54 protein-coding genes and 2 pseudogenes (1 of these 56 only partly in view) are annotated in these 55,899 nt (G+C 65.9%); 32 read left to right on the top strand and 24 right to left on the bottom strand.

Annotated elements, in window-relative coordinates; genetic code table 11:
* Nucleotides 1-186: the final stretch of an acyl-CoA dehydrogenase family protein gene (locus tag AWC17_RS09665; protein ID WP_011724906.1), read on the top strand. The gene continues 822 nt to the left of window position 1, outside the view; the window shows 186 of its 1,008 coding nt (coding positions 823-1,008); its start codon lies off the left edge, out of view; it ends in the stop codon at nt 184-186.
* 3 nt (nt 187-189) lie between these two features.
* On the opposite strand, the gene AWC17_RS09660 is transcribed toward AWC17_RS09665, so the two are convergent.
* The 3 genes from AWC17_RS09660 to AWC17_RS09650 form a co-directional block, all read right to left on the bottom strand.
* Nucleotides 190-1,380 (bottom strand): acyl-CoA dehydrogenase family protein, encoded by a 1,191-nt coding sequence (locus tag AWC17_RS09660; RefSeq protein WP_009953797.1) that lies wholly within the window; start codon nt 1,378-1,380, stop codon nt 190-192.
* A 44-nt stretch (nt 1,381-1,424) separates the two neighbouring features.
* On the bottom strand, nt 1,425-3,719 hold the full coding sequence (locus AWC17_RS09655; protein ID WP_011724905.1) for an acyl-CoA dehydrogenase family protein: 2,295 nt from the start codon (nt 3,717-3,719) through the stop codon (nt 1,425-1,427).
* Between the two features lie 76 nt (nt 3,720-3,795).
* Nucleotides 3,796-3,990, bottom strand: coding sequence for a ferredoxin (locus tag AWC17_RS09650; RefSeq protein ID WP_009953795.1), 195 nt, complete (start codon nt 3,988-3,990; stop codon nt 3,796-3,798).
* A 220-nt stretch (nt 3,991-4,210) separates the two neighbouring features.
* On the opposite strand from AWC17_RS09650, the gene AWC17_RS09645 reads away from it, so the two are divergent.
* On the top strand, nt 4,211-5,365 hold the full coding sequence (locus tag AWC17_RS09645) for an acyl-CoA dehydrogenase family protein (protein ID WP_009953794.1): 1,155 nt from the start codon (nt 4,211-4,213) through the stop codon (nt 5,363-5,365).
* On the opposite strand, the gene AWC17_RS09640 is transcribed toward AWC17_RS09645, so the two are convergent.
* Complete coding sequence (locus AWC17_RS09640; RefSeq protein WP_009953793.1) at nt 5,362-6,561, bottom strand: amidohydrolase family protein; 1,200 nt, start codon at nt 6,559-6,561, stop codon at nt 5,362-5,364. The two genes, AWC17_RS09645 and AWC17_RS09640, sit on opposite strands and share 4 nt — an antisense overlap.
* Nucleotides 6,562-6,682: 121 nt before the next feature.
* On the opposite strand from AWC17_RS09640, the gene AWC17_RS09635 reads away from it, so the two are divergent.
* Both AWC17_RS09635 and AWC17_RS09630 read left to right on the top strand, forming a co-directional pair.
* The gene (locus AWC17_RS09635) at nt 6,683-6,997 is read left to right on the top strand and encodes a hypothetical protein (protein WP_009953792.1); all 315 of its coding nucleotides are present in this window, start codon (nt 6,683-6,685) and stop codon (nt 6,995-6,997) included.
* A gap of 29 nt (nt 6,998-7,026) precedes the next feature.
* On the top strand, nt 7,027-8,325 hold the full coding sequence (locus AWC17_RS09630) for a TetR/AcrR family transcriptional regulator (RefSeq protein WP_011724903.1): 1,299 nt from the start codon (nt 7,027-7,029) through the stop codon (nt 8,323-8,325).
* Between the two features lie 10 nt (nt 8,326-8,335).
* Here AWC17_RS09630 and AWC17_RS09625 read toward each other — a convergent pair whose 3' ends face one another.
* Genes AWC17_RS09625 through AWC17_RS09615 form a run of 3 tightly spaced genes read right to left on the bottom strand, consistent with a single transcriptional unit; the run spans nt 8,336 to nt 11,550 of the window.
* On the bottom strand, nt 8,336-9,898 hold the full coding sequence (locus AWC17_RS09625; RefSeq protein ID WP_011724902.1) for a class I adenylate-forming enzyme family protein: 1,563 nt from the start codon (nt 9,896-9,898) through the stop codon (nt 8,336-8,338).
* Nucleotides 9,899-9,901: 3 nt separating this feature from the next.
* Nucleotides 9,902-11,098 carry a thiolase family protein gene (locus AWC17_RS09620; protein WP_176213649.1) on the bottom strand — a complete coding sequence of 399 codons (1,197 nt, stop codon included), beginning with the start codon at nt 11,096-11,098 and terminating at the stop codon, nt 9,902-9,904.
* The gene (locus AWC17_RS09615) at nt 11,092-11,550 is read right to left on the bottom strand and encodes a MaoC family dehydratase (RefSeq protein WP_085164581.1); all 459 of its coding nucleotides are present in this window, start codon (nt 11,548-11,550) and stop codon (nt 11,092-11,094) included. The genes AWC17_RS09620 and AWC17_RS09615 overlap by 7 nt, the downstream gene beginning before the upstream one ends.
* A gap of 110 nt (nt 11,551-11,660) precedes the next feature.
* Between AWC17_RS09615 and AWC17_RS09610 the strand changes: the two genes are divergently transcribed.
* Genes AWC17_RS09610 through AWC17_RS09600 form a run of 3 tightly spaced genes read left to right on the top strand, consistent with a single transcriptional unit; the run spans nt 11,661 to nt 14,317 of the window.
* Nucleotides 11,661-12,848, top strand: coding sequence for a thiolase family protein (locus AWC17_RS09610; RefSeq protein ID WP_011724899.1), 1,188 nt, complete (start codon nt 11,661-11,663; stop codon nt 12,846-12,848).
* Between the two features lies 1 nt (nt 12,849).
* Nucleotides 12,850-13,284, top strand: coding sequence for a Zn-ribbon domain-containing OB-fold protein (locus AWC17_RS09605; RefSeq protein ID WP_009953784.1), 435 nt, complete (start codon nt 12,850-12,852; stop codon nt 13,282-13,284).
* Nucleotides 13,285-13,294: 10 nt separating this feature from the next.
* Complete coding sequence (locus tag AWC17_RS09600) at nt 13,295-14,317, top strand: DUF2889 domain-containing protein (protein WP_011724898.1); 1,023 nt, start codon at nt 13,295-13,297, stop codon at nt 14,315-14,317.
* A 5-nt stretch (nt 14,318-14,322) separates the two neighbouring features.
* Here AWC17_RS09600 and AWC17_RS32620 read toward each other — a convergent pair whose 3' ends face one another.
* The 4 genes from AWC17_RS32620 to AWC17_RS09585 are packed head-to-tail and all read right to left on the bottom strand — an operon-like array spanning nt 14,323 to nt 15,915.
* Nucleotides 14,323-14,469 (bottom strand): hypothetical protein, encoded by a 147-nt coding sequence (locus AWC17_RS32620; protein WP_011724897.1) that lies wholly within the window; start codon nt 14,467-14,469, stop codon nt 14,323-14,325.
* Between the two features lie 36 nt (nt 14,470-14,505).
* The gene (locus AWC17_RS09595; RefSeq protein WP_231614140.1) at nt 14,506-14,865 is read right to left on the bottom strand and encodes a hypothetical protein; all 360 of its coding nucleotides are present in this window, start codon (nt 14,863-14,865) and stop codon (nt 14,506-14,508) included.
* Nucleotides 14,858-15,298 carry a pyridoxamine 5'-phosphate oxidase family protein gene (locus AWC17_RS09590; protein WP_011724895.1) on the bottom strand — a complete coding sequence of 147 codons (441 nt, stop codon included), beginning with the start codon at nt 15,296-15,298 and terminating at the stop codon, nt 14,858-14,860. Before AWC17_RS09590 ends, AWC17_RS09595 begins: the two co-directional genes overlap by 8 nt.
* The gene (locus tag AWC17_RS09585; RefSeq protein ID WP_011724894.1) at nt 15,295-15,915 is read right to left on the bottom strand and encodes a TetR/AcrR family transcriptional regulator; all 621 of its coding nucleotides are present in this window, start codon (nt 15,913-15,915) and stop codon (nt 15,295-15,297) included. The genes AWC17_RS09590 and AWC17_RS09585 overlap by 4 nt, the downstream gene beginning before the upstream one ends.
* 147 nt (nt 15,916-16,062) lie before the next feature.
* Between AWC17_RS09585 and AWC17_RS09580 the strand changes: the two genes are divergently transcribed.
* Both AWC17_RS09580 and AWC17_RS09575 read left to right on the top strand, forming a co-directional pair.
* A complete protein-coding gene (locus AWC17_RS09580) occupies nt 16,063-17,292 on the top strand; it encodes an amidohydrolase family protein (protein ID WP_062906507.1) in 1,230 nt (409 codons plus the stop codon).
* Between the two features lie 98 nt (nt 17,293-17,390).
* The gene (locus AWC17_RS09575; RefSeq protein WP_085164579.1) at nt 17,391-18,332 is read left to right on the top strand and encodes a class I SAM-dependent methyltransferase; all 942 of its coding nucleotides are present in this window, start codon (nt 17,391-17,393) and stop codon (nt 18,330-18,332) included.
* A gap of 67 nt (nt 18,333-18,399) precedes the next feature.
* On the opposite strand, the gene AWC17_RS09570 is transcribed toward AWC17_RS09575, so the two are convergent.
* Together AWC17_RS09570 and AWC17_RS09565 are read right to left on the bottom strand one after the other, a co-directional pair.
* Nucleotides 18,400-18,702: a hypothetical protein gene (locus AWC17_RS09570; protein WP_047322072.1), complete on the bottom strand. Its 303-nt coding sequence runs from the start codon at nt 18,700-18,702 to the stop codon at nt 18,400-18,402.
* A gap of 33 nt (nt 18,703-18,735) precedes the next feature.
* Entirely contained in the window at nt 18,736-20,235 is a 1,500-nt protein-coding gene (locus AWC17_RS09565) for a class I adenylate-forming enzyme family protein (RefSeq protein WP_085164577.1), read from the bottom strand.
* 173 nt (nt 20,236-20,408) lie between these two features.
* Between AWC17_RS09565 and AWC17_RS09560 the strand changes: the two genes are divergently transcribed.
* The 7 genes and pseudogenes from AWC17_RS09560 (at nt 20,409) to AWC17_RS09535 (ending at nt 28,767) form a co-directional block, all read left to right on the top strand.
* Nucleotides 20,409-21,563 carry a thiolase family protein gene (locus AWC17_RS09560; RefSeq protein ID WP_011724890.1) on the top strand — a complete coding sequence of 385 codons (1,155 nt, stop codon included), beginning with the start codon at nt 20,409-20,411 and terminating at the stop codon, nt 21,561-21,563.
* Nucleotides 21,564-21,589: 26 nt separating this feature from the next.
* Nucleotides 21,590-22,810, top strand: coding sequence for a cytochrome P450 (locus AWC17_RS09555; RefSeq protein ID WP_011724889.1), 1,221 nt, complete (start codon nt 21,590-21,592; stop codon nt 22,808-22,810).
* Nucleotides 22,811-22,835: 25 nt separating this feature from the next.
* Nucleotides 22,836-24,326, top strand: coding sequence for a class I adenylate-forming enzyme family protein (locus AWC17_RS09550; protein ID WP_085164575.1), 1,491 nt, complete (start codon nt 22,836-22,838; stop codon nt 24,324-24,326).
* Nucleotides 24,323-25,426 (top strand): annotated as a pseudogene (locus tag AWC17_RS33990) (acyl-CoA dehydrogenase family protein); the annotation flags it as partial. The gene AWC17_RS09550 and the pseudogene AWC17_RS33990, both read left to right, overlap by 4 nt.
* A gap of 78 nt (nt 25,427-25,504) precedes the next feature.
* Nucleotides 25,505-26,641: an acyl-CoA dehydrogenase family protein gene (locus AWC17_RS33985; RefSeq protein ID WP_308292897.1), complete on the top strand. Its 1,137-nt coding sequence runs from the start codon at nt 25,505-25,507 to the stop codon at nt 26,639-26,641.
* Entirely contained in the window at nt 26,638-27,840 is a 1,203-nt protein-coding gene (locus tag AWC17_RS09540; protein ID WP_033722637.1) for an acetyl-CoA hydrolase/transferase C-terminal domain-containing protein, read from the top strand. The genes AWC17_RS33985 and AWC17_RS09540 overlap by 4 nt, the downstream gene beginning before the upstream one ends.
* Nucleotides 27,841-27,855: 15 nt before the next feature.
* The gene (locus AWC17_RS09535) at nt 27,856-28,767 is read left to right on the top strand and encodes an SDR family NAD(P)-dependent oxidoreductase (RefSeq protein WP_085164570.1); all 912 of its coding nucleotides are present in this window, start codon (nt 27,856-27,858) and stop codon (nt 28,765-28,767) included.
* 12 nt (nt 28,768-28,779) lie between these two features.
* Here the strand turns inward: AWC17_RS09535 and AWC17_RS09530 are convergent, their stop codons facing one another.
* The 4 genes from AWC17_RS09530 to AWC17_RS09515 are packed head-to-tail and all read right to left on the bottom strand — an operon-like array spanning nt 28,780 to nt 33,232.
* Nucleotides 28,780-29,556, bottom strand: a complete 777-nt coding sequence (locus tag AWC17_RS09530) for an SDR family NAD(P)-dependent oxidoreductase (RefSeq protein ID WP_011724885.1) — start codon at nt 29,554-29,556, stop codon at nt 28,780-28,782.
* A gap of 15 nt (nt 29,557-29,571) precedes the next feature.
* Nucleotides 29,572-30,531: a VOC family protein gene (locus AWC17_RS09525; RefSeq protein ID WP_011724884.1), complete on the bottom strand. Its 960-nt coding sequence runs from the start codon at nt 30,529-30,531 to the stop codon at nt 29,572-29,574.
* Nucleotides 30,531-31,742 (bottom strand): CaiB/BaiF CoA transferase family protein, encoded by a 1,212-nt coding sequence (locus tag AWC17_RS09520; protein ID WP_009953761.1) that lies wholly within the window; start codon nt 31,740-31,742, stop codon nt 30,531-30,533. The genes AWC17_RS09525 and AWC17_RS09520 overlap by 1 nt, the downstream gene beginning before the upstream one ends.
* Entirely contained in the window at nt 31,739-33,232 is a 1,494-nt protein-coding gene (locus tag AWC17_RS09515) for an aldehyde dehydrogenase family protein (RefSeq protein WP_011724883.1), read from the bottom strand. Before AWC17_RS09515 ends, AWC17_RS09520 begins: the two co-directional genes overlap by 4 nt.
* Before the next feature lie 115 nt (nt 33,233-33,347).
* On the opposite strand from AWC17_RS09515, the gene AWC17_RS09510 reads away from it, so the two are divergent.
* The 5 genes from AWC17_RS09510 to AWC17_RS09490 all read left to right on the top strand — a co-directional run bounded on the left by AWC17_RS09510 (nt 33,348) and on the right by AWC17_RS09490 (nt 38,393).
* A complete protein-coding gene (locus AWC17_RS09510; RefSeq protein WP_011724882.1) occupies nt 33,348-34,553 on the top strand; it encodes an acyl-CoA dehydrogenase family protein in 1,206 nt (401 codons plus the stop codon).
* Nucleotides 34,550-35,569 carry an acyl-CoA dehydrogenase family protein gene (locus AWC17_RS09505; RefSeq protein WP_011724881.1) on the top strand — a complete coding sequence of 340 codons (1,020 nt, stop codon included), beginning with the start codon at nt 34,550-34,552 and terminating at the stop codon, nt 35,567-35,569. Before AWC17_RS09510 ends, AWC17_RS09505 begins: the two co-directional genes overlap by 4 nt.
* Nucleotides 35,570-35,579: 10 nt before the next feature.
* Nucleotides 35,580-36,722, top strand: a complete 1,143-nt coding sequence (locus AWC17_RS09500; protein WP_011724880.1) for an acyl-CoA dehydrogenase family protein — start codon at nt 35,580-35,582, stop codon at nt 36,720-36,722.
* Between the two features lie 109 nt (nt 36,723-36,831).
* On the top strand, nt 36,832-37,572 hold the full coding sequence (locus tag AWC17_RS09495; protein WP_011724879.1) for a FadR/GntR family transcriptional regulator: 741 nt from the start codon (nt 36,832-36,834) through the stop codon (nt 37,570-37,572).
* Nucleotides 37,569-38,393 carry a PaaI family thioesterase gene (locus AWC17_RS09490; RefSeq protein ID WP_085164568.1) on the top strand — a complete coding sequence of 275 codons (825 nt, stop codon included), beginning with the start codon at nt 37,569-37,571 and terminating at the stop codon, nt 38,391-38,393. The genes AWC17_RS09495 and AWC17_RS09490 overlap by 4 nt, the downstream gene beginning before the upstream one ends.
* Nucleotides 38,394-38,418: 25 nt before the next feature.
* Here AWC17_RS09490 and AWC17_RS09485 read toward each other — a convergent pair whose 3' ends face one another.
* From AWC17_RS09485 to AWC17_RS09475, 3 genes are read right to left on the bottom strand one after another with little or no spacing between them, the layout of a single operon-like run.
* The gene (locus AWC17_RS09485) at nt 38,419-39,228 is read right to left on the bottom strand and encodes an enoyl-CoA hydratase/isomerase family protein (protein WP_085164566.1); all 810 of its coding nucleotides are present in this window, start codon (nt 39,226-39,228) and stop codon (nt 38,419-38,421) included.
* A gap of 12 nt (nt 39,229-39,240) precedes the next feature.
* Nucleotides 39,241-40,401 carry a thiolase C-terminal domain-containing protein gene (locus AWC17_RS09480; protein ID WP_085164564.1) on the bottom strand — a complete coding sequence of 387 codons (1,161 nt, stop codon included), beginning with the start codon at nt 40,399-40,401 and terminating at the stop codon, nt 39,241-39,243.
* Nucleotides 40,398-41,618, bottom strand: a complete 1,221-nt coding sequence (locus tag AWC17_RS09475; protein WP_085164562.1) for an OB-fold domain-containing protein — start codon at nt 41,616-41,618, stop codon at nt 40,398-40,400. The genes AWC17_RS09480 and AWC17_RS09475 overlap by 4 nt, the downstream gene beginning before the upstream one ends.
* Before the next feature lie 126 nt (nt 41,619-41,744).
* Here AWC17_RS09475 and AWC17_RS09470 point away from each other — a divergent pair, with 126 nt between their 5' ends.
* Genes AWC17_RS09470 through AWC17_RS09455 form a run of 4 tightly spaced genes read left to right on the top strand, consistent with a single transcriptional unit; the run spans nt 41,745 to nt 45,628 of the window.
* On the top strand, nt 41,745-42,584 hold the full coding sequence (locus AWC17_RS09470; protein ID WP_085164583.1) for an SDR family oxidoreductase: 840 nt from the start codon (nt 41,745-41,747) through the stop codon (nt 42,582-42,584).
* A 9-nt stretch (nt 42,585-42,593) separates the two neighbouring features.
* The gene (locus AWC17_RS09465; protein ID WP_085164560.1) at nt 42,594-43,745 is read left to right on the top strand and encodes an acyl-CoA dehydrogenase family protein; all 1,152 of its coding nucleotides are present in this window, start codon (nt 42,594-42,596) and stop codon (nt 43,743-43,745) included.
* Complete coding sequence (locus AWC17_RS09460) at nt 43,742-44,836, top strand: acyl-CoA dehydrogenase family protein (protein ID WP_085164557.1); 1,095 nt, start codon at nt 43,742-43,744, stop codon at nt 44,834-44,836. The genes AWC17_RS09465 and AWC17_RS09460 overlap by 4 nt, the downstream gene beginning before the upstream one ends.
* Nucleotides 44,837-44,848: 12 nt before the next feature.
* Entirely contained in the window at nt 44,849-45,628 is a 780-nt protein-coding gene (locus AWC17_RS09455) for an SDR family oxidoreductase (RefSeq protein ID WP_085164555.1), read from the top strand.
* 46 nt (nt 45,629-45,674) lie between these two features.
* On the opposite strand, the gene AWC17_RS09450 is transcribed toward AWC17_RS09455, so the two are convergent.
* Nucleotides 45,675-46,502 carry an enoyl-CoA hydratase/isomerase family protein gene (locus AWC17_RS09450; protein WP_085164553.1) on the bottom strand — a complete coding sequence of 276 codons (828 nt, stop codon included), beginning with the start codon at nt 46,500-46,502 and terminating at the stop codon, nt 45,675-45,677.
* 170 nt (nt 46,503-46,672) lie between these two features.
* Between AWC17_RS09450 and AWC17_RS09445 the strand changes: the two genes are divergently transcribed.
* From AWC17_RS09445 to AWC17_RS09435, 3 genes are read left to right on the top strand one after another with little or no spacing between them, the layout of a single operon-like run.
* A complete protein-coding gene (locus AWC17_RS09445; RefSeq protein WP_085164551.1) occupies nt 46,673-47,503 on the top strand; it encodes a mycofactocin-coupled SDR family oxidoreductase in 831 nt (276 codons plus the stop codon).
* Between the two features lie 12 nt (nt 47,504-47,515).
* Nucleotides 47,516-48,313: an SDR family oxidoreductase gene (locus AWC17_RS09440; RefSeq protein WP_085164550.1), complete on the top strand. Its 798-nt coding sequence runs from the start codon at nt 47,516-47,518 to the stop codon at nt 48,311-48,313.
* Nucleotides 48,314-48,373: 60 nt separating this feature from the next.
* Complete coding sequence (locus tag AWC17_RS09435; protein ID WP_231614141.1) at nt 48,374-49,486, top strand: cytochrome P450; 1,113 nt, start codon at nt 48,374-48,376, stop codon at nt 49,484-49,486.
* Nucleotides 49,487-49,490: 4 nt separating this feature from the next.
* Here AWC17_RS09435 and fadD4 read toward each other — a convergent pair whose 3' ends face one another.
* On the bottom strand, nt 49,491-51,017 hold the full coding sequence (gene fadD4 / locus AWC17_RS09430; RefSeq protein WP_085164546.1) for a fatty-acid--CoA ligase FadD4: 1,527 nt from the start codon (nt 51,015-51,017) through the stop codon (nt 49,491-49,493).
* A 109-nt stretch (nt 51,018-51,126) separates the two neighbouring features.
* Between fadD4 and AWC17_RS09425 the strand changes: the two genes are divergently transcribed.
* On the top strand, nt 51,127-51,744 hold the full coding sequence (locus tag AWC17_RS09425) for a cysteine hydrolase family protein (RefSeq protein ID WP_033722632.1): 618 nt from the start codon (nt 51,127-51,129) through the stop codon (nt 51,742-51,744).
* Here AWC17_RS09425 and AWC17_RS09420 read toward each other — a convergent pair.
* Nucleotides 51,728-52,339 (bottom strand): TetR/AcrR family transcriptional regulator, encoded by a 612-nt coding sequence (locus AWC17_RS09420; protein ID WP_062908828.1) that lies wholly within the window; start codon nt 52,337-52,339, stop codon nt 51,728-51,730. The genes AWC17_RS09425 and AWC17_RS09420 overlap by 17 nt on opposite strands.
* Nucleotides 52,329-53,342 carry a Rieske 2Fe-2S domain-containing protein gene (locus tag AWC17_RS09415; protein WP_085164545.1) on the bottom strand — a complete coding sequence of 338 codons (1,014 nt, stop codon included), beginning with the start codon at nt 53,340-53,342 and terminating at the stop codon, nt 52,329-52,331. The genes AWC17_RS09420 and AWC17_RS09415 overlap by 11 nt, the downstream gene beginning before the upstream one ends.
* A 179-nt stretch (nt 53,343-53,521) precedes the next feature.
* Here AWC17_RS09415 and AWC17_RS09410 point away from each other — a divergent pair, with 179 nt between their 5' ends.
* The 3 genes and pseudogenes from AWC17_RS09410 to AWC17_RS34155 form a co-directional block, all read left to right on the top strand.
* A complete protein-coding gene (locus AWC17_RS09410; protein ID WP_085164543.1) occupies nt 53,522-54,517 on the top strand; it encodes an LLM class flavin-dependent oxidoreductase in 996 nt (331 codons plus the stop codon).
* Between the two features lie 75 nt (nt 54,518-54,592).
* Nucleotides 54,593-55,375 (top strand): FadR/GntR family transcriptional regulator, encoded by a 783-nt coding sequence (locus AWC17_RS09405; RefSeq protein WP_085164541.1) that lies wholly within the window; start codon nt 54,593-54,595, stop codon nt 55,373-55,375.
* 37 nt (nt 55,376-55,412) lie between these two features.
* Nucleotides 55,413-55,550, top strand: a pseudogene (locus AWC17_RS34155) (CoA transferase); the annotation flags it as partial.
* Nucleotides 55,551-55,899 lie beyond the last annotated feature (349 nt).

The following is a 55,899-nucleotide window of genomic DNA, read 5'->3' as shown; positions in this document are numbered from 1 at the left end:
GCGTCCGCGGCGGCGGCGTACACGAAGTCCGCCGCCGCCAAGGTGGCCGGAACGGCGCTGCAGGTGCACGGCGGCATCGGCTTCACCTGGGAACACGATCTGCATCTGTTCCTGCGCCGGATCAAGGTCGACGAAGCCTTCAACGGAAGCGTCGCCGAACACCGCGCGGCGCTGCTCACGGCTTGACATTCAGCGCCGATCCCGCGGCAGCGCCAAGCCCCGCTCGGCGATCAGGTTGCGCATGATCTCCGAACTGCCGCCGGCGATGGTGTAGGCCCGAGCGTACAACCACTCGTCCTGCCAGCGACCGCCGTCGAGAACGTCCGGGTCGCCCTCCACCAAAACGCCTGCCTCGCCGCCGAGTTCGACTGCGAAGCGTGCCATCTCGAGATTCAGCTCGCTGAACATCAGCTTGGCCATCGCGCCGTCGTGCATGCGCTCGGTGCCACGCAGCCAACGCGTGAGATTGGCGTACGTCAGCGCGGAAAGCGCCTCCACCTCGGCGCTGAACTCGCCGATCCGATCACGAATACGGTCGTTGTCGATCGCGAGGCGACCGTCGACGGTGACGTGCGAGGCGAGTTGCACCAATGCCTCAATGGCCAGCCTCAACTTGACGACCGCGGCGCCCACGCTGGTACGTTCATGCCCCAACGTGGCGTTTGCGATCGCCCAGCCCTGTCCCGGTTCTCCGATCATCGCCTCGGCCGGCACCTCGACGGAATCGAAGAACACCTCGTTGAAGTCCGAGGTGCCGGTCAGCTCGCGCAGCGGGCGCACCGTGATGCCCGGGCTGGACATGTCGAGGATAAACGCACTGATGCCCTTGTGCTTGGGGGCGTCGGAATCGGTGCGCGCCAACAGATATCCGTAGTCGGCCCAGTGTCCGTCGGTGGTCCACACCTTCTGCCCGTTGACGGTATAGGTATCACCGTCGAGAACAGCGCGGGTACGCAGCGACGCCAGATCGCTTCCTGCACCGGGCTCGCTGAACAATTGGCACCACAGCTGTCGACCCGCGCGGATCTCGGGCAGATGCCTGCGGCGCTGGTCATCGGTGCCGTAGTGGATCAGCGCATGCGATGCCAGCGCGTTACCGCTCGGCACGCCCGGCACCGCGGCCCGGGCCAGCTCCTCGCCCACCACGATGGCGTGTTCAGCGGAGCGGTCATCGCGGCCGCCGAACTCCACGGGCCAGTCGGCGCCGACGTAGCCGGCTTCGAACAGACGCGCCGTCCAATCCTGAAGCGCCTTGAGTTCGGCTTCATTCTCAGCGCTGCGCACGCCCGCCCGCGGCGGTATGGGCGGTGCATGCTCCGCAATGAAAGCCCGCACCTCCGCGCGAAAGGCCTCCAGTTCGGGACCCATTCCGTATTCCACGTTTCCGTCTTCCTGTTCGATACGAACGTCTCAGCGCCTCAACGTTATTCGGAGCGCTGTTGTCGGTACGGCGCCAACAGTTCGCCGGCCGCCCGGTCTCGCAGCGCGTCGGCACGGCCAACCAACACGGAGTTGGCCCGAGCGCGGCGCAGCAGCAAATGGATCGGGTGCTCCCAGGTGAAGCCGATGCCGCCGTGGATCTGCAACGCACCCTCGGTGGCGGCGGCACCGGCATCGAGTGCGGCCGCGGCGGCCAAATCCGCCAGATAACCCGACTCCTCGAGGTCGGACTCGGCGGCCTCGAGGATCTGGCTGCGGGCGCCCTCGAGTGCGACCAGCATGTCGGCGCACCGGTGCGACACGGCCTGGAAGCTGCCGATGGGGCGGCCGAACTGATGCCGTTCGCGTGCCCACTGAACGGCCATCGCCAGCGCGCGCGACGCAACCCCAACGGAATCCGCGGCCACGGCCAGGGCCGCCCGGCGGCGCGCCGCGGCCAACATCCGAGGCACATCGGTTCCGTCGGCCAGCACCTCCCCCGCCGCCCCGCTGAAGGTCACCGCGCCGACGGTGCCGGTGAGGTCGAGCGGCTGCTGGGCCGTCACCTCAACGCCGTCGGCGGATGCGTCGACGGCCACCAATACCTCACCCACCCCGGCGGCGACGCGAGCCAATGCCACGAGCACCTCGGCGTGTGGTGCTCCCGCCACGATCGGGACCACACCGGAGAGACCAGTTCCGTCCCACTCGGGCAGCTCGGGGCCGCTGGTCACCCAGCCGCTGTCGTTGACGGGTACGGCGAACGCCGCCGTTGCACCGCCCGTGATTCGCTGCACCAAAGCCTTTGCGCCGCAATGTAACGCGACGTCGAGCCCGATCACGGTCGGGACAAGCGGCGCCGGGGCCAATGCCTTGGCGGCCTCTTCGACGGCCGTGTACAGCAACCGCGGTCGGGCGCCGGCGCCGCCCAAGGTTTCATCGACAGCAAGGCCCGGTAGGCCGAATTCGACGAGCGCCGACCACACTTCGGGCTCGGCCGCATCGACGGGACGCTTGCGGTCGAGCAATGCTGCTTCGTCCACTTTGGCCTGCAGTGTCGCCGCCAGCACCTCGCGCAGCTCCCGTTCATCTTCCTCGGGCACGGCGAGCGGGGCGCCGGGCGTGACGGCCGCTTCCCGGGTGCCCTCGCCGCGGTGTGACGGCAGCCCGAGCACGCTCTCGGCGATGGTATTGCGTTGGATCTCCGCGGTGCCCGCGCCGATCGTGGTCGCACGGCTCATCAGATAGCCGAACGTCCAACGCCCCTTGTCGACGGCGTCGGGTGCGCGGCTGCCCAGCGCCGCATAGGGACCGGCCGCGCGCAGGGCGAGCGCATGCATGTGCTGCTCAAACTCCGACTTCACCAATCGGTTCACCGACGCCATACCGCCGGGATCCTCGCCGCGCAGAACCGCGGCCAGCGCGCGGGCGCTGTTGGCTGCGATGGTGCGGACCCCGGATTCCAGCCGAGCAACGTCCTGGCGGACCAGCGGGTCGTCGTCAAGCCGTTGTGCGACGACAAGATCGATCACCCGGTCGGCCGTGCGCCGGTACTTGAACTCGTCGGCCAGAAAGGCGGTGGCACGCTCGTGGCCCAGCGATGTGCGCATGATCGACCACCCCGCGCCCTCGTCGCCGACCACATTCTCGACGGGCACCGCGACATCGTCGAGGAAGACCTCGGCGAAATGCGCCGCGCCGCTGATGTCGCGCAGGGGACGCACGGTGATCCCGGGGCTCTTCATCGGGATCAAGAGATAGGTGATCCCGTCCGATGGTTTGCCCCCCGACCCCGTGCGCACCAGCGCGAACATCCAGTCGGCGCGATCGGCCATCGTGGTCCACACCTTCTGCCCCGTCACCCGGTACACGTCGCCGTCGCGGACCGCGCGGGTGGACAGCGACGACAGGTCACTGCCCGCCCCAGGCTCGGAAAACCCTTGACACCAGAACTCATCCGCGCGCAGCAGCGGTATGAGGAAGCGATCCTTCTGTTGCTGGGTGCCGTGCGCGATGAGCGTGGGGGCGAGGATGAACGACAGCGGACACGGATGCGGTGGCACACCCGCATCCGTGGTCATCCGGTAGTAGTCCAGCTGATCCGCCAGCGATAGGTCGAGTCCACCGACCTCGCGGGGCCACCCAGGCGCAGCCAGCTGGTGGTCGACGAGTTCGGCGTGCCAAGCGCGGGCCACCTCGATCCGGTCGGGTTCAACGCCCGACCGAGCGACGTCGGCCTGACGACGACGAAACTCGGCGAGCAGCAACTCGAGACGCGGCCGCCAATCAGCAGTCTGCATGGCACTCCACAAAGTCAACTTGGTTAACTATGTCTGGAGTGTGCCGGTTAATGCAGCCGCTTGGCAAGCGCGCCCGTCAGCCGTCTTCGAGAATGAGAGCAAGCTCGGGGCATGCCGCGACCCCGTCGCGGGTGAGCTGCTCGTCTTCCGGTCGCACCTCACGCTCCCCCAGGATGGAGTAGCCGGAGTCGTCGATCGGGAACAAATCCGGGTCGACGGCGTAACACTGGGCATGGCCCACGCACTTCGACTGCTCGAGCCGAACCTTCATACGACCTCCTCCGCTCGACCGTCCAGGCGTACGGTCTCATCCAAGTTTTCAGCATAAGGCTAAAGCTTTAGCTATTTCGACACACCTCTAGTCCACACTTATTCTGACACTTGTGTCGATACATATTCCTGACTCATATCGCAGAGTCAGTGGATATTTGTGGCGATCAACTGAGCTATGTTCCACTTGGTTCTGACATCTATGTTCGATAGGAGCTGCAATGACAGTCGCGCTCAGCGATGAAGAGACCATGCTGGTCGAAACCGTGCGGGCCTTCGTCGACCGCGACGTCAAGCCCACGGTCCGCGCAGTCGAGCACGCCAACGAGTACCCGGAAGCGTGGATCGAACAGATGAAGCGGATCGGAATCTTCGGGCTTGCCGTGCCCGAGGAATACGGCGGTTCACCGGTATCGATGCCCTGCTATGTGAAGGTGACCGAGGAGTTAGCCCGTGGCTGGATGAGCCTGGCCGGCGCGATGGGCGGACACACCGTGGTCGCCAAGCTGATCTCGTTGTACGGCACCGAAGAACAGAAACAGAAGTACTTGCCACGCATGGCGAGCGGGGAGATGCGGGCCACGATGGCGCTCACCGAACCTGGTGGCGGCTCCGACCTGCAGGCGATGACGACCACCGCACGAGCCGAGGGCAACGAGCTGGTGATCAACGGCGCGAAGACCTGGATCAGTAACGCGCGGAGGTCCGGCCTCATCGCACTGCTGTGCAAGACCGATCCACAAGCGCAGCCACGCCATAAGGGCATCTCGATAGTCCTGGTCGAACACGGTCAGGGTCTGACCGTCTCACGCGACCTGCCTAAGCTGGGCTACAAGGGCGTGGAGAGTTGCGAGCTGTCGTTCGACGAGTGCCGCGTACCGGCCGCGGCGATCCTCGGAGATGAACCAGGCAGAGGATTCGCCCAGATGATGAAAGGCCTCGAAACGGGCCGGATTCAGGTTGCATCGCGGGCGCTAGGGGTGGCGAGCGCAGCGCTGGAAGACGCGCTGAAATACGCGCAGGAGCGGGAGAGCTTCGGCCAACCGATCTGGAAGCACCAGTCGGTCGGCAACTATTTGGCTGACATGGCCACCAAACTCACCGCGGCGCGCCAACTCACCCGCTACGCCGCAGAGAAATACGACAGCGGTGAGCGATGCGACATGGAGGCCGGGATGGCCAAGCTGTTCGCGTCGGAGGTAGCCATGGAAATCGCGCTCAACGCCGTCCGAATCCACGGCGGCTACGGCTATTCCACCGAATACGACGTCGAGCGCTACTTCCGCGACGCACCTCTCATGATCGTCGGCGAGGGCACCAACGAGATACAGCGCAACGTCATTGCCGCACAGCTGGTCTCGCGGGGCAAACTCTAGACGCCGGCGAGTTGCCGATCGACCGCACCCACCCGCGGGAAGTTGAGCATCCGGCGGGCGTTCTCCTCGACGATCAGCCTGCACTCGTCGTCGGGCACGTCGGCAAGGACCTCGGCTGCCCGCTTGCGCGAGTTCGGCCAGTTGGAGTCGCTGTGCGGGAAGTCGATCTCGAGCATGATCCGGTCGATGCCGATGCTGTGCCGGTTCGTCAGGCCGTGCTCGTCGTCGATGAAGCATCCCCAGAAGTGCTTGCGGAACAGATCCGAAGGCCGGGTGTCGAAGTCAATCTTCTGGTAGTAGCGGTGCCGCTCCCACACGTAGTCGGTTCGCTCGAGGATGTAAGGCACCCAACCGATGCCGCCCTCAGCGAGCGAGATCTGGAGATCCGGGAACTGCTGCAGCTTGCCGGAGAACAGCAGGTCGACCGTGGACCACATCAGGTTCGTGGAGAATAGTGCCGTCGCGACCGCGAACGGTGCGTCGGGCACCGCCATCTGACCCGGGACCGGCTTGATCGTCGAGAACGAGAAACCCGGCACGAACGAGCCGGACCCGAAGTGCAGCGACACCGGCATCTTGGCGTCCGAGCAGACCCGCCACAAGCCGTCCCAGTGATCGGAGTGGAATGACGGCAGACCGAGCGGCACCGGGCTGTCCGGGAACGAGATCGTGCGCGCACCCTTGGCGGCGACGCGCTCTGCCTCGGCCACACATGCGTCGATATCCCATGTCGGCAGGATCGCCAGCGGGATGTAGCGCTCGGGCGCCACCGCGCACCACTCGTCGATGTAGAAGTCGTTCCACGCCTTGACGCACAACAGTGCCAGGTCCTTGTCCTCGGCACGCTGGAACGTGCCGCCGCCGAATCCCGGGAACGACGGGAAGCACAATGCCGACTGCACACCGTCGAGGTCCATGTCGGCGACCCGCGCGACCGGGTCGTAGCAGCCCGGAATCATGTCCTCGTAGCGGACGGGATCCATGCCCCACTCCTCGGGCGGTTTGCCGGCGACCGCGTTCAGGCCGATGGTCGGGAAGACCTGACCGTCGTAGTGCCACAGATGCATGCCGTTTTCCTCGACGATGCGCGGGCCCTGTTCGAGGTATTTCTGCGGCAACCTGTCCTGCCACACGCGTGGGTGCTCGACCAAGTGGTCATCAACGGACACGATCTGGTGGTCATCCTGAAGCGGCATGATGCTCCTTCGCATCTGACGATCGGTCGTATTTTTCTGACATATCGTCTTGTTTTCTGACGGTTCGTCTCACAGACTATATGACACAAGCCACATTCGTCCAGCAGTTGAGAGGCGCGACATGGAATCCACGGACCGACCCGCCGAAGACGCAGGCCGGAACAAGGTCGATGAAGACGACCACGACCTGTTGACCTTCGGCGAAGCGGGCGAACGACTGCGCCTCGAAATCGCCGCGGCTGCGCGAGAGGTGCAAGGCCTGCAGCAATCCGGGCCGGTCGAGGCGCTCGAGAAGGCCCAGGCCCGCCTCGATGCACTGCGGTCCGCTGCAGCCCGCAACAGCGCGCAGCCCATCAACGACGCCAACTTCGAGAAGTTCTTCGGCTATCCGGGCAAAGCCAAGCGCAACCTGCCCGGAGCGCCGTCGGCCCGATGAGCGTGTCGGCGCGGACGGATAATTCACACATGGCCCGCACTCCCGACAAGTTGCGACGCTCCGGCTATGCCCCCGCCGCCAATCACGGTGTGGGACGCCGCGGCCTGCACACCCGCGAGCGCATACTGGGATCCGCCGCGGAAGTGTTCCTGGCCAACGGATTTCACGCCACCTCACTTGACGCCATCGCGAAGACGGCCGGCGCCTCTCGTGCGACCGTGTATCAATACTTCGCGGGCAAGGAAGAGATCTTCCGCGAACTGAGTGCGCTGGCCGAACGCGACGTGCTGGCACACGGTGAACACCTCGGTGAACTCGGCCCGACAGTCGACGGAGTGGATGCGCTGCACCGTTGGCTCGTCGCATGGGCGGATATCTACGACGCCCACGCAGCGGTGTTCGCCGAGTTTCCGGGCATCGGCACGGCCACCGGGTTGGCCGTCATCGATGCCAGCTCGGCCGCCGCCCAGTTCCATCAGACCGTCACCGATCGGCTGCGGCGGACACGCCTGCGGGATCTGGAAGCCGACGATGCGGCCGCAGCACTCGGGCGGATCCCCCACATGGTTCACCTCTACCGGTACCGGGACATGCTCCCTTTGCCCGCTCGCGCGACCGTGACGTGGTCGTTGACCGGTGCATTGCAGCTGATGCTGTTCCCCGAGACCCCAGCCGACGTGTTGCAGGTGGTAGCACCGGCAAGAGACGGATGCGCACGAACCACGCCCCGCGCCCTCGACTATGCCGCGGCGACACCGGCGGCCGTCGAGGCTTCGGGATCGCCGATTCCGCAGGATGTGCTGTCGGTCAGTTCGGCGTTGTTCGCCGAACGCGGCTACTACGCCATCGGCATGGAGGAGATCGCGGCCGCCGCCGATGTCAGCCGCGCGACCTTGTACCGGTACTTCAGCACCAAGGACAAGATCCTGGCCGAACTGACCCGCCGAGCGGTCGCTGAGATCGAGAAGCACGCCGCCGCCCTGCCTGCCAAGGCCGCGGATTCGCTGACCGAATGGATGCTTGGCTACGTCCGATTCCATCGCACCTACCGCGGCGTGATCCGGGCGTGGTTCGACGGCGCGGTCGCAGAACAGCTCTCCAACGCCGATGTGGACCACGGTATTGGCGCGATTTTCCAGGCGGTTGCCGCGTTGTTGTCCACCGTCGACCTGCCGCCCGGCATCGACGCTGACGTGGCAGGCGCGGTGTTCGTGGCGGTCCTGGGCCGGATGTCCGAGCCGACGGGGGCTAGCGGACCGAACAGCGACGAGCAGGCCGCTGAGTTGATGGTCAAGCTGTTGCGCCGTTCGCTCCTGCGTGAAGCGTGAACATAGGAGCTCAGCCGGCGGCGGCCTTCAGCTCGGCGCGCAGTCGCTTCTTGTCCACCTTGCCGCTGGCCAGTACAGGCAGATCGGCGACCAACACCAGTCGACGAGGCACCTTGTAGCGCGCCAACCGCTGCCGGACCCCCTCTTGCACCATTTCCAGCGTCGGCGACGCACCGCCGCGCGGCACCACAACGGCGCAGACCGCCTCGCCCCACTTGTCGTCGGGCACCCCGACGACGGCGCAAGCGGCCACCCCGTCAACCGCACTGACTGCATCCTCGACCTCGGGCGAATAAATATTCTCCCCGCCGCTGATGATCACGTCCTTCTTGCGGTCCATCAAATAGAGCAGCCCGCGCTCGTCCAGTCGACCCATGTCGCCGGTGCGACACCACCCGTCCCGCAGCGTCGCCTGCGTTGCCGCCGCGTCCTGCCAGTAGCCGCGGAACATCGAGTCGGACCGCACGACGATCTCACCTGCCTGCCCCACGGGCAGGACGCCACCGTCCGCACCGACCACACGTACCCGGGTGTCGGGAAATGGGAAGCCAACCGAGCTCAGCCGCTCGGCAGCGTTGGGGTCGTCGAGGATGTGCAGTTCCCGGGGCAGTCCAGAGACAATGACTTCCGTCTGTCCGTAAAGGTTGAGGAAACCCGCGTCCGGCAGAACGGCGAGTGCCCGCCGCAGGATAGCCGCGGTCATCGGCGCGGCCGAATAGACCACCGTGCGAACCGATTCCACCGCCAAGCGATCGCTCACCTCATCGAGGAGCGCCCTGAGCATGACCGGCGCCAGATGCAGCACCGTGATGCGCTCGTCGGCGATCAGCCGCACCGCATCGGCCGCGTCGAACTGTTGCTGCAGCACCACGGTTCCGCCTCGAGCATGCAGTCCACCGATAATCCCAAGCGCACCGAAGTGGAACATCGGCATATTGATCAGCCCGCGATCGGCGCTGCCGCAACGCATCTCGTTGTTCATCGTGAATGCGACCCGGCGCATCTCTCGCTGTCCGAGGATGCAGCACTTGGATGCGCCGGTCGTGCCGCTGGTGAACAGCAGATACGCGATGTCGTCAGGCCGGGCCACGAACTCGGGCTCGCCGCTACCGCCTTCCTCCACAAATCGTTCGTAGCCCGTGATCCCCTGCGGAGCTTGTCCGCCGATGACCACCAACATCGGTGGCGACGGCATATCCGCGATGAGATCGCCGATCACCGGCACGAACTCGGCGGCGCAGAACACGATCGACGGGGCGACGCGCCGCAGCGCATCATCCATCTCGGGAGGCGAAAGCCGAAAGTTGATGGTGGCCATGATAATTCCGCCGAGTTGGGCGGCTGCGTTCAGTTCGCCGAACTCGATGCTGTTGCGGCTCAACACTGCGATGCGGTCCTGGCGCCTCACCCCTGCCGCGGCCATCGCCGACACCAATCGGACCGCCCGGTCCCGTAATTGTGCGTGGGTCACGGTGCGCTGGCCGTACCGGTAGGCGACGACGTCGGGAAAGCGGGCTGCGTTGTCGGTCACGATGTCACCGAGCGTCATGTCGTCGACTTCGGCCCTCGACATGAGTTACCGGCTACTCAGCAGCATCGATCCAGCCACCGGCCCGCCGCCCACACCGACTGCCACCACCTCGGGGGTGCGGGGCGCCTGCCGATCGCCGCCCTCGCCCCACAACTGCACACATGCCTCGTGCAGGAAGCCCATTCCGTGTAGTCGCCCGCCGGAGAGTTGACCGCCGCTGGTGTTGATCGGCAGCGAACTGTCCAGTGCGATAGACGAACCGTCGCCGACGAATTCGCCGACCTTGCCGTGCTCGCAGAAGCCCATCGCTTCCAGCCACATGACGGTCAGGAAGGAGAAGCCGTCGTAGAGCTGGGCCATGTCGACATCGGCGGGAGTCAGGGTGGTGTGCTCCCACAGCGTGGCCGCCGAATCGTGCGCCGCCATCGTGGTGATGTCGCCGCGCTGATCCCAGGTCGCCCGCTCGAACATCCCGGGCCCGACGGACTCCACCGTCAGCGGGTGTCGCGGCAGGCCGTTGGCGGCGTCACGGCGCGACACGATCACGGCGGTGGCGCCGTCGCAGGGCACATCGCAGTCATAGAGGCACAGCGGCTCGGAGATCATCCGCGCACCGAGGTAGTCGTCCATCGTCATCGGTTCGCGATAGACCGCATCGGGATTGAGTCCGGCGTTGGTGCGGGCGTTGATCGCGATGCGGCCGAGGTGCTCGCGGGTCAGGCCGAAGTCGTGCATGTAGCGCTGGGCGGGCATCGCCAGCCAGTTCGCCGCCGACAGTGCGCCAAAGGGCGCCGTCCATTCCAGGTGCGGGGGCAATTCCCCGCCGCCGAACAGCACCGAGGCCCGACCGCCGCCGGCTTGTTGCGCGGCGGTGGATTCCCATACCGACCGGTAGACCACGACGTGGTTGGCCAGCCCGAGACTGACCGCCATGCAGGCCTCGATCGCCGGGCCGATCTGCCCCGCTGTCTCCATCGCGGAGACGTACCAGCGGGTGCGCAGTCCGAGTGCGTTGCGGACCTCTTGGACGGTCGCTCCGGAGAACCCCGCGTCCGGCACACCCGGTCCCGGGTAACTCGCGATCCCGTCTACGTCGTCGACGCTCAGCCCGGCGTCGGCGATCGCCCGCAGCACAGCCTCGAGGGTGAGGTCCAATCCCGTCCGGCCCAGCCTGCGGCCGACCTGCGACTTACCCGCTCCGGTCAGGACGGCCTTGCCGTCGAACGGACCACCGGTCACCATACGAACCGCGCGATCAGTTCGGCCACGGCGGCCGGTTTGTCGACTCCATCGATCTCGACGGTGTGTCGCACGGTCAGGTTCACGGTGTCGTCGGCGACCTTGGTGGCGTCGGCGAGCTCGGACCGGACTCGGATGCGGCTACCGGCGGTGACCGCGGACAGGAATCGCACCTTGTTCAGGCCGTAGTTGATGCCCATCTTGGCGTTCTCGACGCGGTAGTTGTCCTTGCTCACACCGGGGATGAGCGAGAGCGTGAGAAAGCCGTGCGCGATCGTTGCGCCGTAAGGACTTTCGGCCTCGGCCTTCTCGACATCGACGTGGATCCACTGATGATCCATCGTGACGTCGGCGAAGGCGTCGATCCGGCTCTGGTCGATTTCCACCCACCGGCTGACGCCCAGTTCCTCACCGATCGTCGCGAGTGCATCGTCCACGGACCTGATCATTTTCACCGCTGCTCCCAACGTCGCCTGCGCCGATATACCGATATCTATTTAACGGTATAGACTGGCGTCGCTCGTCGGGCAAGCAGCCCGTCAACTCTAACGATCTTGGGAGACACATGGCCACCACCACGTCCCGCGCAGCGATCGTGGCCGCTGCCCGCACACCGATCGGAACGGCGCGCAAGGGCACGCTGGCCAACATGCCGGCGATCGAGCTCGCCAAACCCGTCGTGCAGGCCGTCGTCGAACGCTCCGGACTGGACGCGGCGGACTTCGACGACCTGGTGCTGGCCGAGAGCATGCAGGGCGGCGGCGACAGTGCCCGCTACATCGCGGTGGCCCTCGGCATGCTCGACATTCCCGGGCTCGCCGTCAACCGCCAGTGCGCATCGAGTCTTTCGGCCATCGCCGTGGGCGCCGGGCAGATCGCGTCCGGGATGAGCCGCGCCATCCTGGCCGGCGGTATGGAGTCGCTGTCGACCGGCCCAATCATGCAGAAGCGCAAGCTCTTCACCGCAGGCAAGTCGCCCGAGGACTACGCGCAGTGGTTCCCCGAGTCGCATCCGCCGACTGCGGAAGCGCCCGCCATGGACATGTCCATCACCGTCGCGCACAACTGCAACCTTCAGTACGGGATCACCCGCGAGGACCAGGACAATTGGGCGCTGCGCAGCCATCAGCGCGCGATCAGGGCCATCGACACCGGGGCGTTCACCGACGAGATCATCCCGCTCCAGGTGCCCCAGGCCGACGGCAGCGTGATTACCTTCGCCGAGGACGAGCATCCACGGCGCGGGAGTTCGATGGAGTCGCTTGCCGGGCTGAAGGTGCTGCATCCTGAGATCGAAGGCTTCACCGTGACGGCAGGAAACTCCTCCGGGATCAACGATGCCGCGGCAGTGGTCGCGCTGGCCAGCCCGGACACCCAGCAGGATGTGCTGGCAAGCGTGCTGTCCTGGACGCAGGTCGGACTGGACCCGACGCGGACCGGCAGCGGGCCGATCAAAGCTATCCCGAAGGCGCTCGAGTTGGCGGGCCGCAAGCTCGAGGATGTCGCACTATTCGAAATCAACGAGGCGTTCGCCGCTCAGGCGGTGGCGTGTGCGCGCGAACTCGGTCTCGACGAGGAGATCGTCAACGTCTACGGCTCGGGCATCAGCCTGGGCCACCCGATCGCCGCAACCGGCGCCCGCATGGTCACCTCGGCGATCTACGAATTGCGCAGGCGCGGTGGGGGTATCGGCGTGCTGTCAATGTGCGCCGGCGGTGGTATGGGTGCCGCGATGGTCATTGAGGTGGCCTGAGATGACCGCACTGATCACCGAGGGACTGTTCCGGGTCGACGGCGGCCGTGCGGTGCTGTTCGCGTCGCGCAGGCGTTCGTCGGGTGCGGTGAAGTTCCCTGCAGAGCGGCCCGAGCTGTTCGACGGCGACTCCGACATTCAGCAGGACATCGAGCCGATCGAATTGTCTACCGCGGGAACGTTGTACACCTATACAACGCAGGAGTTCCCGCCACCGCTGCCCTACAAGGGCAATCGGGATCCGAAAGTGTTCCAGCCGTATGTGGTGGGCTTCGTCGAGCTGGCCGAGGGCGTGCTGGTGGAGACGCTGATCGTCGACGCGACTGCCGATGAACTGCGGATCGGCCAGCGCCTGGTCTCGACCACCACCACCCTGGAGACCGCCGACGGTCAGTCGCTGCTGACGTTCGCGTTCCGACCGGCCGAGGAGAGTTAGAGTCCATTCGGTGACGGACCTGGGCTCTCCGCAATTCGGGCTTCATCCCCTGCACGGCGTGCACGAACCCACGACCGGCAATCCGCCGCGCCGGCCGCGATCCGCGCGCCGGACCACCTCGATCGACATGACCCGCGACGAGGGCTCGCTGGACCCGGTGTATCTGAGTGGGCGGGCGCGCGATCTGTGGACAGCCGGCGACGAAACGGCGACCGAACTCGGCTCCGCGACACTCTCGGCCACCATCGAGCTGGTCGCCCGCGTCGTCCGTCACGTCGAGGTGACGCCAGCCGTCGCCGCGATGTCCCGGCTGGCGGGCGCGCCCGCGATGAGCGGGTTTCGCGCGGCGGCCGACAAGGTGGCTCCCGAGCTGCTTCAAGCCCGCGATCTGCGCTATACGCTGCTCGACGACGTTCCGGTCGCGACGCTGATCTCCGGCCACGCGCTGTCGGCATCCAACCTGCTCGGCGACGTCGCGAAGTCCGGGTACTACCTGCCGGTCGCAGACCAGTGTGCGGGTTTCGCGACCGGGGGTCTGCTAATGACGTCGTTCGAGGCGGGCGATCCGGTGATCGTCACCGGCCCACCTGCCCCCGACCTTGATCACGACGGCGACCCGTGGGCGTGGCACGCGATGTCGCCGTTGCCAATTCACGGCATGCGGCGCCGGCGCCGCATTGACGTCCACCAGGGTGAGTCGCCGTCACGAGTGGGCATCGATGCGATGTTCCGCGACACCTACGTGCGAAGCGACGGGGTCGAGACGATCATCCACGAGTACACCCTGGACGCCGTCGTGGACACCGAGACCGGCGTCATCGTCGATTCGCGGGCCACACCGCGCGTGCTGCCGTGGCAGGAATGCCCCGGAGCCGTCGCCAGTGCTGCGCGGATCACCGGAATGACGTTGCAGGAACTTCACTTTCGTGTGCGCCGAGAATTACACGGCACCAGCACATGCACCCATCTCAACGACCTGCTGCGTAGTATGGCCGATGCCGAGGCGTTGATACACCTCGTTACGGAAGCCTGAGCGCGTCAGCGCGGGCCGGGCGTCGCGTCGCCCAGCTCGTCGGGTTGAGCGGGAGCTGTGGCGGACTTCGGCTTGGTCGCGCCGTCAGTCTCGTCGATGTCCTCGAGGGACGCCTCGTCGGTGATCGGTTGGCTGGTATCGAATCCTGACATGGCTACTGAATAGCCAGAATTCCGGCGTTCAATCCTCTAAGCGTTGGCGAACGAGAACGTACGTGTGCGGCTAACCGTCAGCGTGGTCACGTGATTCGTTGCGGGTGGCCAGATCACTGTTCCCTGCGAGATCACACCGCGAATGTCCCGATAGGCGGCGAAGGTGTCAGCCACCACGCACGCCTGGATTTCAGCGCGTTGTGCGGCGTCACCCTTCACACCATCAACGACGACGGCGATTGTGGCGGAATCGAAGTCGACCACCCGCGCCGGTAGGGCCAGCAACTGGCCGTCGGTGTCGACGACACAGATCGCGCCGGACGGCCCTTGCGCCAAGAACTCGGCTAGTTCGTCCTCGGCCATCGCAATCGGGCCGGAGCTGCGCGGATTAGGCACGTCGATCGGGGAGATCGGCGGCGCGGATCTGGTTGAGCGTCAGGCCGATGAAGCACCGCTTGCCGCTGAGGAGGCGGTCGCGGACGTTCGTCACGACCGTCTCCGGCACGCGTTGATCCGGTGAGCTTTCGCCGATGAGTTCGTCGACCTCGGCTGCGGACGGTTGGTAGACGGACGCATGACCATAAACAGAGACCCAACCCTCGTCGTCGCCGACTAAGCAGGCGACCTCGGGAGCCGAGCGCAGGTGTCGGACCTTGGCGCTCTTGGCGTAGGTGGCGAAGTAGAGGCAGCGGGTGGCGGAGCGATAGGCGACCGAACGCATGGCGTAGCCGATCGGACGTCCGGCGCCGTCGCGGCAGAAGAGAAACACGCGGTGGTGGGCATGGAGGAGCTCGATGACGTCCGGCGCGTCGAGCGACAGCGGGGTCACGACGCGAGCGGCCCGGACGTAACCGCCATCGCGAGGATCATCTCCGCGACCACCGCGATCATCTCGTCGCGGTCGACGGCCACGGTCTGCCGGTGCACCGTGTGCCAGGCGCGGTCCAGCAGCCCCATCACCGCGACGCCGATGGCGTCTGGCGAGTGTGTGCCGTTTCCGGCAATCGCCTGGCCAAGCTTCCACGACGCCCGAGTCACCATGCGGTTGCGGGAGTTTCGGAAATCGTCGTCGTCGGGTGCCGACTGCGCCGAAGCGAGTACGAACGCACCGTGGTGATCCATGTAGTCGAAGTAATGACCGACCCAGGCCCGGATGTCGGCTGGGCCGAACGCTGCGTCGGCCTCGGCCCATTCCCCGATGACGGCTAGGGCTTCGCGGTAGGCGTTCTTGCCGAGGACGTTGAAGATCTCGCGCTTGTCTTTGAAGTAGGTGTAGAAGCCGGCCCGAGAGATGCCACACGCCTCAGTGATCGCATTGATCGGCGTGCCCGCGTAGCCGCGTTCCAGAAACAGACGGCGACTGGCGTTCAGGATCGCCGCGCGGGTGCGCTCACCGCGGGTGGGGTCCGATTCCCGTTCGGTGGCCGAAGCCGAGGTCACCGTCATGCGGCGACTTTATATGACAGTGTCGTCAACTGCAATCAATGCACCTATTCGACAAATCGTGGCCCGGAATCATCTGAACTTGACACAAGTGTCAAGTTCGGCGAAGCTCATAGCCAAGCCCAAAGTCGAGTAGCGAGAGGCACCACGATGACGCAGTTCACCGACGCACCGATCTTCGATGCCGACCAGCACATGTATGAGACCCCCGATGCGCTGACGAAATATCTGCCGAAGGAGTTCCAGTCCAAGGTGCAGTTCGTCCAGATCGGCAGGCACACCCGCATCGCGATCCTGAACAAGATCACCGACTACATGCCGAACCCGACGTTCGAGCGGGTCGCAGCCCCCGGCGCGCACGAGAAGTTCTACTCGGGCCAAAACCCCGAGGGCCTGTCGATGCGAGAGATGTCCGGTCGTGGCATCGACACCCCGCCGGGCGCGCGCAACCCCGAAGACCGGATCGCCGAACTCGACCGCCAGGGCGTCGACGCGTGCCTGAACTACCCCACGCTGGCCAATCTGGTCGAGCATTCGGCGGCCGAGGATCCCGACCTGACGGTGGCGATCATCCATGCCCTCAACCAGTGGATGCTGGAGCACTGGGGCTTCAGCCATGCCAACCGCGTCTACTCGACACCGGTACTCACCCTGGGACTCGTGGACGAAGCGCGTCGCGAACTCGAGTACATCCTGGACAACGGCGCCAAGGTCGCGCTGATCAAGCCGGCGCCGGTGAATGGCTACAAGGGGTGGCGCTCCCCCGCGCTTCCCGAGTTCGACCCGTTCTGGCGCGACGTCGAGGACGCAGGCCTGCCAATCGTGTTGCACGCCAGCCAACCTCCGCTGCAGGAGTACATCGACAGGTGGGAGCCGCCGTCGACCAGCAGCGCGTTCGAGATGTCGGCGTTCAAGTGGACGGCGCTGGGCCACCGCGAGATCGCCGACATGTTGACCAGCCTGATCTGCCACGGCACGTTGACCCGGTTCCCGAAGCTGCGCATCGCCAGCGTGGAGAACGGCAGCGCGTGGATCAAGCCGCTGTTCGACGACCTGCAATCGACATACGGCAAGATGCCGCAGAACTTCCCCGAGCATCCGCACGACGTGTTCCGACGCAACATCTGGGTCAGCCCGTTCTGGGAGGGTTCCGTGGCCGACGTCGTACAGACCGTCGGATGGGACAAGGTGATGTTCGGCTCGGATTGGCCGCATCCCGAAGGCTTGGCGGAGCCAAAGCGCTATTGGCAGTACGCCGAGGGTATGGACGAGCGCCGCACCTATGACTTCATGGGTGACAACGCCCGTCGCTTCATGGGGCTGCCGATCGCCAACCCCGACCCGGAGGCCGTCAAGCCCCCGCAATTGGCGAACGCCTGAGGTACACGCAGCGCTAATGGTCCCTTTAGTAAGCACGGCTAACTTTTCGGGTAGGCTCGGAATAGCTCGTTTCGCCGAGAGCCACGAAAGGGACCGTTATGGCCAGAACCGACAATGACACGTGGGACATCAATGAGAGCGTCGGCGCTACCGCGTTAGGGGTTGCCGGCGGGCGGGCCGCGGAGACCAGAAGCGCCGATCCGCTGATCAGCGATCCCTACGCAAAACTGTTCCTCGAAGCGGCCGGCGACGGCATCTGGCGGGTTTATCTGGACGATGAGTTACCGGCCGAATTGGTCGGTGCCGATCCACAATTCGAGGACCGGATGCAGGCGATGCTGGGCTATACGGCGTGCCGGACGAAGTTCTTCGACGACTACTTTCTGGCGGCGGCCGGCGAAGGTATCCGGCAGATCGTGATCCTGGCGGCCGGTCTGGACTCACGCGCCTGGCGACTCGCCTGGCCGGCTGGGTGTGTGGTCTACGAGATCGATCAGCCGAAGGTGCTGGAATTCAAGATCGGCACCTTGAAATCGCATGCGGTCGACTCGATCGCTTCTCATGTCAGCGTCGGCATCGACCTCCGTCTGGATTGGCCGAAGGCACTGGCGCAGGCCGGGTTTGACGCGTCGGCCCCGACGGCGTGGTCGGCCGAAGGGCTGTTGCCTTATCTAACAGCCGATGCCCAGGGCCTGTTGTTCGATCGAATCCAGTCGCTCAGCGCTCCCGGGAGCCGTGTCGCGGTCGAAGCGTTCACCAACGAGTTCTTCAGCCCAGAGAGTTTCGCGCGCCGCGAGGAGCAAACGGAACGCTACCGACAGGCCGCAATCAGGCTGGGCGGCAAAGACATTACCGAGTCTGGCAACCTGCTCTATGAAGAAGAGCGAACCGAGGTCGTCGACTGGCTGCAAGCGCATGGCTGGACTGTCACCGCTGCGACGAGCGCAGAGGATCTGATGGCCGCAAGCAACCGAGCCGTCCCGGCGGGCCTCGATGCCGCCGTCCCGGAAAGCGTGTTCGTCGAAGGCCGGCTGCGCTGACCCCAACGACCCGCACCGATATGCTAAACGGCCTGGCCTCGAGACGGCGGCCACTCCCCATTCGCTGTCAGTCGCTGGCAGGCAGCGGCTTGGCTTCCTTGAGCGCCAACGGCTTTCCCCCGACGCTGAGTGAACCGGCGCCGGCCTTGGTGACCAGCACCTCGGCGTCGCCGTCGTCGACGTAGCGCTTGCCCATCGTGGTGCCGTCGGCGAAGGCCGGGTCGAGCGTGGCGTCGGCGGGCCGCTCGGCGTCCAGTGGCAGCATCGGCCGGCCCCCGCAATGCAGATCGTCGAGGCTGTCAGCGGCTTTGACGACGATCACCTGGGTATCACACACCTGGCTCCGCAGGCGCGTGCCGTTCTTGATCATGTCGGACTCCTTGTTGTTGTCTGGGAGACGGATTCAGTGCTCGGCTGCCGCCGGTTTGAGGTCTTCGAGGATCTCCCGGCGCAGCACCTTGCCGGTCGGCGTGGTCGGCAGCTCATCCCGGAACACGATGCGGTCCGGCGTGCGGGACCCGCGCAGCTTGCTGCGGGCGAACTCGCGCAGCCGCTCGGGTGCCGGCGCGGTGCCTGACTCGGGCACGATCACCGCTACGATGGCCTGCCCCCACTCGGCGTCATCCAGGCCGACGACGACAACCTCGCGGACGTCGGGGTGCTCAATGAGCACGTCCTCGACCTCCGACGGGGCGATATTCTCGCCGCCGCGGATGATGGTGTCGTCGGACCGCCCTCCGATGAACAGGTAGCCATCCTCATCCAGCATCGCGACGTCCCTGGTCGCGAACCAGCCGTGGTCATCGAGCACCGAACCGATCTCGGTGTAACGGCCCGAGACCTGAGGGCCGCGAACGAACAGCTCACCCGTCTCGCCCGGCCCCAGCACGGTGCCGTCCTCCGCGCGAATCTGCACCTCGATGCCGGGGACCGGTCGACCGACCGAAGTCAGTCGACGGGCGACGGCGTCGTCTCGCGCCTCGTGGGCCAGGCGATGGTCGTCGGGTGTGAGCACCGCAATGGTCGAACTGGTCTCGGTCAGCCCGTAGGCGTTGACGAAGCCGACCTGCGGTAGCAGGTCAAGCGCCCTTCGGACCAGGGGTCGCGCCACCTTCGATCCGCCGTACGCGAAGTTGCGCAGCGTCGGAAGCTCGGCAGACTGCTCCTCGAGGACCGCCACGATGCGGGACAGCATGGTCGGCACCACCGTTGCGGTGGTGACCCGCTCGTCGCGGACCAGTCGAACCCATTCGTGCGGATCGAACCGGCGCAGGTACACGATCGCCCGTCCGGCATACAGGTTTGACAATGCGGCCCCGACCCCCGCGATGTGATATGGCGGGACGCACACCAGCGCCGCATCGGCGGGATCGGCGGAACCGAATTCGACAGTGCCGGTGACATAACTGGTCAGGTTGTTGTGAGTCAGCTCAACGGCTTTGGGCCGCGACGTGGTACCCGAGGTGAACAACACGACCGCCACGTCGTCGGGGTCGGCGAAGACCGAGACCGGCTCGGTGGATCGCGCGGCCTCGATGAACTCGTCGGACGTCATCACCCGCTGGCCGAAACCGGCCCCGATGTCGCGGTACTCGGCGTCGACCACGACCAACGGCGAGGGCAGCCGATCGATGAGTTCGCGCAGCCCCTCTGGACTCAGCCGATAATTCAGCGGCGTGAACGCTGTGTTCGCGCGCGCCGAAGAGAACAGCAGCAGCGGGAGTAGTACTCCGCCGGTGCCGACGTAAGCGACATGGGATGCCCCGGATGCGGCGATAACGCCTGCACCGCCGTCGGCGAGCTCGCTGAGGTCGACAGTGGTCAATCGAATGTCGCCGTCCACCACGGCAACCCGGTCGGGATCACCCGACGCCGCCATCTCCAGCAGCAAAGAAATACTCAACGCCCTCAGCCCTCACCTGCGAGTTGATGCCCTAACGCCGTTAGTGCGCAGCGATCCGATTCTAGACCCGCACCGACTAATCAGATATATAGTTATAGGCTTAGTGGTATCTGAGTCAACGCGCGCTCCCGTCAACGGCTGGTTCGACGGTGACGCCTGCCGGAAGGAACACGATGAGCAGCACGCCCGACATCGCCATCATCGGCGTTGGACTTCACCCGTTCGGGCGGTACGAGGACCGGTCGGCGCTGGAGATGGGCGCCGTGGCGATCAGCAGGGCACTGCGCGATGCCGGGGTGGCGTGGTCCGACGTGGGCAGCCTGTATGCGGGCAGCCTCGAGGTGGCCAATCCCGAGGCGGTGACGGGGTTGGCAGGGATGACTGGCCTCCCGGCGCGGGCCACGTTGAGCGGCTGCGCGACCGGAAACTCGCTGTTGACCCTGGCCGCCCGAGACGTCCAACTCGGCGAAGCCGACATTGCGGTCGGCGTCGGGCTGGACAAGCATCCGCGCGGCGCCTTCGGTGCCGACCCGTCGGTATCGGGGTTGCCGCAGTGGTACGGCGATCAGGGCATGTTCCTGACCACGCATTACTTCGGCACCAAGATCATGCGCTACATGCACGATCACGGCATCACCGAGGAGACCCTGGCCCGCGTTGCCGCCAAGAACTTCGACAACGGAGCGCTGGCGCCGCATGCATGGCGCCGCAAGCCGATGAGCGTCGACGCGATCCTGAGCTCTCCGGTCGTGAACGCACCGCTGCGTCAATACATGTACTGCAACCCGAACGAAGGCGCCGCCGCCGTCGTGGTGTGTCGGGCCGATAAAGCCAAGCAGTACACCGACTCTCCGATCTACCTGCGCTCCACCGCGCTGCGCAGCCGCCGCGAAGGCGCCTACGAACTGCTGCGTACCTCGATCGAGCTGCCGATCGTGCCCGGCACCACCGCCGAGGCCGCCCGCGCCGCCTACGAATTGGCCGGGATAGGTCCCGAGGACGTCGACGTCGCGCAATTGCAGGACACCGACTCGGGTTCCGAGATCATCCACATGGCCGAGACGGGGCTGTGCAAGGACGGCGAACAGGAGGCGCTGCTCGCTGACGGCGCCACCAAGATCGGCGGACGGCTGCCTATCAACACCGACGGCGGCCTGCTGGCCAACGGCGAACCGGTCGGTGCATCCGGCCTTCGCCAGGTCTACGAGCTGGTCCAGCAACTGCGCGGCACCGCCGGTGACCGTCAGGTGCCGAACGATCCGCAGGTCGGGCTGGCCCAGCTGTACGGGGCACCCGGAACCGCAGCCGTCGCCATCTTGTCCAAGTAGCCGCCATCCCGAAGGGAGTACTGCCGATGACCGACACCCAGGCGGAATCGCGCCCGCGCGCCGAGGTCGACCTCGACCACCACTCACCCGAGTTTCGCGATGACCCCTACGGCCGGTTCCGTGAGATGCGCGAATCCGGCTGTCCAGTAGCACATTCCGAGCACTACGAAGGCTTTTGGGCGCTGGTCGACTACGCATCGGTTTTCGAAGCGGCCCGCGACGACGACCTGTTCAACTCTTTCCCCTCGGTCGGTGTGCCCGCCAGTGAGCTGCCCTTGCCGATCCTGCCGATCGAGTCGGATCCTCCCGAGACCCAGGAGTTGCGCGAGGTCACCCTCAAGCGGTTCTCGCCGGGTTCGGCGGAACGGTTTCGTGAGTCAGCCATCGAGATGACCAATGAGGCGATCGACGCCTTCATCGAGCGCGGTGGTTGTGACCTGGTCGGTGAGCTGACGACGCCGCTGCCGGCGCGGTTGATCTTGCGGCTGTTGAACTTCGACGAGTCGCGGTTCATGGACTGGGTCGGCTGGGTGCACACCACCGTGCACGACCGTGCCCATGACCCGGAGAAGGCCGGAATCGCGGGGATGGAGATGTTCGGCGAGATTGTCAAGCACATGGAGCAGCGTCGGGCCGAGGGACTCGGTGATGACCTGTTCAGCGACATCCTGCGCGGGACGCTGAACGGCGAACCGCTCGACGATGGCCAGATCACCATGTACACCGTGCTGATGATGCTCGGTGGTATGGACACCACCAGTGGCTTCACCGCCAATGTGCTGTTGCGGCTGTGCAAGGACGCCGAGCTGCGCGCCAAGTTCACCGCTGATCCGAGCCTGGTGAAGAAGTCCACCGATGAGCTGCTGCGCCTGTACACGCCGACGCTCGGCCTGGCGCGCACCGTCTCGCGCGACGCCGACTTTCACGGCCAACACCTGTGCCAGGGCGACCGGGCGATCCTGATGTGGGCTGCGGCGAACCGTGACCCCGCAATGTTCGAGAACCCCGACGAACTCGACCTCGATCGCCCAAATGCCAAGAAGCACATGGCTTTCGGTGTGGGCATGCACCGCTGCCTTGGCTCGCACTATGCCAAGCTGATGTTCGACGTGATGATCACCCAGGTGCTCAAGCGGCTACCCGACTTCGAGTTGGCCGGTGAGGCGAAACTGTTCGAGGACGCGGGCGAGGTGTACGCCGTGCGCGAACTGCCGGTCAGTTTCACGCCCGGGCCGCGGGTGGGCTGACGGCCGGCCGGGACGGGAGAACGCGGTGACGGCTGGCACCATCGCCGGGCTGCTGGACGAGTGTGCCGCCGGCCGGCCGGATCGTCCGCTGCTGCGCGACGTCGACGGCGAGACACTCACCGTGTCGCAGGTCACCGGACTGGCTTCGGCTGCCGCGGGATGGCTGACAGATGCCGGTGTACGTCCCGGCATGACGGTCGCCTGGCAGCTACCCTCACACGTCAACGCGGCGGTGGCGATGCTGGCGCTGGCCCGCATGCCCGTTGTGCAGGCCCCGGTGTTACACCTCTATCGGTGCCGCGAGGTGTGCGCGGCGGTCGACGTCGCGCGCGCTGACATCCTGCTGGTTGATGAGTCGACGGCCGCCAATGCCGCACCAGGGCTACCGACAATCATGGTGCCTGCCGACCTTGTCCGCCGACTCCAGACGTCACCGGCTACAAGCGCCGAGTACGAAGCGCTCCCCTCCGCAGCGGAGCCGCGCTGGGTGTACTTCACGTCGGGCACCACCGGCCGCCCGAAAGCCGTCCGCCACTCCGACGCCACCTTGCTCAGCGCCGCCCGCGGTTATGTCGCGCATCTCGGCGTGGGCAGCCATCCGCGGGAAGTCGGCACGATCGCCTTTCCCATCGCACACATCGGCGGCATGGTCTACCTCGCCACCGCTCTGTTCGGCGGCTTTCCCGTAGTGCTCATCCCCAAAGTTTCCGCAGCCGACCTGCCCCGGGTGCTCGCCGAACATCAGGTGACGGTGACCGGAGCGAGCACCGCGTTCTACCAGATGCTGCTGGCCGCCCAGATGGCCGCGCCGACAACCGAATTGCTGGTGCCGTCGCTGCGGATGCTGATCGGCGGGGGTGCCCCGTGTCCGCCCGAGGTGCACAAGCAGGTGCGTGAACACCTACGCGTACCCGTCGTGCATGCCTACGGGATGACCGAGGCGCCGATGATCTGCGTCAGCGAGGCCACCGACACCGACGAGCAACTGGCCAACAGCGCCGGCCGGCCTATCCCTGGATCGCAGGTGCGGATCGGGGCGAACGGCGAGATCGAGTTGCGCGGCGCCAACCTGACAGCGGGATACCTGCAGCACGACCAGTGGGCCGACGCGCTCACCGCGGACGGGTGGTTCCGCAGCGGCGACCGGGGACACCTTCGCCCGGACGGCCGCATCGTGGTCACCGGCCGCACCAAGGATTTGATCATTCGCAAGGGCGAGAACGTCGCCCCCGACGAGATCGAGAACGAACTGCTGGCCCACCCCCTGGTCGACGAAATCGCCGTGCTCGGCCAGCCCGACGAACTGCGCGGCGAGCTCGTGTGCGCGGTCGTGCGTCGTTCGCCACGCCATCGCGACGTCACCCTCGACGAGCTCTGCACGTTCCTCGACCAACGCGGGCTGATGAAGCAGAAGTGGCCCGAGCGGCTCGTCCTCGTCGACGAGTTCCCGCTGACAGGGCTCGGCAAGGTCGCCAAGTCCGAGCTGGCCCGGCAGATCGCAGGAGGAACCCGATGACGGCGTTGTCCGCTGACGAGCGTCAGGAACTCGCGCAATCGGTGCGCTCCGCCTGTGAGCGACTGGCATCCGAGGACCGAGTGCGCGCCGTCGCATACGCCGAGGGCAACCGCGGCGGCGGAGACGGGCATTCCGGCTTCGACACGGTGCTGTGGGACGTGCTGTGCAATCAGGTGGGGGTGGCCGGCATCGCGCTGCCCGAACACCTGGGCGGCGCAGGTTACGGAGTGTCCGCGCTGGGTGTGGTCGCTCACGAACTCGGCCGCGCGCTGGCCCCGGTGCCGTTCGTCGGTTCCACGGTGCTGGCCACCGGCCTGCTGCTCGACCTGACCGAGCGCGACCCGGATGCGGACAAGCGACTCACCGGGCTCATCGAAGGTCGCCGCACCGCCGCCGCAGCCCTTACCGGCGACGGCGGGTTGTGGCGACGGTCCGCGGTGACCCTGCGCGCCGCTCGCGCCGGGGATGATTGGAACATCGACGGCACGGTACGCCACGTGCTGGGCGGCTCCGTTGCCGACGACCTCGTCGTGGTCGCCATCGACGAAGATGGCGAGCCGGCGGTGTTCCTGCTCGACCCGACTATCGACAGCGTCGTCGCGGAGGCCGAACGCGTGCTCGACCGCACCAGGCCGATGGCCACCATCACGCTGAGCTCGGCGCCGGCGCTGCGGCTGTCCGGCGACGCACCCCTTGGCGACGTCGTCGACCGCAACGTCGACATTGCGCTGGCGGTGCTCTCGGCGGAACAGGTCGGCGCCTGCGAGCGGGTGCTCGAGATCGCCACCGACTATGCCCGCACGCGTGAGCAGTTCGGACGGCAGATCGGCAGCTTTCAGGCCATCAAGCACAAGTGCGCCGACATGCTGGTCGATCTCGAGTGGGCGCGCTCGGCCTCACAGGCGGCCCTGGAAGCTCTCGACGATCCGGACTCCGCGGCCGCCGGCGAAGCGGGCTGGCGGGCGAGCATGGCCAAGGCGGTCTGCTCAGAGGCGCTGCGCAACGCGACTAAGGCAAACGTCCAGATTCACGGCGGCATCGGCTTTACCTGGGAGGATTCCGCACACCTGTACTTCCGGCGCGCCCGCACGGACGAGGTGCTCCTCGGCGCCCCGGGCCAGCACTGGGACCGGCTATCGACGCTGGACCCGTCGACTCAGCCGCCGGCTTCGCCAGAAGTGACGAAAGAGCTCAACGATGTCGACGCCCTACGCGCGGAGATCCGCTCTTTCCTGGACAACGCACCCAGGCCGGCCGGCCTCCGGAACTACGGGCCCACTCCCACCGCGGACGACGTCGAAGCCGGCCGGGTCTGGCACCGCTACCTGGCCGACCACGGCTACGCGTGTCTGCACTGGCCGCGCGAGTTCGGCGGTGCCGCAGCAACAGTGACGTACCAGGCCGTCTTCGCCGAGGAGTGCGCGCGAGCAGAAGTGCCCCGTCAGCTCAACATCACCGGCGCTGACCTGGTCGGACCGGTGCTGATCAAGTTCGGCAGCCAGGAACAGAAGGATCGCTACCTGGAGCCGATCAGGCTGGGCGACGATGTCTGGTGTCAGCTCTTCTCCGAGCCTGGCGCCGGGTCAGACCTCGCCGGTGTGCGTACCCGTGCCGAGCGCACCAGGACCGGCTGGCGGATCGATGGTCAGAAGGTGTGGAGTTCGGCGGCCGCCTCGGCCCGCTTCGGGCTGTTGCTCGCCCGCACCGGCCCGGACAAGCACCGCGACTTGTCGATGTTCGTTGTGCCCATGGGTATCCCGGGGGTGACGGTGCGCCCACTGACCCAGATGGACGGTGAGAGCAAATTCAACGAAGTCTTCTTCGACGGCGCCGAGCTCGACGAAGACGCCCTGATCGGTGAAGTCGGTCAGGGCTGGACAGTGGCGATGGTGACGCTGGGCCGTGAGCGCCTGACGTTGGGTTCGCAGGCCGTATCGATGTTCCGGTTGCACGAGCGCATGGTCGATGCGGCCCGTGACCACGACCTGCTCGACCCGGTGCTGTCCAGGTCGATGACCCGATTGTGGGCCAGGATGTGGCTGCTGCGGTTCACCTGGCAGCGCGCCATCGACTCGGGTGACCTGACGTCGCCGGCCTTCTCGGTGCTCAAGCTGATGACCTCGGAAACCGATCAGGACCTGGGTGACATGGCCACCGAGGTGCTCGGTACCGACGCGTGCACCGACCCCGAGGAGGACGGCCTGGTGCACCACATGCTGATCGGTCGAGCGCAGACTATCCTGGGCGGAACCAGCGAGATTCAGCGCAACATCCTCGGCGAGCGAGTGCTCGGACTTCCCAAAGAACCGCGATGACAGCGGGTTTGAACCCTTTGACCAGGGTCGACTTCACCGCCGCGTTGCGCGCTGCGCTGCGCCCCGGAATGACGGTTGTCCTCGGCGACGGAGTTGGCGCGCTGGGCTGCCTTGACGACGGCGGCTCGGTCGGCGCGGCGCTGAGCGCCGCGGCCAGGGAGGTCGGCTCGGTGCGGCTGGTACTGGGCTGGCTGCCCGCCCCGATCGACGGCCTCGACGCAGACGCGTTCGGTGAGGTGGTTGCGTTGATGCCCGGGTGGGGTGTGCGGGAGGTGCTGCGCAGCCCGAAGGCGCGGTTCCTGCCGACGCGGCTGGCGGCGATTCCCGCCCTGCTGGCCGATGTGCTGCGGCCCGACGTGCTGCTCACCCGGCTGGTCCGCCGGGATGGCTTGCTGCACTTCAGCACCGAGGTGTCCTGGCAGCGCACGGTAACCGATAGCGGGACAAGGACTCTCGCAATCATCGACACCTCGGCGCCCGCAGCGGCTGCCGAGCCTGGACTCGGGCCGCCGGGCCTCGAGGTACTTGGCACTGTGCGGGGCGGCCCACTACGAGTACCGCAGCGCGAGCCCGAGCCGATCCACGAGGCGCTCGCCGATGCGGTATTGCGGTTGCTGCCAGAGGGCGCCCGGATCCAGTACGGGCCCGGCCAGCTCGGCACCGCACTGCTGCGACGGGCACAGGTGCCGTTGCACATCGACACCGGCCTACTCACCGACGCCGTCGTCGACCTCGACCGGCGCGGCCTGTTGGCGGGCACCCCGTCGGCGACGTATCTGCTGGGCAGCGACGCGCTCTACGACTGGGCCGACGGGCGCCGGATCCTGCGCGGACTCGACTACACCCACGACCTCACCCGGCTGTCGCGCGGTGCACCGCTGGTCGCGGTGAACACCGCCATCGAGATCGACCAATACGGGCAGGTCAATGTCGAAGGCGTGCGCGACAAGGTGGTTGGTGGTATCGGCGGACATCCCGACTATTGCGCCGCCGCCCGAGTGAGTAGCGGCGGACTGTCGATCATCGCCGTTCCGACGCGGGTGAACGGGCGCTCACCCCTGGTCGAGCAGCTCAGCAGGCCCACTTCCACCCCCGCCCACGACGTCGACCTGATCGTCACCGAGGCCGGGTACGTCGACTTGCGCGCGGCAGACTGGCCGCAGCGCCGCACACTGATAGCCGAATTATTCACGGAATGAAGGAGATAACGCGCAATGCCTGAAGGTCCGCTGACCGGTAAGGTCGTCCTGGTCACCGGAGGTGGACGGGGTATCGGCCGCGGCCACTGCCTCGAGTTGGCCAAGCAGGGCGCGGCCGTCGTTGTCAACGATCCAGGCGTCGGCCGGGACGGTTCTAGCGGTGACGAGGAAGGTCCCGCGGCAGACGTCGTCGCCGAGATCGAGGCGTCCGGCGGCAAGGCCGTCGCGCACACGGGTTCGGTGTCGGCGTGGGACGACGTCGCCGACATGATCTCCACCGCCATCGACACTTTCGGTTGCCTGACCGGAGTGGTGAACAACGCGGGCATCCTGCGGGATTCCATGGTGGCCGCCTCCCGCGAGGCCGATTGGGACGCCGTCATCGCCGTACATCTGAAAGGTACCTTCGCCGTCACCCGACATGCCTGCGAGTACTGGCGTGCTCAGTTCAAGGCAGGCAACCCGATTGACGCGCACATCGTCAATACGGTGTCCGGCGCGGGCTTGTGGGGCAATGTCGGGCAGAGCGCTTACGGCGCGGCCAAGGCCGCGATCGCCAACCTGACGCTCGTCACCGCGATGGAGGCACAGCGTTACGGTGTTGCGGTCAATGCGATCTCGCCACTGGCGATGTCGCGAATGACCGCCGATGTCTTCGGCGCCCGGGCTGACGATCCCGCGCTGGATCCCGCCCGCAGCTCCGCTGTGGTGGCCTGGCTGCAATCGGCACAGTCGTCGTGGCTCACCGGACAGATCCTGCGCATCAACGGCGACAAGCTCACCCGCATCGAGGGCTTCACCGAAGCGCCCGGCGCTTACCACGCTAAAGATGGTGCTTCGCTGACCTTTTCCGAGATCGGACAGGCCGTCAGCTGGCTCTACGCGACTTCGCCCCGCGGACTGGCCGGACCGCTGCCGACGGCCTGAGCCCCGAAGAGATTACGGCGCACCGCCATCGGCGTAGATGGTCTGGCCGGTAACGAACGCGCAGATGTCCGATAGCAGGAAGGCGATCAAGGCGCCGATCTCATCGGGCTGTCCGGGGCGCCCGAGCGCGGCGTCGAACCCGAAATCCTCCACCAGTGCCCGCTCGAGGGCCTCGGCGTAGGGATAGCCCTTGCTTTCAGCGACGTATCCCCGGATGGCATGCAGCGCATCGGTTTCCACGGCGCCGGGGGCTACGCTGTTCGCCCGGATGCCCGATTTGCCATGGGTGCGCGCGATGCCGCGGGTGAAGGTGGCAACGGCCGCCTTGAGGCTGGCGTAGGGCAGCCGGGGCTCGTGCGGCGAGCGCGCCGAGTACGCGGCGGTGGTCACGATCGCGCCTCCGTTGACCGCGAGGTGCGGCAGTGCCGCCTGCACGCTGCGGACGGTGGCCAGCAAGACGTCGTGAAACGCGTTGTCCCAGGCATCGTCGTCGGAGTCGATGGGCATCATCCCCGCGGTGCCCATAGTGACCGCGATGCCGTCGAGCCTGCCGAGAAGCCGCACAGCCTCGTCGACCGCGGCCACCGCGGCTCCGGGCTGACTCACGTCGAAGACCAGGTCGTGCGCCGAGGCCGCACCCGCTGCGGCGACTTCTTCCGCGGCGTTCTTGCCCCGGTCGGCGTCGCGCCCGACCACAACGACCGACGCACCCTCGCGAGCCAGCGCCCGTGCTGCCGCCAGTCCCATACCCGCCGTCCCGCCGACGACGACATAACCCTTGCCGCGCACTCCCAGGTCCAACGCTCAACCCCTTGCCACGGCCGGACTGAAGTACTTCAGCGGCCGCTCGACGAATTCGAATACCACTCCGTCGGGCGAGCGCAGGAACGAGATGTAGAGCCCCTCGATCTTGGTGCCCGGCAACGGGCACCACACCGGATCACCCATGGTCTCAACGGAATTCGGGACCAACGCCATTGCCGCCTCGGTGTTTTCCACCCGCAGCGCGCAGCGGTACAGCCCTTGATGGTTCCCGCCCCACGGCACCGGGTCCGCGTCACGGGTGTCGGGATGTTCCACAATGGTGAGGCTGAACTGATGGGCGTCCTCAGGAAGCGCGTAGCGCGACACCGCGCATTTGACGGCATCGGGTGACCCGCTAGGCGTGAGTTGGTCGCCGGCCACCTCGACTTGAGTCGGCGCCTGCACCTGACTGAAACCGATCGCGGCAAGGAACTCTCCGGTGGCCACTGCGTCGATGGCGGCGATGCGGATTCCGGCGAACACCGCCCCCGGCTTATCGCTCGGGGCTTCGGTGAGCTCGATGACCGCTCCGTCGGGGTCGACCGCGAGAACCGATTTAGAGCCGGAGATCAGGCCGTCGACCGGCCCGCCCACGGTGATGCCGGCCTCACGCAACGCTATGACGGTTGCATCGAGATCGGCCACTGTCAGCAGCGTTGACCGGATGCCGGGACGAGTCGGGCCACTGTTCGGATCGGCTTTCAGCGCCGGGTTGTGAAACTCGATGGCCTCCAAAGCGCAGCCGGCGCGGCCGCCTCGCGAATCGTAGAGAAACGATGTCTCACAAAACGTTTCGTCGCCGTCGATGCCGAGGATGCTGCCGTCGGTCGGAACTTTGGGATCGGTGCGCATTCGCGCCGCCAGTCCAAGCTGCCCGACATAGAGCGCCTCGGTGGCGTCTAGCGATGCGCAGTTGAGATTGACGTGCAGGAACCGTCGCGCAAGTTCCTCGGAACCCACTACAGCACAACCGAATTGATTTTGAATTCGATGATCTCTTCTTCGCTGAAGCCCAACTCGGCCAACAGCGCGTCGGTGTGCTCACCGTGGCCCGGCGCACACGTCAGGTCCAGCGGAGCCTCGTCGAACTGCACGGGGCTGGCCGCCAGCGCGAACTCGTTGTCGTTTGCATCGGTGACCCTTGGCAGATACCCATTCGCGATCACCTGCGGGTCACTGTGCACCTCATGCGCGGTGTGCATGACGTCCCACACCCCGTCGAAACCGGCAAATGCCTTCTCCCAGTGCGAGAGATCTTGGGACTCGAACGCGCTGCGCAACTCGCCGATGCACTCCTGACGGTTGCCGAACCGCACGACCGCGTTGGCGAACCGCTCGTCCTCGATCAGATCGGTGCGGCCCAGCCGGGTGCAGAAGTCCGCCCAGAATCGGTCGGCCTGCAGCAGCACGAAGGCGATGAACCGGTTGTCGCGGGTCTTGTAGATGCTGGCCACCGGGTTGGGCATCTCGTCGAGGTTGAACTTCGGGATGTCCTGACCGGTGACGCCTGATCCGACGATGTCCGGACCCAACTGCCAGATCGCGGCGTTGAGCAGCGACACGTCGACCACCGACGGTTCGCCGGTGCGCTCGCGCTTCACCAGGGCCGCGGCGATTCCGCCCGCGATCGCCAGCCCGCCATAGGAGTCGCCGAATGCCGGTCGCTGAATCGGCGGGTAGGTGCCGTCGCCGGCCGAATAGGCATCGCCGATGCCGCCGCGCGCCCAGTAGGCGGCCAGGTCGAAGCCGCCCTGCGAGGCGAGGTCGCCACGGGTGCCGTAGCCGTGACCGCGGGCATAGATGATCTTGGGGTTGCGCGCCCGCACCTGCTCGACGTCAATCCCCATCCGCTGGCGCGAATCCGGCAGCAGATTCGTGACAAAGACGTCGGCGGTTTCGAGCAGCTTCATCAGCAGCTCGAGCCCGTCCGGGGTCGAGGTGTCCAGCCCAATGCTGCGCTTGCCGCGGTTCGGTTGCTCGATGAAGTGATTCACTCCCCCTGCGCCGGTGACGATCCCGGAGCTGATCAGGCCACGCTGCGGGTCACCAGTCTCGGGGTGCTCGATTTTGATGACGTCGGCACCCCAATCGGCGAGCACGGCGCCCGCGGCCGGAACGAAAGTCCACGCCGCCAGCTCAACGACGCGTATTCCGCTGAGGATGTCGCTCACAGGGGGTATCCGATCGTCTTGGTCTGTAAATGCTGCTCGAAGCCCTCGATGCCGTTCTGCCTGCCGATACCGCTCATCTTGTAGCCACCGAAGGGGGCGTCGGCGCCGTAGTACATGCCGCTGTTGATCATCAGTGAGCCGGTGCGGATGCGGCGGGCGACGGCCATGGCGCGCTCGTCGGAGCCCATGATGCCGCCGGCCAGGCCGTAGGTGGAGTTGTTGGCCATCTCGACGGCGCCGTCGTCACCTCCGTCGTACGGCGTGATGGACAGCACCGGCCCGAACACTTCCTCCTGGAAGATCGTGTGGTCCGGTGCGACGTCGGCAACGACGGTCGGTGCCACGAAGTATCCGCGGTCCAGGCCGTCGGGAACTCCGCCGCCCGTGGTGACGCGGCCTCCGTCACGCTTGGCTATCTCGATGTAGTTCAGCACCCGGGCCTGTTGCTTGGCCGAGACCAGCGGCCCGCAGAAGGTATTCGGGTCCGCAGGGTCGCCGACGGCCAGGGAGCCGAATGTCGCGGAGGCGACCTCGACGGCCTGGTCGTAATGGGAACGCGGGACGAGCATCCGGGTGGCCAGCGCACACCCCTGTCCGGAATGCATCAGTGCGCCGATACAGCCGGGCAGCGCCATGCCCATGTCGGCGTCGTCGAGTATCAGGTACGCCGACTTGCCGCCGAGCTCGAGCATGTTGCGCTTCATGGTGTCGGCCGAGAGCCGCTGGATGAGTTTGCCGACAGCTGTTGATCCGGTGAAGGAGACCATGTCAATCCGCGGGTCGGTGGCGAGCACCTGGGCGATGTCGTTATCCGACGCAGGGACGATGTTGACGACACCGGCCGGGATGTCGGTCTTCTCGGCGATGATCCGGCCCCACCGCAGCGCGCTCCACGGCGTCTCCATGGCCGGCTTGAGCACCATCGTGTTGCCGGTGGCCAGGATCTGGCCCACCTTGTTGCTGATGATCTCGAACGGGAAATTCCACGGGGTGATCGCGCCGACGACACCCATCGGCTCCTTGACCACGACGCGGTTGTACGGCACGCCCATCTTCGCGTCCTGATCGAGCATCCGCTCCCACTGGAAGGTCGAGATCAGCTGGGCCGGCCACCGGATGGCGTCGGCCAGCGGCCATCCCATCTGTGCGATGTGGGTCATCCCCACCGTCGCACCGACCTCGGCGATCAGCTCGGCGCGGATGTCTTCGGCTTCCTCCTGCAGCGCGTCGTGCAACTGCATCAGGCACCGTTGACGGAACTCGTGGTTGGTGGACCAGTCGGTGGAGTCGAACGCACGCCGGGCAGCGGCGATGGCCTCCTCCATGTCTTCGGCGCTGGCGTCGGTGGCTAGCCCGAGCACTTCCTCGTTAGCCGGATTGATGTTGTCGACGGTCTTACCGGTCGACGAATCCCGCAGCCGGCCGTCGATAAAAAGCCTGGCCTCGGGATTGAACTGGACAGTTGTGGCGGCGACCGGTGAAGCCGTCATTGGCACTCCCTCTCGCAGAGTTGTCGACGTGGAGCTAGTGTACCTTGTTATAGATAACTGTTTAGCGGATTCAGCTCCGGCTGGCGAGACGCGAGAACCAACGGAAGGGCAGCAGTTGTCCGCCCCTGTCGATAGCGCCCTGCATAGCGGTCGCCACCTCGAATACCTGTCCAGCATCGCGGCCTACCGCGAGGACTTCCGACGTTACCTGCGTGATTTGAAGACAGCCGACGAGTGGCGCGCGGCCGCGTTCACCAGCGCCGAGGACGGACTTGCGCACGACGCCACGGTGATGGCGAGTCTGAACGCCGACGGCTGGAACCGGTACGGCTGGCCGGAGGCCGCGGGTGGATTGGGCGGCAACGAGATTCACCGTGCGGTGTACTACGAGGAACTCGGCCACGCGATGCTGCCCATTCCGGCCCAACACTGGACGCTGGAGACGCTCGGCCCCGCTCTGTTGAAGTTCGCCCCCGGTCTGGCCGCGGCGTATCTGCCGGGTTACCTCAGCGGCGTCGAGTGGTGGGGCCAAAGTTTCTCAGAACCCGAGTCGGGCAGCGACCTGGCCAGCCTGCGCACCCGCGCGGTCGACGACGGGGCCGGGGGGTTCGTCGTCAACGGTCAGAAGATCTGGACCAGCCAAGGGCCCACCGCCACGCGCCTGTTGGCGTTGGTCCGGACCGGGACACCCGAGAGCCGCCACCGCGGGCTGACGATGATCATGGTCGACGCCGACGCACCGGGCGTCACCATTCGCCCGATCGCGCTGGCCAGCGGACGCCGCGAACTCGCCGAGGTGTTCTTCGACGACGTCCGGGTCGACGGTGAGCGGGTCGTCGGCGACGTCGGCGGCGGCTGGGCCGTGGCGATGCATCTGATGCAGTACGAACGCGGCATGTACGGCTACGCGGTGCTCAACAAGGTGCTCACCGAATTGGGTCGATTGCGTGAGCACATGGTGACCGCCGGCGCTACCGACGCGCAACGCCAGCGCTTCGCCAGGGTGTATGTCGACGTGGCGGCCGCCCAGGCACGCACCGCCACCACCGTGCGCCGATTGGCCGCGGGCGAGGCGGTCGGTGCCGATAGCAGCATCGACAAGCTGCTGTTCGGCCGCGCCGAGAAGGAGGTCAACGACCTCATCCTGGAAATCGAGCGAGAGCACCTGATCGCCGGCACGGGCCGTGGCGGCGCGGAACTGGACACCGCGCGGGCCGAGTGGTGGTACTCGCGGGCCGCCACGGTGATGGGTGGCACCGCCGAAGTGCAGCGCGGCATCATCGCCGACCACCTGCTCGGGCTGCCCAAGGAGAAACGATGAGGAACGCGCCGGCGCCCGACGAGTCGTGGCAGATGGTCGAGGAGGCGGTGTTTCGCCTCTTCGAGGAGCTGGCGGGCAAGAACGCCGGTGAGCACCTGGCAATCGGTGGGCGGCTGGCCGAGTTGGGCTGGTCGGAGATCGAGGCCGAGTACCCGGTACAGGCGGGTGAGCTGTTGTTCCGCGCGCAAGGCAGATCACTGGCCCTGACGGACTGCTTGGACCGCATCGTGTTGGCCGAACTGGCCGCAGTGCTCGACGGTCCCGCGGATCACGTGCTGCTGCCCGACCTGTCCACCGGTTGTGTGGCGGGTTCCGATGCTGACCGGGTCTCAGGCATCGTCCTGGGGCCGCTGGAGGGTCGGATCGTGGTGCCGGTGTCCGGGTCGACGGGCACGGTGTCGGTAGGCGTGGTCGACGCAGCGCGACTCGACGGACAGCGGCTGGACACCTTTGATGTGTCGGCGCACTGGACCCGGGCGAGCGGATCACTTGACGTCCCGCTAATCGAGGCCTCCACCGAATGGAAGCAAGCCGTCACCGCAGCCCATCGGGCGCTGGCCACCGAACTGGTGGAACTGGCCGAGCGGGCGCTGCGCATCGCGGTCGAGCACGTCAGCGTGCGTGTCCAGTTCGGCGCACCGATCGGGTCATTCCAATCGCCGCGGCATGCACTGGCCGATGCCTCGGCGGTGCTGGCAGGCGCGCGGGCGCTGCTGGGCGAGTCATGGCGAGACGGCGGCGAACTGTTGGCGCTGGCCGCCAAGGCCGCCGCGGGCCGGGCACACCGCGCCGTCAGCGACGTGGCACTGCAGGTGTGCGGTGCGATCGGATTGACCGCCGAGCACGACCTGCACCGCTATGTCACTCGAGGATTCCAGGTCGACGCGCTCTGCGGGTCACACGACCAGCTCGAAGGGCTGCTCGCGGAGCGGCTCTTCGAGGACTCCGACGAGGGCTGGGCCACCGGCCGTGCGCTGCCCGCCGTCGTCACGTGGGCCGACGAGACAGCCGAGTAGAGGGAAGTACATGCGCCGCAACATTTTCGAGGAGATCCACGACGAGTTCCGGGCCACCGCCAGGAGCTTCTTCGAGCGCGAATGCGTGCCCAACGTCGAGAAGTGGGAACGCGACGGCAAGGTGAGCCGTGAGGCCTGGCTGGCCGCAGGCGAACACGGATTGATCGGCTGGGAGTTCGACGAAAAGTACGGCGGGCTCGGCGTCAAGGACTTCCGGTTCAATCAGATCGTCTCCGAGGAGATGTTCCTCACCGGCTCGGTCGGCATCGGCCTCGGCGTGCAGAACGACATCCTGGTGCCGTACCTGAACGATCTGACCACCGAGGAGCAGAAGGAACGCTGGCTGCCCAAGTTCGTCTCCGGCGAGTACATCGGGTCCATCGCGATGTCCGAACCCGCGGCCGGGTCCGACCTGGCCGGCATCAAGACCACCGCGCGCGACGAGGGCGACCACTGGGTGGTCAACGGCCAGAAGACCTTTATCAGCAACGGCCTGCTGTCCAAGCTGGTGCTGACGGCCGTGAAGACCGATCCTTCCGCCCGGCATAAGGGCATCAGCCTGCTGATGATCGAGGACGGGATGGAGGGTTTCACTCGCGGCCGCAAGCTCGACAAAATCGGCCAATACTCCGCCGACACTGCCGAATTGTTCTTCGAGGATGTCAAGGTGCCCAAGGAGAACCTGGTGGGAGAGCTCAACCGCGGCTTCTATCATCTGGTCTCCAACCTGCCCAGCGAGCGGGTCGGCGTGGCCTGCTACGCGCTGCCCGCCGCCCGCCGTGCGCTCGACCTGACCAAGACCTACGCGTCGGAGCGCACCGCGTTCGGGCAGCCAATCGGCAAGTTTCAGGTCAATAGGCACTTCCTCGCCGAAATGCAGACCAAACTCGACGCCGCACAAACTTATCTCGATCAATGCGTGCTCTCGGTCAATGACGGCACATTGTCCGATCAAGATGCCGCAGGCTTGAAATGGTGGACCTCCGAAGTCCAGTGGGAGATTATCGACCGATGCCTGCAGCTGCACGGCGGCTACGGCTATATCAACGAGTACGAAGTGGCCAGGCTCTGGCGGGACTCGCGGGTGCAGCGGCTCTATGCGGGCACCACCGAGATCATGAAGGACCTCATGGGACGGGCGATGGGGTATTAAGGGTGACGTTGCTAACTGACGGTCGCCAATTCCCGGTTCAACCGGCTAGTTCGGCTAACCTGCTAAATGGTTAGTTAATTCGCATATTCGCATAGCGGCGGAGGTTGCAATGGAGGTCACCAGTCTTCGAGAACCGAAGATGGCCGATCGGGTGGCCACGGTGCTGCGGCGGATGTTTATCCGCGGCGAGATCACCGAAGGCACCATGTTGCCGCCGGAATCGGAGCTGATGGAGCGTTTCGGCGTGTCCCGGCCAACACTGCGGGAAGCGTTCCGCGTGCTCGAATCGGAGTCGCTGATTCAGGTTCAGCGTGGGGTACGCGGCGGGGCCCGCGTCACCCGCCCCCGGCGCGAAACACTCGCCCGCTACGCCGGCTTGATCCTCGAATACGAAGGCGTCACGGTGAAGGACGTCTACGACGCACGAGTAACGCTCGAGGTTCCGATGGTCGAGCAGTTGGCCAAGGACCGCAATCCCAAGGTGATCGCCGAACTCGAGCAGATCGTCGAACGCGAATCGCAGCTGAATCCCGGCAGCGAAGCCGTCGATCAGCTCACCGACTTCCACGCGGCAATCGCGCGGTTGTCCGGCAACAGCACCCTGCAAATCGTCAGCGACATGCTGCATCACATCATCGAGAAGGCCAACCGGTCGCTGCAGCCCACCAAGGGCACGCGCGCCGAGCAGGCGGTCCGCCGCTCGGCGAAAACCCACCGGATGGTGCTGGACATGATCAAGGAAGGCGACGCCGAGAAGGCGGGCGAGCTCTGGAAGCGCCATCTGCAGAAGGCAGAGGAGTTCGTCCTGACCGGGGCCGAATTGTCCACTGTCGTAGACCTTCTCGAATGACCGGTGTTGACGAAGAGGTAAACCAGCACGATCTCGAGACACCCGACTCGATTCAGGTCCGGTTCGGTATCGAATACGTCGAATCACATCCGGCCAAGGCCACCGCCGTGCTGTCGATGCCGATGCACCGATTCCGCAATCCGTACACCGGCGCTCCCACTGTGGGCCCCTTGGCGATCCTCGTCGACGCCGCTGCCGGGATCGTCAACCATTACCGCAGACAGCCGGGCCAGTGGACGGTGTCAAGCGAGCTGTCGATGGACCTCAGCCCCGACGTCGGTGACCTCGACGGCACGGTGCTGGCCAGCGCGCACTCGGCGGGTCCACTGGGTGCCACGTCGCTGGGAATCTGCACACTGACCTATCGCGGCATGGTTATCGGCACCGGCATAGTGCGGTCGTTCTTCATCCACGCCGGCGACGTCGTCCCCCAGCAACGGCCGGAGACGCTGCGCCGGTCGGGCGAGACCTCTTTCGCCGACCTGATGGCGGTGCACATTGCGCAGGACGGTCCGGCGACGGTGCTGGCGCAGCGTGTCGACCGCAACCTGAACAACGACATCGATATCGTGCACGGGGGTGTCGCCGCCGCCGGCCTGGAGCTCGCGGCCTCGGCGGCGGTAAACCGGGACCCCTCCGAAGGTCTGCTGCAGACCGGCTCGCTGCGAGTGAATTTTCTTCGTCCGTTTTTCGCCGGCACCGAATCCCGCTATGAGGGCACGACGATGCGGATAGGCCGCAACACCGGTGTGAGCGACGCGCAGGCCATCGGCGACGACGGCAAGGTGGCGATCACCGCGCGAGTGACCGCCTACCGCTGACTGATTCCCGCGCCGGCCCCTCGAGCTACTTCTTCGAGCGCGCCCGGAACGCGGCGACCCGCTCCTTGAACTCCGGGGTCGAGAACGACGTGTATTCCTCGGCCAGCGCGTACTCCAGCACGCCGAGCGCGGCCCGCGACAGGTGCATGTTCATCGCAACCTTGCTGGCGCGCAGTGCTTGAGGCGGCAGACCGGCGAGTCGCTCCCCGATCGCGAGCGCCTCGTCGAGCACGGTGTCATCGGTGGCCACCTTGGTGACAAGGTTCAGCTTGTCTGCGATCGCCGGGGTGATCCGATCCCCCAGCAGCACATACTCTTTGGCCTTCATCAGGCCGATCAGCAGCGGCAGCATCGCCGCGCCACCGTCCCCGGCCACCAACCCGACCGCGACGTGCGGATCGGCTAGATAGCTGCTCTCCCCCATCACGAGGAAGTCACTCAGCAACGCGATCGAACAGCCGAGCCCGACAGCCGGGCCGTTGACCGCCGACACCAGCGGCTTGGGGAAGTTGATCACCTCCAGGAACACCGTGCGGGCCTCGGTGATCTGGAACTGGCGCGCCACCGCGTCATCAATCAGGCGTCCGAACATCACCATGTCGCCGCCGGCCGAGAACGCCTTACCGACACCGGTCGTCACCACCGCCCGTACGTCGTCGTCGGCAGTCAGCACCCGCCAGATCGTGGCGAACGCGTGGTGGACCTGTTCGTTGACGGCGTTGAACGCCTCGGGCCGGTTGATGCTCACGACGTGGACGTTGCCGCGCTTCTCCACCAGCAGCCACGGCGCAAACTCTTCGTAGCCGGGCAGCGTGGCGATCTTGGATGTGGTCATGTGATGGTCCCGTCAGTTCTTCTCGTTGGAAAGGACAGTGACCGCGGAGACCGCGGTCGGCCCGCCGATGTTGTGGGCCAACGCGATTCGCGCACCGTCGACTTGATTCTCGGCTTCACCGCGAAGCTGGTTGAACAGTTCGTAGCACTGCGCCACGCCGGTAGCTCCCGGCGGGTGCCCTTTCGCCTTCAACCCGCCGCTCGGGTTGATCGGAATCGACCCGCCCACATAGTGTTCGCAGCCTTCCACCAATTTGTAGGCCTCGAAACGGTGTGCGAACCCCAGATCTTCGTAGCTGATCAGCTCGACGCCGGTGAAGCAGTCATGCACCTCGGCGACGTCGATGTCGCGCGGCGTCACCCCGGCCATCGCCATCGCGGCCTTGGCGGCACGCACCGTCGGCGGAAACGTCGTCATGTCCGTCTTGTGCTGGTGCATCACCCGGTCCATACCCAGCCCCACGCCGCGAACCCAGACGGGACGGTCGGTGTAGCGGTCGACGACGTCCTCGGCAGCCAAGATCACCGCGGCCGCGCCGTCGCTCTGGGGGGTGCAGTCGTAGAGCCCGAAGGGTTCGACCACGATCGGCGCGGCCAGCGCCTGCTCGACGGTGATCTCATAGCGCAGTTGAGCTTTCGGGTTGTTCACCGCGTGGAAATGGTTCTTCACCGCCACCATCGCCATGTGCTCCTTCGTCGCCGGAGACTCGTGCAGATATCGCATCACGTGCAGCGCGAAGTTGGCGGGCGCAACCAGCCCCAGCGGGTAGTCCCACGCGTTGTCGCGGGTCATCGCCGCCCAGTCCCAGAACGTGGTGTTCGAGGAGGTCTCGCGGACCTTGTCGGCCCCGACGACGAGCACCACATCGTAGAGGCCGGAGGCAATGGCCAGCGTGCCGTTCCGGATCGCGTCATTGCCGGTGGCGCAGGCATTTTCGACGCGGGTTACCGGGATCTCGGTCAGATCGAGGGTGTCGGCCAAAATGCCGGATGGGAACCCGTCGGTGGTCGCTAACTCCCCGAACCACGCGGCTTCGAGCTCAGACTTCTGAATGCCCTTGTCAACGTTGGCGACCGCTTCGGCGTAAGCCATTGGCACCAGGTCCTTGATACCCAGTTCGAAGTGTTCGGCGAAGGGCGTCATCCCCGCGCCGACGATGGCGACTTTTCTCATGCAACCGCTCCTTCCAGCGTCCGTCCGGGCCAGAAGGCGTAGCCGTAATCGGGAATGCCGGTGCGAGTGGCGATCCTGCGCAGCACCACCGACCCCGGCTGTCCGATCGTCGCCTCGCCCGCGGGCACACCGGTGACTTTCAGCAGCACCCGCACCGGGCTGTCGTCGAGTTGAACGACGGCCAGGGAGTACGGGCTGGGCAAGTCGGGCACCGGAATCCGCACCGTGGTGTGGGTGTAGACGGTGCCGGTTCGCGGCAGCGACTCGAGCCGGTACTCGGTGGCCAACCGTCCGGCATTGTCGACTCGCAGCCGCGGTGGAAACTGCGGCGCGGTATCGATGCCGGGGCTCTCTTCGAAAACCGCCGCCTCCCAACGGATCTTCGGCTCGAAAGCGCGCGCATACGCGGGCATCGAAATCGGAATGCCGACGCCGTCGGCAACGCGCGTCTTGGGTAGCTCCCGCGCCGGAAACTCGTCGCGGGCGATCCGGGGCGTGGTACCCCCCTGCGCGAGATCGGCCGCGCTGACACTGGATTGCTCGACGGCGATCAACAAGCCTTGTGCGCCAGCCTCGATCGCATCGGCCAACAGCAGAATGATCGCCGTGGCGGAGACGGTGGGGATGCCGACGGCGTGCGATGTGTCGAAGTCACCCCCGACCTGCGCGACCGGCACGCCTGCGACCGCTGCCACCGCCGAATTTGGGGCCAGGCCCAATCGGGCGAGTGTGGAACGCACCCCGACCTCACGTTGCAGCCGGGGGTCGACGTAGGAGTGGCGGGCACCGTCGGCACCACGGGCCGTCAGCGGCAGACTGCGGGTCTGGCGTGCCAGCGGGGTCACGCTGGCGCCGCCGTCGCCCGTGAGCACCGCGCCCGCCCCCGCCGCGAGATCGTTGTCGTCGGCGGCGATCACGAGGGTCCTTTCGCCGGCGTTGCCGATTTGGTCCAGCACCGCGGGTGCACCGCCGAGCACCTCAGTCACAGCTGTGTCGGCCGGCAGCGACAACGCGGCCAACAGCACCGCACCGTTGCCGCCCTCCAGCAGCGGAAAGTCACGTGACACCAGCACCACGCGTTGCGCCGTGGCGTCGGGATCGGCGGCGCGGCCGGCGGCGACGGCCATCGTCAGCGCGTCCTCGTCGGGCCCCTTGACCCGCCGGTCGCGCACCGTCCATGGCGGCAGATAGGTGCCGATCGACAGAACCTGAGTCATGGGGCCTCGCTTCGGTCAGGCGGGTTCATCCCTCCCACTAATGAGCTATATAGTTATAGCATTCCTCGAATCACCGCAGCGACGGCGGAAGGCCAACAAACCGTGGGTAGTCCCGATTCTCGCACCTTGAAGCACCGCGTGGTCGTGGTCACCGGCGCGAGCCGCGGCATCGGAGCCGCCGTCGCCGTGCGAGCCGCCGCCGATGGCGCTGCTGTGGCCCTGTTGGCTAAGACTCAGACGCCGAATCCCAAGATCGCGGGCACCCTTGCCGAGACCGCGGACGCCGTGCAACGTGCCGGCGGGCGGGCGCTGCCGCTGACCTGCGATGTGCGCGATGCGGCAGCGGTCGCAGCGGCAGTCGAGGCGGTAGCCGACGCGTTCGGTGGCATCGACGTCGTCGTCAACAACGCCGGAGCCCTGGATCTACGACCGACCGCGCAGCTACCGCCCAAAAGTCTGCGCCGGCTGCTGGAGGTCAATGTCGAAGGGCCGTTCGCGGTTGTGCAGGCCGCACTTCCGTACTTGCGCCGGTCGGGCAACGCGCACGTGGTCAATGTCTCTCCCCCGCTGAACATGGACCCCCGGTGGGTTGGTGCCCATGTCGCGCACACCGTGGGCAAGTACGCCGAGAGCCTGCTTACCTTGGGATGGGCCGAGGAGTTCGCCTCGGTGCCGATCGCGGTGAATTCACTGTGGCCGGCCACCACGATCGCCAGTACGGGAATGATGGTCGCAATGGGCGAGGAAACGGTGCGTGCGCAGGCCCGTAGCCCACAGATCATGGCCGAGGCGGTGCACGCGCTGGTCACCCGTCCCGCCGCGGCGTGCAACGGCCACTTCTACACCGACGAGGAGATCCTTCGCGAGGAGGGCCGCGCCGACCTGTCGGAGTACCTACTGGCCGCCAACGAGGATGACCTGACCCCCAACTTTTACCTCCCGTCGGCCCCGGTGCCTACGGTTTAGGAAGCGGCAGTGGTGAATTCGTTCGACGCGTTGAGCGCCCGTGAGCCCGAGTTGGTCAAGCTGCGGCACGCCGTGCGCGACTTCTTGGAGTCCGACCGCGCTGAATTCGGCTGGCAGCCCGGCGTCGATTCATGGCTGGCCGGGTGGGACGAGGAGTTCTCAGCGCGGCTTGGCGCCGCCGGATTCACCGGCCTGACCATCCCGCAGCGTTACGGCGGCCACGGGCTGGGGCACCTGCACCGCTACGTGGTGACCGAGGAGCTGATCGCGGCGGGTGCGCCCGTGGCCGCGCACTGGACGGCCGACCGTCAGGTCGCACCGGCCCTGCTGACCTACGGCAATGAGGAGCAGCGCGAACATTTGTTGCCCAAAATTGTTGCAGGACAGCTTTTTTCGTCAATCGGCATGAGCGAGCACGGCGCCGGGTCCGACCTTGCTGCTGTGCAAACCAAGGCTGTCCGCGCCGACGGCGGCTGGTTACTCTCCGGCAGCAAGGTGTGGACCAGCGGGGCCCACCATGCGCACCAGGTCGTCGTGCTAGCCCGCACCAGCCCGCCGGATTCAGAACACCGCCACGCCGGCTTCAGCCAATTCCTGGTGCCGTGCGATGCCGAGGGCGTCCGCATCGAGCCCATCATCTTGATGTCGGGCGCACATCACTTCAACGAGGTGCTGTTCGATCAGGTCTTCGTATCCGATGCCGATGTGCTCGGCGAGGTCGGCAACGGCTGGCACCAGGTCACCTCCGAGTTGTCGTTCGAACGCAGCGGGCCCGAGCGGATCCTGTCCACCGGCCCCCTACTGTTCGCCGCCATCCGCGCACTCGGTCGTGGACCGGTGCCCGATGGCCGCACCGCCGCCGACATCGGCGACCTGATGGCACGGTTGATCTCGCTGCGGCAGCTGTCGTTGTCGGTGGCCCGCACGCTCACCGACGGCGGCGATGCGGCGAATCAGGCGGCGCTGGTGAAGGACCTCGGCACCCGCTTCGAAGCCGAATCCGTGGGATTGATCGCCGATCTGCTCGAGGCGGTACCGCCGAATTCCGAGCTGGAGACGATGCTGAGCACCGCGTGGCTGCACAAGCCCATGTTCACCCTGCGCGGCGGTACCAATGAGGTGCTGCGCGGCGTGATCGCCCGCGGAATGGGGCTGCGATGAGCGCGCTGGCTGGCGGGGTATTCGCCGTGACCGGCTCTCAAAATGACGACACGCAGCTGCGTCAGCTCGTCGACGACCTCGGGCAGCGCTCCTACGACGCCGGGCTGGGCCACCGCGGCATCCCCGACCAATTCGACGCCGATCTGTGGGGCAACCTCGAGGACACCGGGCTGGCCAGGCTGACGAGCACGCCCGACATGGGAGCCGGCCCGCACGAGTTGGCCATTGCGCTTTACGGCGTGGCCCGCCACGCCGGCGCGGTGCCGTTGGCCGAAACCGACGTGCTTGCCGGATGGCTGGGCCAGCAGGCCGGGATCGAGCTCCCCAACTGTCCGCTGACCGTTGCCGTCGCCGATGCCGAAACCGACGGCGCCAGGGTCACCGGCACCGCGACCGGCGTGCCATGGGCTCGAGCGTGCGCCGCCGCCCTGCTGGCCGTCACCACGCCCGCCGGCCTGCGGGTCGGCGTCATCGACGTGGCCTCTGGTGATCTACAGGAAGGCCACAACCTGGCAGGCGAGCCCCGCGATTCGCTCGTGTTCGACGTGCCGGCCGACCAGTTGCATGACGTCGACCCGGCACTCGGCGCCGAGCTGACTCGGCGCGGCGCATGGTCACGCTGTGTGCAGACCATCGGGGTGCTGGACGCCGCCGCAGCGCTGTCGGTGCAGCACACCCGGCAGCGCGTCCAGTTCGGTCGTCCGCTCAGCGCCTTCCAATCCGTGCAGCAATCACTGGCCGGCATGGCCGGAGAGATCGAAACCGCCCGTGCCGCTGCGGAATTAGCCGTCGCAGCCGCGGCCGAGCACGGCTTCAACTCCCCCCACACCGACTATGCCGTCACCGTCGCGAAGGTCGCAGTCGGCCGCGCCGTCGGCCCGGTCACCAGCGTCGCCCATCAGTTGCACGGCGCGATCGGCGTCACCAGTGAGCACCCGCTGTGGCTGTTCACCCTGCGCGCTCAGAGCTGGACCGCGGATTACGGCACGACCGCGAACTACGCACGACGACTCGGCCGGCTGGTGCTGGCCGCGGAGGATCCGTGGAGCTTGGTGACGGGCGATCCGCCTGAAGTGGAAAACAATGGTTAATAAGGAGAATTGGTGACTGTAGCGAAATTCGACGGAGCGTCGGCGATTGTCAGCGGCGGCGCGGGTGGCCTGGGCGAGGCGACGGTCCGTCGGCTCCATGCCGACGGACTCGGCGTGGTGATCGCCGATCTCGCCGCCGACAAGGGTAAGGCTCTGGCCGACGAACTGGGCAGCGGGGCACTGTTTGTCAGTACCGATGTAACCAGTGACGACAGTGTGCAGGGCGCCATCGAGCAGGCCAACCAGCTCGGTCGGTTGCGCTACGCGGTCGTTGCGCACGGCGGCTTCGGGGTGGCCCAACGGATCGTGCAGCGCGACGGCAGTCCCGCCGACATGGCCGCATTCACTAAGACGATCAACCTGTATCTCAATGGCACCTACAACCTGACACGGCTGGTAGCGGCTGCGGTAGCCGCCGCCGAACCTCGTGAGGACGGCGAACGCGGTGCCATCGTCATGACGGCCTCGGTTGCCGGCTATGAGGGCCAGATAGGCCAGACCGCTTATGCCGCAGCGAAAGCCGGCGTGATCGGGTTGACCATCGCTGCCGCTCGCGACCTCAGTTCGGTGGGTATCCGAGTCAACACCATCGCACCTGGAACGATGAAGACGCCGATCATGGAGTCGGTCGGCGAAGAGGCGATCGCAAAGTTCGCCGCCAACATCCCGTTCCCCAAGCGACTAGGCACTCCTGCCGAGTATGCCGACGCAGCAACGTTTCTGCTGTCCAACGGCTACGTCAACGGCGAGGTGATGCGCCTAGACGGCGCGCAGCGCTTCACTCCGAAGTAGCCGACGCGGACTGCGGGCCGACCTCGCGTCGGCCCGCAGCGGCGGGCTACAACCGGCCCTGGACCCGGAGTTCCGGGTGCACCCAGTCCGGCGAGTCCTTCTGCTTGAACGCCCGAAAGCCTTCGGTCGCCTCGGGACCGAACAGACTGGTCGTCATGCCGATCCGGTCGTACAACCCGAGGTAGTTGTCCAGGCTCGCTTTGATCACGCCCCGCGCCCCGGGTGCGGTCCGGCAGCATTGCGCGAGAAGCTCCTTGGCCACGTCCAGCAGGTCGTCGTGGGGAACCATCCTGGCCACCATGCCCCAGTCGACGGCCTCCTCTGCGGAAAGCGTGCGGCCGGTGAACATCAGGTCCTTCGTGCGGACCGGGCCGATCAAGCGTGCCAACACCTGGCTGTAGTAGGTGTCGGCGATGCCACGAAACAACTCGGGCACGCGGAAGGTGGCCCGCTCGCTGACCACCGCGATGTCACTGCACATGGCGATCTGCAGGCCGCCACCTTGGCACAGCCCATTGACTGCGGACACGACCGGTTTCGGAGACTGTCGCAAGACGTCGAAAGGCGTGACGTCCATTCCCATGGTGGAGGCGAAGTCCATCCAATTGTCCTCGGCGGCCTGTCCCAAATCTCCACCCGGCGCGAAGACGTCGCCGGTTCCGGTGATGAGCAGGCCGGCGAGATCGGGATCGGCGTTGACGCGGCTGACCGCGTATCGGATCCCGAAATACATGGCGGGCGTCATCGCATTGCGTGCCTGCGGACGGTCCAAAGTGCAGATCGCGAATGCACCTTCGCGTTCGAACCTCAGGTAGGGGCTCCCCAACCAGTCACCATCGGGAGGACGGGGACCACCATTGAGGCCTTCAGACATGTGGGATTCCCTTCGAGACAGATTGATCGTTCGCCTGACCCCCAAAGTAGCGAAATAGTTGTATGATTCCAACCTCGGGGCGTAGCATCGTCCACGTGGCGCACGTCACTACGCCGCGCCCGCTCCATCCCGCAGAGCGCGGCCACTAGCGAGCTACTGGAGGCAAACGAATGGGTTCACTCGACGGCCGGGTCGTCTTCATCACCGGCGCCGCCCGTGGGCAGGGCCGCTCGCACGCGGTCATGTGCGCCGAGCAGGGTGCGAACATCGTCGGAGTCGACATCTGTGAAGACCTTGACGTCGTGCCCTACAAGCTGGGCACCTACGAGGACCTTGAGGAGACAGCGCGCCTGGTCGAAAAGACTGGGCAGGAAATGCTTTTCCGTAAGGCGGACGTCCGCGACAAGCCTGCCCTGCAGGCAGCGTTCGACGCGGGTGTCACCGAGTTCGGCCACGTCGACACGGTGCTCGCCAATGCCGGGGTCGTGCTCACCAACGCCGATGAGCGCGACGCCTCAGAGGCGCTGAGGCTAGGGCTCGACATCATGCTCATCGGGGTGTGGAACGCCTTCCAAGTAGCGATCCCCCACATGAAGGAACGTGGCGAGGGCGGCAATCTGATCGCGACGAGTTCGATGATCGCCCTACTGGATCTCACCGACGGCCGCGGCGGCAGCGACGCCTACCTGATGTCCAAGGTCGCCGTCGTCGGCCTGGTCCGCGCGTACGCAGCCATGCTTGCCCCCGACCGTATTCGCGTCAATGCGGTGGCGCCGACGAATTGCGCGACCCCGATGATCACTGACAACCCGGCACTGTTCAAAGTGATCGAGGACAACCCCCGCATGGTCAATGCAGTCCAGACCGCGCTGCCGGACTTGCCGCTGATCGAGCCACGCGACGTCAGCAACACGATCCTCTTTTTGATCAGCGACGCGGGCCGTTCGTTCACCGGAAGCATGCTCAAGGTGGACGCCGGCATGGACGTGCGGCGAGGCTAGTCGGCGCGCCGGATGCATTACGGAATCGACGGCCGATCGGCGCTGGTCGTCGGCGGCAGCAAGGGAATCGGCTTCGAGGTCGCCAAACTGCTTGCCGCAGAAGGTGCGCGGGTTGCGATACTGGCGCGGACTAAGACCGATGTCGACGCCGCGGTCGAGGCGATCCGCACTGAAGGGGGCACTGCCATCGGTGTCACTGCCGACGTGGCCGACGACGGGCAGCTCACCGACGCCGTCCGCGAGATTGCGGCCCGGCACGGGGCGCCGCTGATCGTTGTCGGGCAGGCCAAGTACCAGCGGCCCGGCGATTTCGCCGATATCACCGATGTGAACGTCTACCGCGAGTCCTTCGAACTGCACACGATGAGCCAGATCCTCCTGCTGCACGCGGTCCTGCCTGCCATGCAGGACGCCGGCTGGGGCCGATTCGTGCACATCGGCTCCGCCACCGCCAAGGAGCCGGCGGGCAACATCCACCACGCAGTGGCCAACACCAGTCGCCCCTCGACGATCGGCCTGCTCAAGACGGTCTCCGACGAGTACGCCCAGTACGGCATCACGGTCAACACCGTCGCGCCCGGCTGGATCGAGACTGACAACGCACTGGCCTACCTGGAGCAGCACCTCGGCGCGAGCACCGATCAGGAGCGACGCGAGTTCATGCTGCGCGAAGCTCGGGTGCCGGCAGCGCGAATGGGCAAACCGAGCGAGATTGCCTCGCTCATCGCCTATCTTTGCTCAGAACCTGCCGGCTACCTCACCGGTAGTTGGATCGAAGTCGACGGTGGCTTGCACCGGTCGGCATTCTAACCTTTAGGAGCATACGTGGAAACCCATGGCGCACCCGAACTTTCCTTCGCCAGCCTGCCGATGGCGGCAGACCGCGGGGTGGGGTGGAAGGTCCTGCGTGACGCAGGGCGGGTGGTGTCCGTCGACGGAATCTTCTATCTGACCCACCGCGAGGACGTGCTGGCCGCGCTGCGCGATCCCGAATTGTTCTCCTCGAAGAAAGCTTTCGACGTGCTCGGCAGCCCGCTGCCGTTGGTGCCCATCTCGTTCGATCCGCCGGAACACACCCGGTTCCGTAAGATCCTGCAGCCCTTCTTCAGTCCGCACACCTTGAAAGAGATGCTGCCCTCGCTGCAGCAGCAGGCGATCGAGATCATCGAACGGGTAGCCGCACAAGGCGAGTGCGAAGTCGTGGCCGACGTGGCGATCCCCTACCCCTCACAGGTATTCCTGACCTTATTCGGGCTTCCGCTGGAGGATCGCGACAAGCTCGTCGCGTGGAAAACCGCGGTCATCGCGATCTCGGAAGCGCCGTCACTCGAGGATGCCGACCTGACGCCGGCACTCGAATTGGTCACGTACCTCACCGAGGCGATCAACGCGCGGCGCGCCGACCCCGGACCGGACATCCTGTCGCAGTTGCTCAATGGCGAGGAGCCACTCGACGACGCCGAAATCATGGGCCTGAGCTTCCTTTTCGTCCTGGCCGGGCTGGACACCGTCACCGCGGCGATGAGTTCCGCACTGCTGGAGCTCGCCCGCAACCCGGAGCTGAGGGCCACCCTCCACCAAGATCCCGACCAGATCGATGTGTTCGTCGAGGAGATCGTCCGGCTGGAGCCGCCGGCGCCGATGCTGCCCCGCGTGACCACCACCGAGGTCACCATCGGGGACGTCACGCTGCCCGCCGACACCATGGTGCGGTTGTGTGTCGCCGCCATCAATCGCGACGACAGCGACGAGATCTCGACCAATGACGTGGTGATGGATGGAAAGGTGCACCGGCACTGGGGCTTCGGTGGCGGGCCACACCGCTGCCTGGGGTCGCACCTGGCCCGCCTCGAGCTGAAGTTGATCGTGGACGAATGGCTCCGGCGCATTCCCGAGTTTTCGGTGAAAGTCGGTGAGGAACCGCAGATTGTGTTCCCCGCGAGCACCTTTTCACTTGAGCGCGTGCCTCTGAAACTGGGCTGATCACCTATCCCTTCGCCGAATACTTGCCGACGAGCTGCTGCTTGTACAACTTACCGGCATCGGTCCGGGGCAGCTGCGCCTCGAACGAGAGAGACCGCGGACACTTATAGTGCGCCAACCGGTTTCGCAGCCACTCCAATAACTCCGCCGCGAAGCCGTCGTTGGCATCAGCCGGATCGACCGTCTGCACCACGCCTTTGACAGCCTGACCCATCTCGTCATCCGGAATACCGAAGACTGCGGCATCGAGCACCTTGGGATGGGTGATCAGCAGGTCTTCGGCTTCTTGCGGGTAGATGTTCACCCCACCCGAAATGATCATGTGATGACGGCGATCAGTGAGATAGAGGTAGCCATCCACGTCGAGATAGCCGATGTCACCGACGGTCACCCAGCCGTGCGCGTCGTGGGCCGCCGCCGTCTTCGCATCGTCTTTGAGGTACTGGAACGAATGCCCTCCCTCGTAATAGATCTCGCCGGGCACACCGGGCGGTAGCTCATGGCCGCTCTCGTCGAGGATGTGTGGGACCCCAACCAAGGGTCGGCCGACCGAGCCGGGGTGGATAAGCCAGTCCTCGGCGCGGATGAACGAGGCTCCCACCGCCTCCGAAGCGGCGTAGTACTCGTCGATGATCGGCCCCCACCACGCGATCATCTGTTTCTTGATGTCCACCGGGCATGGCGCGGCCGCATGCACCACCCGCTGCAGGCTGGAAACGTCGTAGGACATGCGCACCGCTTCGGGCAGTCTGAGCATCCGCACGAACATCGCCGGGACGAATTGGCCATGAGTGATGGCGTAGCGCTGGATGCACTCGAGCGCGTGTTCCGGGTCGAACTTCTCCATCACGACGGTGGTGCCGCCCAGCGACTGCACCACCATCGACCAGAACGACGGCGCGGTGTGATACAGCGGCGCCGGGCTCAGATACACCGACTCGCTGGTGATTCCGACGGCATTCATCAACGGCATCAGGATGTTGGGTGCTTCGCTTGGTGGTAGATGCGGAAGCTCACGGCGGATCCCCTTGGGTCTGCCAGTGGTTCCCGACGAGTACTGCAGCAGATCGCCTTCGCTTTCGCCGGGGATCGGCGTCTCGGGTTGGTCGGCAACACATTCCGGGTAGCGGTACCATCCGTCCAGATCGTCGTCGGCGATCAGCAGCAGCTCAGGTAACCCGCCGGGGGAATGCTCGGCAAGGCCTTCGCAGACGTCGCGAGTCGCGCGTGACCCGATCAGCGCCTTTGCTGAACTGTTGTCGACGATGTAGGCGGCCTCGGCGGCCGTCAGGTGAGTGTTGATCAACGCGTAGTACAGACCGCTTCGGCGCGCCGCCCACATCACGGCATGGACGTGTTCATTGTTCTCGAGCAATGCCGCAACCGTGTCGCCCTCGCGAAGTCCGGCGGCATACCAGAAGTGAGCCAGACGATTGGCACGCTTCTCCAGCTCGGCAAAGTCGATCACCGTGCCAGTCCGAGCGAGGACCAGGGCAGGTTTACCGGATGAGATGTGATCGCGGATCTCCACGATTTCACTTTAGAGTCTTCCGAGGTGAAGAAGGCGAAACTCCCTATTTTGTAAGGGATCTACCGAATTTTTCGTCACAGGTGTCAAAAAAATGGACTAGGGTGCAGGCATGCCTCCAACACCATGGGACCCCGAGACCACGGCCGTTGTCTGTGTGGAATGCCAGAACGGTGTGCTGGGCCCCGAGTCCGTCTTGCCCGCTTTGGCCGCCGACAGCTCTGAACTCGTCTCCAGTGTGCGCCGACTTCTCGATTCCGCCCGCCAGTTCGGCGCACGGGTTGTGCACGCGACCTACGAGGGCAACCTCGGCGGCCGGCCGACCGGGACGGCGCGCATCTGGCGGGCCCTGGGCCCCGCAACCGCTCACTGGGCCCCCGGAACCGCCTCCACTACAGTGCTTCCCGAGCTACTGGCACCCACCGATCTGGTGTTACCGCGCCACCACGGCCTTTTCCCAACGCTCGATTCCGAACTACTGCCCGTGCTCAAAGGCTTCGGTGTGAGCACCATCGTCCTTGCCGGCGTTTCGCTGAACCTGGCGATCACCCACACTGCCGGGCATGTTACGCAGGCCGGTTTCGAACTCGTCGTCCCGCGCGACGCCGTCGGCGGCACCCCCAAGGACTATGCAGAACAGGTGCTGGACAACACTATTGCCGTGCTGGGTCGGCTGACCACGATCGATAAGCTCATCGACGAATGGACATCGGTCAGGTCTGACCGTTGACCGTTCGCCACAGCATCTCGGTGGCCGCCATGAGCACCGCTTGGCGCGTCGTCGACGGGACCTCGTTGTGGCGAACCATCAGCCATGAGCGTTCGAGCATCGCCATAATCACCAGCCCGGTAGCCACGGGGTCAAGGTCGGGCGGTGTCGGCGCCATCTTTGCGATGCCCTCACCGAGCGCGGCGGCGGTTCGACGGTGCGAGCGGGCGACCGCGGCGCGGAATTTGCGATCGGGAGGCATGTCCTCCGTGGAGCGGATGACGAACGCACCGTTGCGGTCGAGGTAGTCGAAGTAGCCGGCAACCCAGGCCTCGACATCCTCCCGGCTGGGCGGGCTCCCCTGCTCCATGAAACCCTCGACAACCGCCAGCGCTTCGCGGTAGGTGTCGGTGCCGAGCTCGATGAAAAGCTCGGTCTTGTCGGAGAAGTAATAGTAGAAGTTCGCCCGGGTGACCGGCGCGAGATCAGTGATGTCCTTGATGGTGACGCCCGAGAAACCCTTGCGCGCAAACGCGGTCCGCGCAGCGTCCAGGATTGACTCTCGGGTGCGGTCGGACTTGCGTGTTACCCGCGGGGGCGAGCCCTCAGACACCATGCGTGACCGGCTCGGCGGCGGCCTCCGGTTCGGGATAAAACCCGCTCGCCCACCGACGCAGCGCGCGAAAGCCTGCCGCCTCCGAGGTCGCCAGACCCGGAGGTTCGAGGTACTTCTGGTGCTCCCAGATCCGGATGTCGTCGGGCAGGGCGAGTTTCGCTGCGGCCAGACGCGCCTCGAAATCACCCGGGCCTTCTGACGTTTCCTCGCTGATCCAGTAGCCGGCGAAGATGTCGGATCTGGTGTCGTCCACCGGTGTGGCGCAGATGGAGATGACTCGGATTCCGTCGCGGACGTGTTCGCCGTTGTAGCTGAGCCCGATTCCTGACCAATAGATTTCGATCGTGTTCATCGTGTCGCCGGTCCGGTCCAGGCCGTCGCTCCACCTCCGGCCAAAGCCGACCTTGGCCGACCAGGTCGAGCTATCGGTGCTTTCACGCAGTACCACGGGACTGATCGGGGTGCGATGGACGAATTGGAAGTGGTGGGGATCGACGGCGTTCTCGGCGATCACCTGGGGATGCACCTTTACCCGCTCATGCCGCGTCCGGCAATCGGCGCCAAAGGGGTGGAACCGCCGCGAGCGGACATGATCTCCGAGCACCGCGAAAGCGTCCGGCGCATCCCATAGCGGCTCCCGGCCTGCGCTGTCATGCCAGATCAAGATCGAGTCGTTGAGCTCCGCGACCGGATAGGAACGTACTCGTCGGGCCTTGTTGGGCCGATCCTGGTACGGGATGTGGACATTGCGTCCGGCGCCGTTCCACACCCAGCCGTGAAAAGGGCACTGGATGCCTTCTTCGACTACGCAGCCGCCGTAGGCCAGGCTCGCGCCAAGATGTTGGCAGTGCGCGTCAAGCACCTTCACCACCCCGTCCAGCTGCCGGAAGGCGACCATGTCTCGGCCGAAGTAGTGCAGTGGGACGACCTCGGCGACGGCGATGTCGGCGCTCCAGGCCACCTGAAACCACCCGGTGGGCAGCATGCTCGGCAGGGTTTGCATTATCCGAACGCCCTTTCCACGCGGAACACCTAAACAGCTGTGTTTCGAGGCTACTCATTTTTGACACTTTTGTCTAAACGAGCGTGCCGGCCGGCGAATTTCCCCGCGGCGACCAATCAGGACGTACAATCACTTGTCTTACTAGGTTAATGATGTGCTATGGATGGATGTGAGGACGCATGGACTGGGGTCTGCCGTGGCCGGGGCCTGCGCTGGCAACACAGGCGGAGACCGCCGGCGCGCAGGCGTTTTGTGCCGGTGAGTTCGCCGACCTCAACGCGTACATCACAGCGACCGAGATGGCCCTCGGCACTTCGCGGGCCTACATCGGACCGGGGATCGCATATGCATTCGCCCGGTCCCCCTTCGTGCATGCCGCGGCCGTGCGGCATCTCTGGACACTCGCGCCGGGCAGAATCTTCTTGGGACTTGGGTCGGGCACCTCGCGAATGAACAAAGATTGGTTCGGTGTCGACGCCACCCACCCCGCACCCAGGATGGCCGAACTGATCGAGGTAATCAGGGCGTTCCTGAACGTCGAGAACGGCGAACGCGTTCGATACGAGGGCCGGTTCTACACGATCGACGCCGACATCCGGGCACCCGTGCTCGGCCGGTTGGACGTGCCCATCTTGATCGGCGCCTTCAACAAGATCATGTTGCAGACGGTAGGTCGCACCGCCGACGGCGTGCTGGGGCACGGCCTGTTCACCGATCGCTGGTGGACCGAACTCGTCGAGCACGAACTGGCCCGCGGCGCCGGATCAAGTGGGCGTGACGCGGCCGAGCTACGACGTTGGGGGTGGCTGATCACCGCGATCGACAACGACGACCCGGCCCGGGCCATCAGGGACGCGCGGCTGCAGATCGCCTTCTACCTCACCGTGAAGACCTACGACTCACTCGTCGAACTGCACGGCTGGACAGACGAGGTCGCCCGGATCCGATCGGCCTTCCGCAGCGGCCATCCGGAAACGATCGCCGACCACGTCCCCGACGATATGCTGTGGTCGATCGCGATCTGTGGCGACGACACACAGGCACGCGAAATGCTGGCGACTCGCAAACGACTGCCCGACACGGCATTTGCCTCACCGCCAAGCTTCCTGGTCGGACGCCGACGACGCTCCGGCTATGGTGCGGCCGCGACGCGCGTTCTTTCGCAACTACATTGACGCCAGCCACGGATGCGCCGGATAGGCGCCTTACATGGTGTACTGAGTACTACATGTCGAGTTCAGGAGGTCGCGATGCCCAAGCGGGAACCGCTCGCGCCGATGACCACGTCACAGAATAACGGTGCGGTGCGGTCGCCGAAGACGGCCGAGATCGTGGCGGACACGTTGCGGCGGATGATCGTCGAGGGACAGCTCAAAGACGGCGACTTCCTCCCCTACGAAGCCGAACTCATGGATCACTTTCAGGTCAGCCGGCCGTCACTGCGAGAAGCGGTGCGAGTCCTGGAGTCCGACCGTCTCGTGGAGGTGCGGCGCGGCTCACGCACCGGCGCCCGGGTTCGCGTGCCGGGCCCCGAGATCGTTGCGCGGCCGGCGGGCTTCCTGCTCGAGATGGCGGGAACGACGCTCGCGGACGTGATGACGGCACGGATGGGGATTGAACCGTATGCGGCCCGGCTGCTCGCAGAGGATGGCACCGCTGCGGCCCACCGCGAGTTACGCGAACTCATCGAGGAGATCCCGGCTGCGTGGGAGACGGGCAAGCTGGGCGTGGCGTCCACCGCATTGCACCGCCGGCTAGTCGAACTGTCGGGCAACGCGACACTGACCGTGATCGTCGGCATGCTGCACGAAATCTTCGAAAGGCACATGACCGCAGCATTTCTCAGCGTTCAGAACGTCGTGCCCAAGGTTCAGTACACCAAGCTGATGCGGTCCTACACCCGACTCGCCGACTTGGTGGCCGCCCGGGATGGCGCTGAGGCCGAGGCGCATTGGCGGCGACACATGGAGAACGCCAGCGCCGAGCTACTCAAGGGCCACGAGAAGACGAAGGTCCGAGACATCATGCATTGAGTGGGCCCGGTGCCCACCCTCACTTGAAGGACCTCTGATGCGTAAACCGCTCACCGGAGTTCGCGTGCTGGAGGTCGCCCAGTTCGCCTTTGTTCCCTCGGCAGGCGCGGTGCTCGCCGACTGGGGCGCCGATGTGGTGAAGATCGAGCATCCTGTCATCAAGGAGCTTGAGCGGGAGAATCAGAGGCTTAAGAAGTTTGTCACCGAGCAGGCCCTCGATATCGGCATGCTCAAGGAGATCAGCCGGGGAAACTTGTGAGCCCCGACCGTCGGCGGCGAGCGGTGGTTGTGCTTGTTGAGCGGTTCGGGGTCTCGCACCGGCGTGCCTGCCGGGGGGTCGGCCAACACTGTTCGGTGCAGCAGTATGGGCCGCGCCGACCCGATGGCGACGAAGCGCGGCTGCGCGCCCGATTGCGCGAGATCGCCTTCGGGCATCCGCGGTGGGGCGGGCGTGTCTTATTGACTGTGTAAGGGGTTCGGCCTGGATGGTGGTGGCTGACCACCGGACAGGAGACATTGCAAAT

Origin of the sequence: Mycobacterium nebraskense, from assembly GCF_002102255.1 — a bacterium.
Lineage (GTDB): Bacteria > Actinomycetota > Actinomycetes > Mycobacteriales > Mycobacteriaceae > Mycobacterium > Mycobacterium nebraskense.
The sequence above is the reverse complement of the archived record's forward strand: the minus strand, read 5'-3'. Positions and strand labels throughout refer to the sequence as shown.

What these genes read in the sequence shown, in the direction of transcription:
- AWC17_RS09655 (WP_011724905.1), bottom strand. Translation starts at nt 3,719, where the DNA reads ATGCAGACTGCTGATTGGCGGCCGCGTCTCGAGTTGCTGCTCGCCGAG.
- AWC17_RS09650 (WP_009953795.1), bottom strand. Translation starts at nt 3,990, where the DNA reads ATGAAGGTTCGGCTCGAGCAGTCGAAGTGCGTGGGCCATGCCCAGTGT.
- AWC17_RS09645 (WP_009953794.1), top strand. Translation starts at nt 4,211, where the DNA reads ATGACAGTCGCGCTCAGCGATGAAGAGACCATGCTGGTCGAAACCGTG.
- AWC17_RS09640 (WP_009953793.1), bottom strand. Translation starts at nt 6,561, where the DNA reads ATGCCGCTTCAGGATGACCACCAGATCGTGTCCGTTGATGACCACTTG.
- AWC17_RS09635 (WP_009953792.1), top strand. Translation starts at nt 6,683, where the DNA reads ATGGAATCCACGGACCGACCCGCCGAAGACGCAGGCCGGAACAAGGTC.
- AWC17_RS09630 (WP_011724903.1), top strand. Translation starts at nt 7,027, where the DNA reads ATGGCCCGCACTCCCGACAAGTTGCGACGCTCCGGCTATGCCCCCGCC.
- AWC17_RS09625 (WP_011724902.1), bottom strand. Translation starts at nt 9,898, where the DNA reads ATGTCGAGGGCCGAAGTCGACGACATGACGCTCGGTGACATCGTGACC.
- AWC17_RS09620 (WP_176213649.1), bottom strand. Translation starts at nt 11,098, where the DNA reads ATGGTGACCGGTGGTCCGTTCGACGGCAAGGCCGTCCTGACCGGAGCG.
- AWC17_RS09610 (WP_011724899.1), top strand. Translation starts at nt 11,661, where the DNA reads ATGGCCACCACCACGTCCCGCGCAGCGATCGTGGCCGCTGCCCGCACA.
- AWC17_RS09605 (WP_009953784.1), top strand. Translation starts at nt 12,850, where the DNA reads ATGACCGCACTGATCACCGAGGGACTGTTCCGGGTCGACGGCGGCCGT.
- AWC17_RS32620 (WP_011724897.1), bottom strand. Translation starts at nt 14,469, where the DNA reads ATGTCAGGATTCGATACCAGCCAACCGATCACCGACGAGGCGTCCCTC.
- AWC17_RS09585 (WP_011724894.1), bottom strand. Translation starts at nt 15,915, where the DNA reads ATGACGGTGACCTCGGCTTCGGCCACCGAACGGGAATCGGACCCCACC.
- AWC17_RS09580 (WP_062906507.1), top strand. Translation starts at nt 16,063, where the DNA reads ATGACGCAGTTCACCGACGCACCGATCTTCGATGCCGACCAGCACATG.
- AWC17_RS09575 (WP_085164579.1), top strand. Translation starts at nt 17,391, where the DNA reads ATGGCCAGAACCGACAATGACACGTGGGACATCAATGAGAGCGTCGGC.
- AWC17_RS09570 (WP_047322072.1), bottom strand. Translation starts at nt 18,702, where the DNA reads ATGATCAAGAACGGCACGCGCCTGCGGAGCCAGGTGTGTGATACCCAG.
- AWC17_RS09560 (WP_011724890.1), top strand. Translation starts at nt 20,409, where the DNA reads ATGAGCAGCACGCCCGACATCGCCATCATCGGCGTTGGACTTCACCCG.
- AWC17_RS09555 (WP_011724889.1), top strand. Translation starts at nt 21,590, where the DNA reads ATGACCGACACCCAGGCGGAATCGCGCCCGCGCGCCGAGGTCGACCTC.
- AWC17_RS09540 (WP_033722637.1), top strand. Translation starts at nt 26,638, where the DNA reads ATGACAGCGGGTTTGAACCCTTTGACCAGGGTCGACTTCACCGCCGCG.
- AWC17_RS09535 (WP_085164570.1), top strand. Translation starts at nt 27,856, where the DNA reads ATGCCTGAAGGTCCGCTGACCGGTAAGGTCGTCCTGGTCACCGGAGGT.
- AWC17_RS09515 (WP_011724883.1), bottom strand. Translation starts at nt 33,232, where the DNA reads ATGACGGCTTCACCGGTCGCCGCCACAACTGTCCAGTTCAATCCCGAG.
- AWC17_RS09505 (WP_011724881.1), top strand. Translation starts at nt 34,550, where the DNA reads ATGAGGAACGCGCCGGCGCCCGACGAGTCGTGGCAGATGGTCGAGGAG.
- AWC17_RS09500 (WP_011724880.1), top strand. Translation starts at nt 35,580, where the DNA reads ATGCGCCGCAACATTTTCGAGGAGATCCACGACGAGTTCCGGGCCACC.
- AWC17_RS09495 (WP_011724879.1), top strand. Translation starts at nt 36,832, where the DNA reads ATGGAGGTCACCAGTCTTCGAGAACCGAAGATGGCCGATCGGGTGGCC.
- AWC17_RS09490 (WP_085164568.1), top strand. Translation starts at nt 37,569, where the DNA reads ATGACCGGTGTTGACGAAGAGGTAAACCAGCACGATCTCGAGACACCC.
- AWC17_RS09485 (WP_085164566.1), bottom strand. Translation starts at nt 39,228, where the DNA reads ATGACCACATCCAAGATCGCCACGCTGCCCGGCTACGAAGAGTTTGCG.
- AWC17_RS09480 (WP_085164564.1), bottom strand. Translation starts at nt 40,401, where the DNA reads ATGAGAAAAGTCGCCATCGTCGGCGCGGGGATGACGCCCTTCGCCGAA.
- AWC17_RS09475 (WP_085164562.1), bottom strand. Translation starts at nt 41,618, where the DNA reads ATGACTCAGGTTCTGTCGATCGGCACCTATCTGCCGCCATGGACGGTG.
- AWC17_RS09460 (WP_085164557.1), top strand. Translation starts at nt 43,742, where the DNA reads ATGAGCGCGCTGGCTGGCGGGGTATTCGCCGTGACCGGCTCTCAAAAT.
- AWC17_RS09450 (WP_085164553.1), bottom strand. Translation starts at nt 46,502, where the DNA reads ATGTCTGAAGGCCTCAATGGTGGTCCCCGTCCTCCCGATGGTGACTGG.
- AWC17_RS09445 (WP_085164551.1), top strand. Translation starts at nt 46,673, where the DNA reads ATGGGTTCACTCGACGGCCGGGTCGTCTTCATCACCGGCGCCGCCCGT.
- AWC17_RS09440 (WP_085164550.1), top strand. Translation starts at nt 47,516, where the DNA reads ATGCATTACGGAATCGACGGCCGATCGGCGCTGGTCGTCGGCGGCAGC.
- AWC17_RS09435 (WP_231614141.1), top strand. Translation starts at nt 48,374, where the DNA reads ATGGCGGCAGACCGCGGGGTGGGGTGGAAGGTCCTGCGTGACGCAGGG.
- AWC17_RS09425 (WP_033722632.1), top strand. Translation starts at nt 51,127, where the DNA reads ATGCCTCCAACACCATGGGACCCCGAGACCACGGCCGTTGTCTGTGTG.
- AWC17_RS09420 (WP_062908828.1), bottom strand. Translation starts at nt 52,339, where the DNA reads ATGGTGTCTGAGGGCTCGCCCCCGCGGGTAACACGCAAGTCCGACCGC.
- AWC17_RS09415 (WP_085164545.1), bottom strand. Translation starts at nt 53,342, where the DNA reads ATGCAAACCCTGCCGAGCATGCTGCCCACCGGGTGGTTTCAGGTGGCC.
- AWC17_RS09410 (WP_085164543.1), top strand. Translation starts at nt 53,522, where the DNA reads ATGGACTGGGGTCTGCCGTGGCCGGGGCCTGCGCTGGCAACACAGGCG.
- AWC17_RS09405 (WP_085164541.1), top strand. Translation starts at nt 54,593, where the DNA reads ATGCCCAAGCGGGAACCGCTCGCGCCGATGACCACGTCACAGAATAAC.